51 protein-coding genes (1 of these 51 cut by a window edge) are annotated in these 57,214 nt (G+C 67.6%); 22 read left to right on the top strand and 29 right to left on the bottom strand.

Annotated elements, in window-relative coordinates:
- Together KIK09_RS34515 and KIK09_RS34510 are read left to right on the top strand one after the other, a co-directional pair.
- Positions 1-348: the 3' portion of a low molecular weight protein-tyrosine-phosphatase gene (locus tag KIK09_RS34515; protein ID WP_214323577.1), read on the top strand. Its footprint begins 102 nt before the window's first position; only the last 348 of its 450 coding nucleotides appear in the window; the start codon falls outside the window, past its left edge; it ends in the stop codon at positions 346-348.
- The gene (locus tag KIK09_RS34510; protein ID WP_214323576.1) at positions 335-1,114 is read left to right on the top strand and encodes a fructosamine kinase family protein; all 780 of its coding nucleotides are present in this window, start codon (positions 335-337) and stop codon (positions 1,112-1,114) included. The genes KIK09_RS34515 and KIK09_RS34510 overlap by 14 nt, the downstream gene beginning before the upstream one ends.
- On the opposite strand, the gene hisN is transcribed toward KIK09_RS34510, so the two are convergent.
- The gene (gene hisN / locus KIK09_RS34505; protein WP_250574149.1) at positions 1,109-1,921 is read right to left on the bottom strand and encodes a histidinol-phosphatase; all 813 of its coding nucleotides are present in this window, start codon (positions 1,919-1,921) and stop codon (positions 1,109-1,111) included. The two genes, KIK09_RS34510 and hisN, sit on opposite strands and share 6 nt — an antisense overlap.
- A 57-nt stretch (positions 1,922-1,978) precedes the next feature.
- Here hisN and KIK09_RS34500 point away from each other — a divergent pair, with 57 nt between their 5' ends.
- A complete protein-coding gene (locus KIK09_RS34500) occupies positions 1,979-2,419 on the top strand; it encodes a DUF4442 domain-containing protein (RefSeq protein WP_372455711.1) in 441 nt (146 codons plus the stop codon).
- Positions 2,420-2,461: 42 nt separating this feature from the next.
- Here the strand turns inward: KIK09_RS34500 and rsgA are convergent, their stop codons facing one another.
- Positions 2,462-3,475: a ribosome small subunit-dependent GTPase A gene (rsgA, locus tag KIK09_RS34495; RefSeq protein WP_214323643.1), complete on the bottom strand. Its 1,014-nt coding sequence runs from the start codon at positions 3,473-3,475 to the stop codon at positions 2,462-2,464.
- Complete coding sequence (aroA, locus tag KIK09_RS34490) at positions 3,472-4,731, bottom strand: 3-phosphoshikimate 1-carboxyvinyltransferase (RefSeq protein WP_214323573.1); 1,260 nt, start codon at positions 4,729-4,731, stop codon at positions 3,472-3,474. The genes rsgA and aroA overlap by 4 nt, the downstream gene beginning before the upstream one ends.
- A gap of 63 nt (positions 4,732-4,794) precedes the next feature.
- Between aroA and KIK09_RS34485 the strand changes: the two genes are divergently transcribed.
- Positions 4,795-5,541, top strand: a complete 747-nt coding sequence (locus KIK09_RS34485; RefSeq protein WP_214323572.1) for an SOS response-associated peptidase — start codon at positions 4,795-4,797, stop codon at positions 5,539-5,541.
- Between the two features lie 155 nt (positions 5,542-5,696).
- A complete protein-coding gene (locus KIK09_RS34480) occupies positions 5,697-6,029 on the top strand; it encodes a TraR/DksA family transcriptional regulator (protein ID WP_214323571.1) in 333 nt (110 codons plus the stop codon).
- A gap of 5 nt (positions 6,030-6,034) precedes the next feature.
- Here KIK09_RS34480 and KIK09_RS34475 read toward each other — a convergent pair whose 3' ends face one another.
- Positions 6,035-6,775 (bottom strand): class I SAM-dependent methyltransferase, encoded by a 741-nt coding sequence (locus KIK09_RS34475; RefSeq protein ID WP_214323570.1) that lies wholly within the window; start codon positions 6,773-6,775, stop codon positions 6,035-6,037.
- A 232-nt stretch (positions 6,776-7,007) separates the two neighbouring features.
- Here KIK09_RS34475 and KIK09_RS34470 point away from each other — a divergent pair, with 232 nt between their 5' ends.
- From KIK09_RS34470 to KIK09_RS34445, 6 genes are all read left to right on the top strand, one after another.
- Positions 7,008-7,613, top strand: a complete 606-nt coding sequence (locus KIK09_RS34470; RefSeq protein ID WP_214323569.1) for a sigma-70 family RNA polymerase sigma factor — start codon at positions 7,008-7,010, stop codon at positions 7,611-7,613.
- Positions 7,610-7,876: a mycothiol system anti-sigma-R factor gene (gene rsrA / locus KIK09_RS34465; RefSeq protein WP_214323568.1), complete on the top strand. Its 267-nt coding sequence runs from the start codon at positions 7,610-7,612 to the stop codon at positions 7,874-7,876. The genes KIK09_RS34470 and rsrA overlap by 4 nt, the downstream gene beginning before the upstream one ends.
- Before the next feature lie 9 nt (positions 7,877-7,885).
- The gene (locus KIK09_RS34460) at positions 7,886-8,821 is read left to right on the top strand and encodes an NAD-dependent epimerase/dehydratase family protein (RefSeq protein ID WP_214323567.1); all 936 of its coding nucleotides are present in this window, start codon (positions 7,886-7,888) and stop codon (positions 8,819-8,821) included.
- Positions 8,822-9,071: 250 nt separating this feature from the next.
- The gene (locus KIK09_RS34455; protein WP_214323566.1) at positions 9,072-10,424 is read left to right on the top strand and encodes an HD-GYP domain-containing protein; all 1,353 of its coding nucleotides are present in this window, start codon (positions 9,072-9,074) and stop codon (positions 10,422-10,424) included.
- Positions 10,421-11,680, top strand: coding sequence for an HD-GYP domain-containing protein (locus tag KIK09_RS34450; RefSeq protein ID WP_214323565.1), 1,260 nt, complete (start codon positions 10,421-10,423; stop codon positions 11,678-11,680). Before KIK09_RS34455 ends, KIK09_RS34450 begins: the two co-directional genes overlap by 4 nt.
- A gap of 220 nt (positions 11,681-11,900) precedes the next feature.
- Positions 11,901-12,113, top strand: a complete 213-nt coding sequence (locus KIK09_RS34445; RefSeq protein WP_214323564.1) for a biotin/lipoyl-binding carrier protein — start codon at positions 11,901-11,903, stop codon at positions 12,111-12,113.
- Here the strand turns inward: KIK09_RS34445 and KIK09_RS34440 are convergent.
- Positions 12,103-12,483: a thioesterase family protein gene (locus tag KIK09_RS34440; RefSeq protein ID WP_250574148.1), complete on the bottom strand. Its 381-nt coding sequence runs from the start codon at positions 12,481-12,483 to the stop codon at positions 12,103-12,105. The genes KIK09_RS34445 and KIK09_RS34440 overlap by 11 nt on opposite strands.
- Before the next feature lie 217 nt (positions 12,484-12,700).
- Here KIK09_RS34440 and KIK09_RS34435 point away from each other — a divergent pair, with 217 nt between their 5' ends.
- A complete protein-coding gene (locus KIK09_RS34435) occupies positions 12,701-14,251 on the top strand; it encodes a serine/threonine-protein kinase (RefSeq protein ID WP_214323563.1) in 1,551 nt (516 codons plus the stop codon).
- Here KIK09_RS34435 and KIK09_RS34430 read toward each other — a convergent pair.
- The 6 genes from KIK09_RS34430 to KIK09_RS34405 all read right to left on the bottom strand — a co-directional run bounded on the left by KIK09_RS34430 (position 14,248) and on the right by KIK09_RS34405 (position 20,347).
- Positions 14,248-15,885, bottom strand: a complete 1,638-nt coding sequence (locus KIK09_RS34430) for an acetolactate synthase (protein WP_214323562.1) — start codon at positions 15,883-15,885, stop codon at positions 14,248-14,250. The genes KIK09_RS34435 and KIK09_RS34430 overlap by 4 nt on opposite strands.
- 16 nt (positions 15,886-15,901) lie before the next feature.
- On the bottom strand, positions 15,902-16,687 hold the full coding sequence (locus KIK09_RS34425; RefSeq protein WP_214323561.1) for an SAM-dependent methyltransferase: 786 nt from the start codon (positions 16,685-16,687) through the stop codon (positions 15,902-15,904).
- Between the two features lie 43 nt (positions 16,688-16,730).
- Positions 16,731-17,504, bottom strand: coding sequence for a DUF4097 family beta strand repeat-containing protein (locus KIK09_RS34420; protein WP_214323560.1), 774 nt, complete (start codon positions 17,502-17,504; stop codon positions 16,731-16,733).
- The gene (locus tag KIK09_RS34415; RefSeq protein WP_214323559.1) at positions 17,501-18,154 is read right to left on the bottom strand and encodes a response regulator transcription factor; all 654 of its coding nucleotides are present in this window, start codon (positions 18,152-18,154) and stop codon (positions 17,501-17,503) included. Before KIK09_RS34415 ends, KIK09_RS34420 begins: the two co-directional genes overlap by 4 nt.
- Positions 18,145-19,308 (bottom strand): sensor histidine kinase, encoded by a 1,164-nt coding sequence (locus KIK09_RS34410; RefSeq protein WP_214323558.1) that lies wholly within the window; start codon positions 19,306-19,308, stop codon positions 18,145-18,147. The genes KIK09_RS34415 and KIK09_RS34410 overlap by 10 nt, the downstream gene beginning before the upstream one ends.
- A 79-nt stretch (positions 19,309-19,387) precedes the next feature.
- On the bottom strand, positions 19,388-20,347 hold the full coding sequence (locus KIK09_RS34405; RefSeq protein ID WP_214323557.1) for a thermonuclease family protein: 960 nt from the start codon (positions 20,345-20,347) through the stop codon (positions 19,388-19,390).
- Between the two features lie 84 nt (positions 20,348-20,431).
- Here KIK09_RS34405 and KIK09_RS34400 point away from each other — a divergent pair, with 84 nt between their 5' ends.
- Positions 20,432-21,001 carry a hypothetical protein gene (locus KIK09_RS34400; RefSeq protein WP_214323556.1) on the top strand — a complete coding sequence of 190 codons (570 nt, stop codon included), beginning with the start codon at positions 20,432-20,434 and terminating at the stop codon, positions 20,999-21,001.
- Here the strand turns inward: KIK09_RS34400 and bioD are convergent.
- Positions 20,998-21,699 carry a dethiobiotin synthase gene (gene bioD, locus KIK09_RS34395; RefSeq protein ID WP_214323555.1) on the bottom strand — a complete coding sequence of 234 codons (702 nt, stop codon included), beginning with the start codon at positions 21,697-21,699 and terminating at the stop codon, positions 20,998-21,000. The genes KIK09_RS34400 and bioD overlap by 4 nt on opposite strands.
- Positions 21,696-22,415: a GntR family transcriptional regulator gene (locus KIK09_RS34390; RefSeq protein ID WP_214323554.1), complete on the bottom strand. Its 720-nt coding sequence runs from the start codon at positions 22,413-22,415 to the stop codon at positions 21,696-21,698. The genes bioD and KIK09_RS34390 overlap by 4 nt, the downstream gene beginning before the upstream one ends.
- A gap of 563 nt (positions 22,416-22,978) precedes the next feature.
- Between KIK09_RS34390 and KIK09_RS34385 the strand changes: the two genes are divergently transcribed.
- Positions 22,979-24,505, top strand: a complete 1,527-nt coding sequence (locus tag KIK09_RS34385) for a GAF domain-containing sensor histidine kinase (RefSeq protein ID WP_214323553.1) — start codon at positions 22,979-22,981, stop codon at positions 24,503-24,505.
- Positions 24,506-24,683: 178 nt separating this feature from the next.
- Here KIK09_RS34385 and KIK09_RS34380 read toward each other — a convergent pair whose 3' ends face one another.
- Complete coding sequence (locus KIK09_RS34380) at positions 24,684-24,938, bottom strand: WhiB family transcriptional regulator (RefSeq protein WP_214323552.1); 255 nt, start codon at positions 24,936-24,938, stop codon at positions 24,684-24,686.
- A 275-nt stretch (positions 24,939-25,213) separates the two neighbouring features.
- Positions 25,214-26,149 carry a diacylglycerol/lipid kinase family protein gene (locus tag KIK09_RS34375; protein WP_214323551.1) on the bottom strand — a complete coding sequence of 312 codons (936 nt, stop codon included), beginning with the start codon at positions 26,147-26,149 and terminating at the stop codon, positions 25,214-25,216.
- 354 nt (positions 26,150-26,503) lie between these two features.
- Here KIK09_RS34375 and KIK09_RS34370 point away from each other — a divergent pair, with 354 nt between their 5' ends.
- Positions 26,504-26,896, top strand: coding sequence for a hypothetical protein (locus tag KIK09_RS34370; protein ID WP_214323550.1), 393 nt, complete (start codon positions 26,504-26,506; stop codon positions 26,894-26,896).
- On the opposite strand, the gene KIK09_RS34365 is transcribed toward KIK09_RS34370, so the two are convergent.
- The 3 genes from KIK09_RS34365 to sodN form a co-directional block, all read right to left on the bottom strand.
- Positions 26,880-27,659 (bottom strand): RNA polymerase sigma factor SigF, encoded by a 780-nt coding sequence (locus KIK09_RS34365; protein ID WP_181019767.1) that lies wholly within the window; start codon positions 27,657-27,659, stop codon positions 26,880-26,882. The two genes, KIK09_RS34370 and KIK09_RS34365, sit on opposite strands and share 17 nt — an antisense overlap.
- Positions 27,660-27,676: 17 nt before the next feature.
- On the bottom strand, positions 27,677-28,102 hold the full coding sequence (locus KIK09_RS34360) for an ATP-binding protein (protein WP_214323549.1): 426 nt from the start codon (positions 28,100-28,102) through the stop codon (positions 27,677-27,679).
- Between the two features lie 127 nt (positions 28,103-28,229).
- Positions 28,230-28,631, bottom strand: coding sequence for a superoxide dismutase, Ni (gene sodN / locus KIK09_RS34355; protein WP_214323548.1), 402 nt, complete (start codon positions 28,629-28,631; stop codon positions 28,230-28,232).
- Between the two features lie 90 nt (positions 28,632-28,721).
- On the opposite strand from sodN, the gene KIK09_RS34350 reads away from it, so the two are divergent.
- Entirely contained in the window at positions 28,722-29,018 is a 297-nt protein-coding gene (locus KIK09_RS34350; protein WP_214323547.1) for a S24 family peptidase, read from the top strand.
- Here the strand turns inward: KIK09_RS34350 and KIK09_RS34345 are convergent.
- Genes KIK09_RS34345 through KIK09_RS34330 form a run of 4 tightly spaced genes read right to left on the bottom strand, consistent with a single transcriptional unit; the run spans position 28,988 to position 31,951 of the window.
- Positions 28,988-29,398 (bottom strand): CGNR zinc finger domain-containing protein, encoded by a 411-nt coding sequence (locus tag KIK09_RS34345; protein WP_214323546.1) that lies wholly within the window; start codon positions 29,396-29,398, stop codon positions 28,988-28,990. The two genes, KIK09_RS34350 and KIK09_RS34345, sit on opposite strands and share 31 nt — an antisense overlap.
- Complete coding sequence (locus KIK09_RS34340; RefSeq protein WP_275956350.1) at positions 29,398-30,174, bottom strand: amino acid ABC transporter ATP-binding protein; 777 nt, start codon at positions 30,172-30,174, stop codon at positions 29,398-29,400. Before KIK09_RS34340 ends, KIK09_RS34345 begins: the two co-directional genes overlap by 1 nt.
- The gene (locus KIK09_RS34335) at positions 30,174-31,067 is read right to left on the bottom strand and encodes an amino acid ABC transporter permease (protein WP_214323545.1); all 894 of its coding nucleotides are present in this window, start codon (positions 31,065-31,067) and stop codon (positions 30,174-30,176) included. The genes KIK09_RS34340 and KIK09_RS34335 overlap by 1 nt, the downstream gene beginning before the upstream one ends.
- Positions 31,064-31,951: an ABC transporter substrate-binding protein gene (locus KIK09_RS34330; RefSeq protein ID WP_214323544.1), complete on the bottom strand. Its 888-nt coding sequence runs from the start codon at positions 31,949-31,951 to the stop codon at positions 31,064-31,066. The genes KIK09_RS34335 and KIK09_RS34330 overlap by 4 nt, the downstream gene beginning before the upstream one ends.
- A gap of 260 nt (positions 31,952-32,211) precedes the next feature.
- Between KIK09_RS34330 and KIK09_RS34325 the strand changes: the two genes are divergently transcribed.
- Complete coding sequence (locus KIK09_RS34325) at positions 32,212-33,417, top strand: NAD(P)-dependent malic enzyme (protein WP_214323543.1); 1,206 nt, start codon at positions 32,212-32,214, stop codon at positions 33,415-33,417.
- Positions 33,418-33,947: 530 nt separating this feature from the next.
- Here the strand turns inward: KIK09_RS34325 and KIK09_RS34320 are convergent.
- A complete protein-coding gene (locus tag KIK09_RS34320) occupies positions 33,948-34,223 on the bottom strand; it encodes an RpnC/YadD family protein (RefSeq protein ID WP_214323542.1) in 276 nt (91 codons plus the stop codon).
- A gap of 58 nt (positions 34,224-34,281) precedes the next feature.
- Entirely contained in the window at positions 34,282-35,148 is an 867-nt protein-coding gene (locus tag KIK09_RS34315; protein ID WP_250574147.1) for a hypothetical protein, read from the bottom strand.
- A 437-nt stretch (positions 35,149-35,585) separates the two neighbouring features.
- Between KIK09_RS34315 and KIK09_RS34310 the strand changes: the two genes are divergently transcribed.
- Positions 35,586-36,944, top strand: coding sequence for an NsdA family TPR-like regulatory protein (locus KIK09_RS34310; RefSeq protein WP_214323541.1), 1,359 nt, complete (start codon positions 35,586-35,588; stop codon positions 36,942-36,944).
- 791 nt (positions 36,945-37,735) lie between these two features.
- On the opposite strand, the gene KIK09_RS34305 is transcribed toward KIK09_RS34310, so the two are convergent.
- Both KIK09_RS34305 and KIK09_RS34300 read right to left on the bottom strand, forming a co-directional pair.
- Positions 37,736-38,116, bottom strand: a complete 381-nt coding sequence (locus KIK09_RS34305) for a hypothetical protein (protein WP_214323540.1) — start codon at positions 38,114-38,116, stop codon at positions 37,736-37,738.
- A 57-nt stretch (positions 38,117-38,173) separates the two neighbouring features.
- Positions 38,174-38,512 (bottom strand): hypothetical protein, encoded by a 339-nt coding sequence (locus KIK09_RS34300; RefSeq protein ID WP_214323539.1) that lies wholly within the window; start codon positions 38,510-38,512, stop codon positions 38,174-38,176.
- 173 nt (positions 38,513-38,685) lie between these two features.
- On the opposite strand from KIK09_RS34300, the gene KIK09_RS34295 reads away from it, so the two are divergent.
- The 4 genes from KIK09_RS34295 to KIK09_RS34280 all read left to right on the top strand — a co-directional run bounded on the left by KIK09_RS34295 (position 38,686) and on the right by KIK09_RS34280 (position 51,155).
- Positions 38,686-38,910, top strand: a complete 225-nt coding sequence (locus KIK09_RS34295; RefSeq protein WP_214323538.1) for a transposase — start codon at positions 38,686-38,688, stop codon at positions 38,908-38,910.
- Positions 38,911-39,915: 1,005 nt separating this feature from the next.
- Positions 39,916-49,425: an RHS repeat-associated core domain-containing protein gene (locus KIK09_RS34290; protein ID WP_214323537.1), complete on the top strand. Its 9,510-nt coding sequence runs from the start codon at positions 39,916-39,918 to the stop codon at positions 49,423-49,425.
- 25 nt (positions 49,426-49,450) lie between these two features.
- Positions 49,451-50,782 (top strand): WD40 repeat domain-containing protein, encoded by a 1,332-nt coding sequence (locus tag KIK09_RS34285; RefSeq protein WP_214323536.1) that lies wholly within the window; start codon positions 49,451-49,453, stop codon positions 50,780-50,782.
- 214 nt (positions 50,783-50,996) lie between these two features.
- On the top strand, positions 50,997-51,155 hold the full coding sequence (locus KIK09_RS34280; protein ID WP_214323535.1) for a hypothetical protein: 159 nt from the start codon (positions 50,997-50,999) through the stop codon (positions 51,153-51,155).
- A 5-nt stretch (positions 51,156-51,160) separates the two neighbouring features.
- Here KIK09_RS34280 and KIK09_RS34275 read toward each other — a convergent pair whose 3' ends face one another.
- The 3 genes from KIK09_RS34275 to KIK09_RS34265 all read right to left on the bottom strand — a co-directional run bounded on the left by KIK09_RS34275 (position 51,161) and on the right by KIK09_RS34265 (position 56,343).
- Positions 51,161-52,588 carry a trypsin-like serine peptidase gene (locus KIK09_RS34275; protein WP_214323534.1) on the bottom strand — a complete coding sequence of 476 codons (1,428 nt, stop codon included), beginning with the start codon at positions 52,586-52,588 and terminating at the stop codon, positions 51,161-51,163.
- 271 nt (positions 52,589-52,859) lie between these two features.
- Entirely contained in the window at positions 52,860-54,383 is a 1,524-nt protein-coding gene (locus tag KIK09_RS34270; RefSeq protein WP_214323533.1) for a trypsin-like serine peptidase, read from the bottom strand.
- 430 nt (positions 54,384-54,813) lie between these two features.
- Positions 54,814-56,343 (bottom strand): trypsin-like serine peptidase, encoded by a 1,530-nt coding sequence (locus KIK09_RS34265; protein ID WP_214323532.1) that lies wholly within the window; start codon positions 56,341-56,343, stop codon positions 54,814-54,816.
- Positions 56,344-57,214: the final 871 nt, after the last annotated feature.

The following is a 57,214-nucleotide window of genomic DNA, read 5'->3' as shown; positions in this document are numbered from 1 at the left end:
CGCGTGAGCGTGGAGAGCGCGGGGACCGGCGGGTGGCACGCGGGTGAACCGATGGATCCCCGGGCCCGCCGGACACTGGCCGACCACGGTTACGACGGGAGCGCCCATCGGGCCAAACAGTTCACTTTCGAGGACTATGACCTTGTTCTCGCCATGGACAGGGACAATCTACGCGCGCTTCGCTCGCGTGTGCCCGAGGCGCGGCTCTTCCGGGACTTCGACCCGGCCGCGTCGGCCGGGGCCGAGGTGCCCGATCCCTACTACGACGGTTCCTTCGATCGCGTCCTGACCATGGTCGAGGCCGCCGCCGAGGGCCTGGCCAAGCACCTGGCCGATGAGATCGGTTGAGAACCTGGGCGCGTCGCACGGCTGGCGGCTCTCGCGGGCCGTGCTGGACGACGGGCGCCAGGTCTTCGTCAAGAGCGGCGCCGACTTCACCTCCGAGGCGGCCGGGCTGCGCTGGCTCGGGCAGTCGGGCGTGCCGGTCCCCGAGGTGATCGCGGTCGGCGAGGACCGGCTCGTGCTCGAGTGGGTCGTCGAGGAGCGGCCCACGCCGCAGGCCGCCGAGCGCTTCGGCCGCGACCTGGCCAGGATGCACCGCGCCGGGGCCGAGCGCTTCGGCGCGACCTGGCCGGGGTTCATCGCCGAGCTGCCCATGGACAACTCGCCCGCCGACGACTGGCCCACGTTCTACGCCACCCGCCGCGTGCTTCCCTTCGTACGGCAGGCCGGGCTGCCCTCGCGCGACATGCGGCAGATCGACCGGGCGGTGGACCGCTTCGCGGAGGTGGCGGGGCCTGCCGAGCCGCCCGCGCGCATCCACGGCGACCTGTGGAGCGGCAACGTGCTGTGGTCAGGGGGCGCGGGAGTGCTCGTCGACCCGGCCGCGCACGGCGGTCACAGGGAGACCGACCTGGCCATGCTGGCGCTGTTCGGCGCGCCGCACCTGGACCGGATCCTCGGGGCCTACCGGGAGGAGTTCCCGCCCGCCGACGGGTGGCGCGAGCGCGTACCGCTGCACCAGCTGCATCCGCTGCTGGTGCACGTGGTGCTCTTCGGCAGCTCCTACCGCGACAGCCTGATGGCGGCGGTCGCCAGGGTGCTGGCGCTATGAGTTGTTGAGGCGCTTGAGCACCTCGTCGTGCAGGACGCCGTTGCTGCAGACCAGGCTGCCGCCCTCCAGGCTGGGGACGCTGGCCAGGTCGGTCCAGACGCCGCCCGCCTCCTCGACGATGACCGTCAGCGCGGCCATGTCCCAGGGCGACAGCTCCGGCTCGGCGGACAGGTCGACCGCGCCCTCGGCCACCATCATGTGAGACCAGAAATCGCCATATCCCCGGCTACGCCAGCAATTGCGCGACAAATCCAGGAAATTCGACAGCCGTCCGGCTTTTTCCCATTCCTCGATGTCGGAGAAGGAGAACGACGCGTCGCTGAGCGTCGACACCTGCGACACCTGCATCCGGGTGGCCTTGGTCAGGCTCCTGCCCGTCCACGCGCCGCCCTCGGTCACCGCCCACCAGCGCCGCCCGATCGCCGGGGCCGACACCAGGCCCACGACGACCTTGCCGTACTCCATCAGCGCGATCAGCGTCGCCCACACGGGCACGCCGCGCACGTAGTTCTTCGTGCCGTCGATCGGGTCGATGATCCACGACCTGGCGCCCCACCCGGTCCTGCCGAACTCCTCGCCGACCACGGCGTCGCGCGGCCTGGCCCGCCGCAGCGTGCCGCGGATGGCCTCCTCGACCGCGCGGTCGGCGTCGCTGACAGGAGTCAGGTCGGGCTTGGTCTCGACCTTGAGGTCGACCGCCTTGAACCGCCGCATGGTCAGATCGTCGGCGGCGTCCGCCATGACGTGAGCCAGGCGCAGATCGTCGTTATAACCCGTCACGAGGAGCCACGCTACCGCGTCAGGCATGACTTACATCAGACGCCTTTGTCCACTAGATGGTTACTCGCCAGTAGCATGTGCGCCATGTCATTTGATGTCGGTGCTTTCCTGCTTCAGAGCGTGCCTTTCGCCCGTACGGTCGGCGTCGAGTTCGACAAGGTCGAGGACGGCTACGCCGCCTGCCGCCTGCCCGACCGCTCCGAGCTGCACAACCACGTGGCGGGGCCGCACGCGGGCGCGCTGTTCACGCTGGCGGAGTCGGCCTCGGGGGCGGCCATGCTGTCGGCGCTCGGCGACCAGCTCTCCCGCGCCGTCCCGCTGACGAAGTCGGCCACGGTCACCTATCACAAGTTCGCCCAGGGGGAGATCCGCGCCGAGGCCCGCCTGCAGACCCCGGCCGCCGAGATCATCGCTCAGCTCGACGCCGGCAAGCGCCCCGAGTTCCCCGTCACGGTCACGCTGACCAACGCCGACGGCCTTACAGTCTCCGAGGTCACCGTCGTCTGGACACTCAAGGCATCTTGACCCGTTACGGCGAGGCCACCGCCACCGGCCGCCCGCGGTGCTTCACGAGTCGTCGGGGGCGCCTTCGCGGGAGGCCAGCAGGCGGCGGAGGGAATCGAGGCGGGCCTGTGTGGCGTGGCCCGCGGCGACCCAGGCGTCCAGGGCGCAGCCCTCGGTGAGGTGGGTGCAGCCCTTGGGGCAGTTGACCGCGCCCTCGTTGAGGTCGGGGAAGGCCGCAAGGACCGTCTCCAGATGGATGTGGGCCAGCCCGAAGCTGCGCACCCCTGGCGTGTCGATGATCCACCCGCCGGCCGGCAGTTGCAGCGCGACCGCCGAGGTGGAGGTGTGGCGGCCGCGCCCGGTGACGGCGTTGACCTGGGACACGGCCCGGTTGGCGTCCGGCACGAGCGCGTTGACGAGTGTCGACTTGCCCACCCCCGAGTGGCCGACCAGGACGCTGACCCGCCCGTCGAGGCCCTCGCGCAGCTCCTCGAGAGAGCCGCCCTTGTGCACCACCACGTACGGCACGCCCAGCGGCTCGTACAGCGCCACCAGCTCGTCGGGCGGGGCCAGGTCGGACTTGGTCAGGCAGAGCAGCGGCTCGATCTCGGCGTCGAAGGCCGCCACCAGGATGCGGTCGATCATGCGTGGCCTGGGCGGCGGATCGGCCAGCGCGGTGACGATGACGAGCTGGTCGGCGTTGGCCACGACCGGGCGCTCGATGCCGTCGGTGTCCTCGGTGTCGTCGGCGGAACGGCGCAGCATCGAGGTGCGCGGCTCGACCCGCACCACCCTGGCCAGGGTGTCGGGAGCGCCGGACACGTCGCCCACCAGAGCCACCCTGTCGCCCACCACGATGCCCTTGCGGCCCAGCTCGCGGGCCTTCATCGCGACGACGAGCCGGGGCTTCTCACGCCGGCCCGGCGGGTCGACGACGGAGGTGTAGCGGCCGCGGTCGACGGCGACCACGAATCCCTCCACCGCCTCCTCGTGGGCAGGACGGATCCGGGTCCGCGGCCGGGACCCCTTGCCGGGCCTGACCCGTACGTCGTCCTCGTCGTACTCCCGCTTCCTCAGCGGCCTACTCCCAGCATCTCCGCCCACATCCGGTCGAACTCCGGAAGGGTCTTACCCGTCGTGGCGATGTTCTCCACTTCGACACCCGGCACGGCCAGCCCGATCACCGCGCCCGCCGTGGCCATCCGGTGGTCGTCGTAGCTGTGGAAGACGCCACCGTGCAGCGGCCTGGGCCGGATCACCAGCCCGTCGTCGGTCTCCTCGGCGTCGCCGCCCAGCCGGTTGAGCTCGGTGACCAGGGCGGCCAGGCGGTCGGTCTCGTGGCCCCTGATGTGGGCGACCCCGCGGATCCTGGTCGGTGACGTCGCGAAGGCGGCCAGCGCGGCGATCGTGGGCACCAGCTCCGACTCGTCGCGCAGGTCGACGTCGACGCCCTCGATGGTGCCGGAACCCGTGACGACCAGGGAGTCGTCGTGGACGACGCGCGCGCCCATCCGCGTGAGCAGCCCGCGCAGCGCGTCGCCGCCCTGGGTGGTCTCGCGCGGCCAGCCGGGGATCGTGACGCTGCCCCCGGTGACCAGCGCGGCCGCCAGGAACGGCGCGGCGTTGGACAGGTCGGGCTCGACGACCAGGTCGCGGGCGGCGATCGGCCCCGGCTCCACCCGCCACACGTCGGGCTCGGAGTCGTCCACCCGCACCCCGGCCGAGCGCAGCATGTGCACGGTCATCCGGATGTGCGGCTGCGAGGGCACCGGCGGGCCCACGTGGCGGATCGTCACGCCCTTGTCGAAACGCGCCGCGGTCAGCAGCAGCCCGGAGACGAACTGGGAGGAGCCGGAGGCGTCCAGCGTCACCTCGCCGCCGGTCAGCGGCCCGCGGATGGTGAACGGCAGCGCGTCGCCGTCGATCCTGGCGCCCAGCGCCCGCAGGCCGTCCAGGATCGGGCCCATCGGGCGCTTCCTGGCGTGCGGGTCGCCGTCGAAGAACACCTCGCCGTCGGCCAGCGCGGCCATCGGCGGGACGAACCGCATCACCGTGCCGGCCAGCCCCACGTCGATCCGCCCGCCGCTGACGATCGGCCCCGGCGTGACGTAATAGTCGCCGTCGCGCTCCTCCAGCCCGGCGCCCAGCGTCCGCAGCGCGGCCACCATCAGGTCGGCGTCACGGCTGCGCAACGCCCGCCGTACCACGCCTGGGCCGTCGGCGAGCGCGGCGAGCAGCAGCGCGCGGTTGGTCACCGACTTCGAACCGGGCAGCCGGACGACGGCCTCGACGGGAGCCGTCGCGACCGGGGCGGGCCAGTGCTGAGAGGGCATGGCTCAAAGCCTACCGGCGGGCTCGTACATGCATGCGAAAGCTCCACGTGGCAAAGTGGCGATATGTGCGGCAGATACGCGTCGGCGAGGAAGAAGCACGAGCTGCTCGAGGAGTTCCAGGTCGAGCAGGACGGTGACCCGGACAAGGAGCTGGGCCCCGACTACAACGTGGCGCCGACCAAGAACGTCTACGCGGTGCTGAGCCGCGTCCCCGAGGGCGCCGAGCGGGGCGTGCGGCAGCTCAGGATCCTCAAGTGGGGACTGGTGCCCGCCTGGGCCAAGGATCCGTCGGTGGGCTCACGGATGATCAACGCAAGGGCGGAGACGCTGGCGGAGAAGCCCTCGTTCAGGAGCGCGTTCGCAAAGCGCAGGTGCCTGCTGCCGGCCGACGGATACTTTGAGTGGATGCCGGTCGAGGGCGACAAGAAGAAGAAACAGCCCTACTTCATCCACCCCGAGGACGGCGGCGTGCTGGCGATGGCGGGGCTGTACGAGTTCTGGAAGGACCCCACCCGCGACGACGACGACCCGCTGAAGTGGCTGGTGACCTGCACGGTCATCACCACCGACGCCGAGGACGAGCTGGGGCACATCCACGACAGGATGCCCATGATGATCGAGCGCGAACGCTGGGCGGAGTGGCTCGACCCGCAGCTCACCGACACCAGGACCGCCGCCGGTCTGCTCGTCCCGGCGCAGTCGGGGCGGCTGACCGCCTATCCGGTCTCGACCGACGTCAACAGCGTGCGCAACAACGGGCCCGAGCTGATCGAACCCCTTCCTGACGGAGAGGGAGACGGGCTCTTCTAGACAGGTGTAAGAAGCACGCTAAGTGGGCATCCGGTGAGGAAAGCGATGCATCCGTGTACTCGGAGTCACCGCCACAAATGCCCCCTCATGCGCCGCGCGGGACTACCGGGGAGTTGCCTCGCGGGTTGCCCTTGCTTACCCGGAGGTGCGGATTCGTGGACGACACGACCGCTCGTGAGCGGCTGGAATGCATGCTCGCCGACGTTGAGCGATCCATCGGCGTGCTGAGCGGAGACCCGGTCGCCGTGCGCGACAGGTCGGCCGCCGACGCCGGAGCCGATCTCACCGACGCCGACCGCGTGGAGGCGATGCTGACGGTGGCCAGCGCCCACCGCAGGGCGGTGCTCGACGCCCTCAAACGCCTCGACGAGGGCACCTACGGGCAGTGCGTCGACTGCGGCAAGCCGGTGCCCGAGGGCAGGCTCGAGGCCCGCCCCGAGGCGGCCCGCTGTGTCCAGTGCCAGTCGAAGCTGGAGCGCCGCCGCTGACCAGGTCAGGTCTTGCGCGCGCTGGCCAGTAGGTGGATGCCGACCGTGTCGTTGTCTTCGGGCTGCGCCTCCAGCTCGGTCCGCACCAGGTAGGCCAGCGCCCTGGCGTCGCCGGCCAGGATGTGGTCGACGGTCGAGGGCGACAGCACCGTGCGCGGCCGCATCCACTCCACCTCCAGCCCCGCGCCCATCAGCAGCTCGCGCAGCTGCCCGCTGCTGAAGCAGCGCGTGATGCTGCCGTCGGGCCAGGGCACCAGCATGACCTCGCCCGTCTGCGTCAGGTGCTGCCACTGCCCCTGCTCGGCCAGGATCGCCATGCCGAGCACCAGCGAGTCGACGCACACCAGCGCCCGCCCGCCGGGCCGCAGCACCCGGGCCACGTCGCTCATCGCGGACTCGGCCATCAGCTCGATGGACATCGCCCGTTCCTCGGCGACCACCGCGTCGACGCACTCGTCAGGAAGGAAGGCCAGGTCGTCGGCGCGCACCTGGCGGACGCGGTCGGCGTCGCGCAATCGGGCGTGCACGTCGAGTGTCCGGCGGAAGTCGAGGACCTCCAGCACCTGGTGCCCGGCCCTGGCGGCCTGGCCTGCCCATCGGCCGCGGCCGCCGGAGAGATCGAGGATGACGGAAGGACTGTCGGGGAGCCACTGACTCAACTGCTCGGCGACGACTGCGCGGTAGAAGGTCCAGTACGGCCCGAGAGTCCCCGAACCGTTCAGTTCCTCGGCCGGAATGGGCAGCACACGCGACTCCTGGGTTCCGGGAAATGGCTACCAGCCGGTACGTATGGTCTTCCCCGCACCGGGTCGTTCGTCACCTCTATCTTGCGGGAACAGACGAGAGTGCGGGTGTGTTGCGACGAGCATGCTCACATTGCTGAAGCCCCTCCCCGGTGACCTGCCGGACGCTGACGAGCGGGTATTCTCCCCTGAGTACGGTGTACCGCCACAGCCGGCCACCGGTGATCATAGGGGGGTGGGTCCGGTGCCCGCGACAGGCGCGGAGACTCTGGAGCAGCGCAGTGAGCGGTTCGAGCGTGAAGCGATGCCCTACCTCGAGCAGCTCTACTCGGCCGCGCTCCGGATGACCCGGAACCCCGCGGACGCGGAGGACCTGCTCCAGGAGACCTTCGCCAAGGCGTTCGCGTCGTTCCATCAGTTCCAGGAAGGTACGAACCTCAAGGCTTGGCTCTACCGCATCCTGACGAACACGTTCATCAACAGCTACCGCAAGAAGCAGCGTGAGCCCAAGCAGTCCGGCACCGAGGAGATCGAGGACTGGCAGCTTGCCAGGGCCGAGTCCCACCAGTCGAGCGGGCTGAAGTCCGCCGAGGTCGAGGCGCTCGAGCACCTGCCCGACGGCGACATCAAGGAGGCGCTCGCCGCGCTTCCCGAGGAGTTCAGGATCGCGGTCTACCTGGCCGACGTGGAGGGCTTCCCGTACAAGGAGATCGCCGACATCATGGGCACTCCGATCGGTACCGTGATGTCGAGGCTGCATCGCGGCCGCAGGCAGTTGCGTGCGCACCTTGAGGACTATGCTCGCGAGCGTGGCCTGGTCCCGGCGGAGGGATCGAAATGAGCTGTGGAAACCCGCACGACACCGACTGTCGTGACGTACTCGACAGGGTCTACTCCTATCTCGACGGGGAGCTCGGCGAGGCCGACATCGTGGCCATCCGCGTCCACCTCGACGAGTGCAGCCCGTGCCTGGAGGAGTACGACCTGGACAAGGCGATCAAGCAGCTGGTCGCCAAACACTGCGGCTGCGACCCGGTCCCCGGTGACCTGCGTTCCAAGGTGCTGGCCCGCATCGCTCAAGTGAGGTCGGAGCTCTCGGACTAGGATTCCCCCATGCGCGTGCTCGTCACCGGGGGTGCCGGCTTCATCGGTTCGAACCTCGTCGATCGGTTGCTGCTCGAGGGGCACGAGGTCGTCGCGGTCGACGACCTGTCCACAGGCAGCAGGGACAACCTCATCCAAGCCGCCGAGCACGAGATGTTCCGGCTGCACGAGCTGGACATCCGCGATCCCGCGCTGATCGGGCTCGCCGCCGAGCTGCAGCCCGAGGTGATCGTCCACCTGGCGGCCCAGGTCAGCGTCCGCAAGAGCGTCATGGACCCGGTGCACGACGCCAGGATCAACGTGGAGGGCACCGCCTCGGTGCTGACCGCCGCCCGCGAGGGCAGCACGCGCAAGGTCGTCTTCGCCTCCTCCGTCGCGGTGTACGGCAGGCCCGCCACCATCCCGGTGTCGGGCGACGCCCCCACCGACCCCCGCTCGCCGTACGCGGCCTCCAAGCTCAGCGGCGAGATGTATCTGGCGACCTTCCGGGCGCTGTACGGGCTGGAGTACACCACGCTGGTGCTGTCGAACGTCTACGGCCCGCGCCAGTCGCCCGAGGGCGAGGCGGGGGTGGTGGCCATCTTCACCGACGCGCTGCTTGCCGGCACGCCGACCGTGCTCTACGGCGACGGCACCCAGACCCGCGACTACGTCTACGTCGACGACGTGGTCGACGGCTTCGTCAGGGCCTCGGGCCAGACGGGCAACGGCATGCGCTTCAACCTGGGCACCGGCATCCAGACCGCCGACCGCAGGCTGCACGCGCTGATCGCCGACGCCGCCGAGGCGCCGGACAAGCCGGGCTTCGCGCCGCCCCGCCTCGGCGACCTGCCCGCGATGGCCGTCGACCCGGTGCCCGCCTACGACGGGCTGGGCTGGCAGCCGCGCACCGACCTGTCGACCGGCCTGCGGGCCACGGTCGAGTGGGCGCGGGGCAGGAAATAGAAGGTCGCCGCAGGTAGTGGCTTGATTACGCTTTGCTTGCGATTCCCGAGTCCGCCCTTCTGGACACGTCGACTTCTGTAGCGTGAACCACAGTCGTCAGACGTGGAGGCGAGTGGATGTTGAAAGTGATGGCCGCCAGGCTGATCACGGCGTTCGTGGTCATCGCTCCGGTGGTGCTGCTCGTCGGCGGCGGCACTGCCGCGCTGCCCCCCGGGGTGTCCTGGACCTGACCAACCCGTAGGGGGCCGCAATGCGTGATCTGCCGTGGCCTGCGAAGGTCTACCTGGTCGCCGTCATTGCCGCGGCGGCCGCGTTCATCGGGCACAGCGTGCTCACCGACGGGCTGGTGTCGTCGGAGAACCTGGGCGTGCTGCTGGTGCTCGCGCTGCTGTTCCTGGTGTGCGAGTCGATGCCGACGCTGCTCAACGTGGAGCAGTTCGCCGTGTCGGTGAGCTTCTCGGCCGCGCTCGCGGCCGTCGTGCTCATCGGACCCGAGGGCGCCGCGCTGGTGGGCCTGACGGCGGTGCTCAGCGTGCGCCCCGGGCTGCCGCTCATCAAACGGCTCTTCAACGGGGCCCAGTTCGCCATCTGCGGCTACGCGGCCGGGTGGGTCTACCAGTGGCTCGGCGGGGTCTCCGGCGTCCCCAAGGTCAACGCCTTCGACGACCTCATCGGGCCCTATGCCGTCGCCACGGCGGTGTTCGTCCCGCTGAACATCCTGCTCACGCTCACCATGATCTGGCTGGCCACCCGGGTGCGGGCGATGGAGGTGCCGCTGCGCGGCATGGCCCAGTTCCTGCTGTCCTACCTGGGCTACGGCACGTTCGGGCTGCTGGTGGCCGGGCTCTGGGCGACCGTGCAGTCGATCTCCGCGGTGCTGGTGTTGCTGCCGCTGTTCGTGGCGCGCTGGGCGCTCGGGCAGTACCACGCGCAGCAGAAGTCCTACGACGCCACGATCGCCGCGCTGGCCCAGGCCGTGGAGACCAAGGACTACTACACCCGCGGCCACTGCAGGCGCGTCTCGCTGGCCTCCGGCATGATCGCACAGGAGATCGGCATGGGCCTGGAACGGCTGCGCGCCATCCGCTACGCCGGGATGCTGCACGACGTGGGCAAGCTCGGCGTGCCCACCAAGGTGCTGCAGAAGGAGGGACCGCTGACCGAGGAGGAGTTCGCCGCCATCCAACTGCACCCGATGCGCGGGCTGGAGATCGTGCGCGGCATCGACTTCCTCGACGAGGCCTTCGCCGGGATCATGCACCACCACGAGCGCCACGACGGCAAGGGCTACCCGATGGGGCTGGCGGGCGACGAGATCCCGGAGTTCGCCAGGATCATCGCGGTGGCCGACGCCTTCGACTCGATGACCTCCGACCGCTCCTACCGCGGCGCCCGCCCGGTCGAGGTGGCCGTGGGCGAGCTGCACAAGGGCGCGGGCAGCCAGTTCGACCCCGAGATGGTCAACGCCTTCGTCAGGGCGCTCGAACGCAGCCCGTGGCAGCCGCCCCGCCCGGTCGAACCGCCGCCCGCCGAGGCCACCCAGACCACCACCAAGGACCACGACGACCCCACCATGCCCATCGAAGTGGTGAGCGGTCCGTGAGCTTCCAAGGTCTCGATTCCGGGCAGTTGCTGCTCATCTGCGGCGCCGGGCTGGTCGCCGTGGCCGGTGTCGCGCACACCGCCGCCGTCGGGCTCGACCACCCCGAGATCGCCGTCGGGTTCGGCGCGCTCATCGCGGTGGGCGAGCTGGCCAGGCTCACCATGCCGGGCAACCGCGAGGTCGCGCCCATCGGTGCCGCCGCCGCGCTCGGCTACACGCTGCTGCTCGACCTCAGCCAGAACCAGCTCGACCACTCCGCCCTGCAGGTCGTGGCCGTCATCGCCGTCGGCATGATCGCCGGAGCGCTGCCGCACCTGGCGGTCGGCCGGCCGCCCCGGCTGGACGCCATGGCCCGCCGCCTGCTCACCGGCGCGCTGCTTGCCTTCGCCTTCCGGCCGCTCGCCGGCCCCCTCTACCGCCTCACCCAAGGGCCAGAGCCCACCTGGTGGCCCGCGCTCGGCGTCATGGTGGCGCTCATCACGGTCACGCTGTTCGTCGACGTGTTCATCGCCGCGTTACTGCGGGCGGAACAGGTCCGCACGGCCTTCAGGGTGGCCATCCGCGACGAGCTCAACATGGCCTTCCCGCTGGGCGCCGCGGTGGCGGCCTCGGGCGTGCTGCTCGCGCTCGCCACGCACAGCATGGACCTGGTCGCGCTGCTCGTGTTCGCCGCGCCGCTGCTGGTCACGCAGGTCGCCTTCCGCAAGTACGCCGGGATCCGCGCCACCTACCTGCAGACGGTGCGCGCCCTGTCGCGGGTCACCGAGGTCGGTGGCTACGTCGAGCCTGGCCACTCGCGCCGCGTCAGCCGCCTGGCGGTGGCGGTCGGGCGCGAGCTGGGCATGTCCGAGCCCGAGCTGCTCGAGCTGGAGTACGCGGCGCTCATGCACGACATCGGCCAGCTGTCGCTGCGCGACCCCATCCCGGGCGGCGCCACCGTGCTGACCGACCCCGAGCAGGCCCGCCGCATCGCCGAGCTGGGCGCGGAGGTCATCAAGCAGACCGGCGTCCTCGACAGGGTCGCGGACGTGGTGCGCCGCCAGACCGACTGCATCGCCGAGGACCCGCCGCTGTCCAGCCGCATCATCAAGGCCGCCAACGGCTACGACGACCTGGTCGGCGGCTCCACCGACCGCGACCGCGCCGGCGCGGCCCTGGAGCGCCTGCGCCTGGGCTCCGGCACGGAGTACGACCCCTCCGTCATCAGCTCCATGGCGCGGGTGGTCGACCGCCTGGCTCTCTCCCACAAGCTCTGACCTCCCGTACGGCAGGCCACACCGGGAAACCACCTGCCTGGTCAAGAGCGGAGTCGTGGCGGCGAGCGACGATCACCGACTCGCCGGAAGCGCCGCTCGCGGGCCGCCGGCCGAAGTGCGGCGGGCGGCCGGTGGGGCGGCTGTGCCGTACGACCGGACAGGTGTCATGCGCGCGCGGCGCACGTGACATCGTTAGCTCAATCGCAAGAGGGGAGCCCAGGTGGTCGAGGTGCGCGCGGAGATGGTGGCCAGCGTCTGGAAGGTCGTCGTCAAGGAGGGCGACACCGTGTCCGACGGCGACACGCTGGTCATCCTGGAGTCGATGAAGATGGAGATCCCCGTCCTCACCGAGGACGACGGCGTGGTGGCGCAGCTCAAGGTGGCCGAGGGCGACGTGATCCAGGAAGGCGACCTGATCGCCGTCATCCAGTAGCCCGCTCCAGGAACCGCTCGCGGTCGACCAGCACGCGCTCGATCGTCCCCCGGCCGACGACCTGGTTGCGGTCGCGCGCCTGGAAGGCGAAGACCAGCCGCCGCCCGTCCACCTCGATCAGCTCGGTGGTGATCTCGACGTGCGTGCCGAGCGGGCTGGGCGCCAGGTGCTCGAGCTGCACCCGTGTGCCGACCGAGGTCGTGCCGGGCTCCAGGTGCGGACGCAGCGCCTGGACGGTGGTCATCTCGGCCAGCGCGAGCAGCCGCGGCGTGGCCAGGACGGGGACGTCGCCGCTGCCGATCTTCTGGGCGGTATCCTCACGCTCGACCATGATGAGCAGCTTGGCGTTGAGACCGGGGGCGAGCGTCATACGGCCAGCCTAGTGGCCGGGTGGCCGATCTCCGGGAAACGCGGACAAGGCACGTCAGGAACCCGCAGGATAGGGTTTGTACCGCTTGTGGCGTTTGAGAGGCGTGAGGGGCGCGTGAGTCAGGCTTCCGTGACCCGCGCGTTATCAGACTGCGACACGCGTGCGCTTTGTTGGAGAACCCTGGGGTGGGAGAGGTAAGAGGGGTAGCGGGGGAATCATGACGGCCCAAGGGACGACGCTGGCGGGGCGGTATCGCCTGGACACCCGCATCGGCGCCGGTGGCATGGGCGAGGTGTGGCGCGGCGAGGACATCGTGCTGGCCCGCACCGTCGCCATCAAAGTGCTGCTCCCCGGACGCATGGACGACCCCGGCTTCGTCGCGCGCTTCCAGGCCGAGGCCCGCGCCATGGCCACGATCAACCACGCGGGCGTCGTCGACGTCTACGACTACGGGATCAGCGGCGACACCGTCTACCTGGTGATGAAGTTCGTGGACGGCGAGCCGCTCGACCGGCTGCTCGCGCGCCTGGGCAGGATCGCGCCGCAGCCCGCGATGGAGCTGATCGCGCAGGCGGCCTCCGCCCTGCAGGCCGTCCACGACCAGGGCATCGTGCACCGCGACGTCAAGCCAGGCAACCTGCTGGTCCAGCGCGATGGCACGCTGGTGCTCACCGACTTCGGCATCGCCCGCTCCGACCTGGCCAACCGGCTCACCGACGCCGGCATGGTGCTGGGCACCGCCGCCTACTGCGCGCCCGAGCAGGCCGAGGGCGCGCCCGTCACGCCCGCCGTGGACATCTACGCGCTCGGCGTGGTCGCCTACGAGTGCCTGGTCGGCCAGCGCCCTTTCGACGGCGACAGCGCCGTCACGATCGCGCTGAAGCACATCAGGGAGGCGCCCCCACCGCTGCCCGCCGACATCCCCGCGCCGGTGCGCGCCCTGGTCGAGAAGGCCCTGTCCAAGGACCCCGCCAGGCGCTTCCCGACCGCGCGGGCAATGAGCGAGACCGCCAAGCAGATCGCCGCCGGCGAGATGCCCGCCTTCGAGCCGTTGACCACGGGCGCCACGATGGCGCCCCCGGTCGAGGCCTACCAGACCGGCGCGCACCAGACCGCTCCTGAGGGGCCGCCCACGGAGTCCAGGTCCAGGGTGGGCCGACGGGCCGCCGCCAGGTCCAGCCGCAGGGGCGGCCTGGTGGCGGGCATCGCCGCCGCGGTCGTGCTCGGCGTGGGCGCGGGCGCCGTCGCGCTGACCGGCATGACCAGCAAGGGCACCCCGCAGCCCACGATGTCGACCAGCGACGCGGCCAACTCCGCCACCATCCCCTCGCCGATCGACAGCCCGTCGCGCACCAGGACCAGGACGCGCCCGCCGACCACCAAGCCGCCGCAGCAGCGGATCACCCCCACCGCCAAGCCGACGATCACGAAGAAGACCCCCACCTCCAGCCCGACTCCCACCAAGTCGCCGACGAAGTCGCCGTCGCCCACGCCGTCCAAGACCCTGCAGAAGAAGATGGTCCCGAAGGTGGTCAACCTGCCGTTCCTGGAGGCCAGGCAGGCGATTCTGGACGCGGGCTTCACCCTGCGCGTGGACAACCAGGCGGGTCCGGGCGTGCCCGACCGCTGCAAGATCGTCGGTCAGACGTTCCCCGACGGCGGCTCCATGCTTGAGGAGGGCAAGACGGTCACCGTGGTGGCCATCAGGGCCGACACCTGCCCGACCCCGACGCCCACCAACACCGTCACCAACACGCTGAAGCCCTAGACCCCCGTGGTGTTGCGGGGGTAGGCGACCTGCGGGTCCGTCGCGATGTTCACCATGTACGGCACGCCGCTGTCGAAGGCGCGCCGCAGCGCGGGACCGATCTCCGACGGCTTGGTCACCAGCTCGCCCCCGCCGCCGAGCGCGGTCACGACCTGGTCGTAGCGGCACTGCGGCTGCAGCTCCGCGGCCACGTCGTAGCCGTAGAGCAGCTGCATCGGGTGCTTCTCCAGGCCCCAGATCCCGTTGTTGCCGCAGATCATGACGACCGGGAGGCGGTGCCGTACCAGGGTGTCGACGTCCATCAGCGAGAAGCCGGCGGCGCCGTCGCCCAGCAGGAGCACCACCTGGGAGGAGGGCCTGGCCAGGCGGGCGGCGATGGCGTAGCCGAGGCCGGTGCCCAGGCAGCCGTAGGGGCCGGGGTCGAGCCAGTTGCCCGGCTGCTTCGGCTCGACGTACTTGCCCGCGTAGGAGACGAAGTCGCCGCCGTCGCCGATGACCACGGCGTCCTCGTCGAGGACCCGGCCCAGCTCGCCGTAGATGCGCATGGGGTGGATCGGGTCGGACTCGGCGGCCAGCAGGTCGGCGTCGCCGGCGATGGCGGCCGCGGCGGTGTCGGCGAGTTTGGACACCCACGGGGCGTACCTGTCCGGGTTCACGGATCGCTCGCCGCAGGCCGTACTGAGGCTCCAGAAAACCACCGACAGGTCCCCGGCGGCGGTGGCGGCGGGCTGCATGTGCGTGGCCAGCTGGGAGGGAGCGTCGGCGATGTGCACGACGCGCGCCAGGGGAGCGCCGTCCTTGCCGCCGAACCACCCGTAACCCAGGCGGAAGTCGAGCGGGGTGCCGATCACGACGACCAGGTCGGCCTGGGCGAAGGCCTGGCCGCGGGCGCGGGTGACGAGCAGCTCGTGGCCCGCGGGCAGGATGCCGCGGCCCTGGCCGTTGGGGATGACCGGCAGCCGCCAGGTCTCGGCGAAGTCGCGGGCCGCCTCCTCGGCGCGGTCCATCCACACGTCCGACCCGTACACCAGCACCGGCCGCTCGGCCTCGGCCAGCAGCCGGGCGACGGCCGCGAGGTCGTCGGGGTCGGGCTCCAGCGGTGAGGGCGTCTGGGTGGACACCTGGTGCTCGGCGGCGGGGCCGAACAGGTCGTCCATGTAGAAGTCGACGAACACCGGGCCGCGGTGGGGCGCGATGGCCGTGCGGAAGGCGGACTCGACGTCCTGGCCGATCGAGTCGGCGGTGAACGACAGCTTGGTGATGGGTTCGAGCAGCGGCGGGTGGTCGAGCTCCTGCAGCGCGCCGCTGCCCCAGCGCGACTTGGGCGCGCGGCCGCCCATGACCACCACCGGCGAGCCGTTGAAGTGGGCGGTGGCCACGCCGCTGACCCCGTTGGTGATGCCGGGGCCGGCGGTCAGCACGGCCAGGCCCGGTTTCCTGCCCAGCCTGGCCGTGGCCTCCGCCGCGAAGACGGCGCTCTGCTCGTGGCGCACGTCGAGGATGCGCATCCCCTCGTGCACCGCGCCGTCGTAGAGCGGGAAGACGTGCCCTCCCGACAGAGTGAACATGGTCTCGACGCCGTAGGCCTTGGACACGGCGACCGCCGCGTCTCCTGCGTGCTTCGCGGATTCCATGCCGGGAACCTACAACCTACGGCTTGCGACCGACAGCTCCGAATCCGTCCACCGGGGCCGGCGTACCGACGCCCTCGGGCCGCCACTGCGACACCGAGACCAGTCCTGGCTCCACGAGTTCCAGGCCTTCGAAGAAGCCGCCGATCTGCTCGGGGCTGCGCTGGATGTACGGCAGGGCGCCGCTCTCGTTGTACTGGTCGTGGGCGTCCCTGTTGGCCTGGCTGAGCACGTTGCTGCCGTCGTTGAGCGCCAGGTAGCTCCCGGACGGCAGCGCGTCGAGCAGCCGCCGCACGATCGCCCGGGCCTCGTCGTAGTCGACGACGTGGCCCATGATCCCCGACAGGTTGAGCGCGATCGGCTTGTCGAAGTCCAGCGTCTTGGCCGCGGCCTGGAGGATCGTCTCGGGGTCGTTCACGTCGGCGTCGATGTAGTCGGTGGCGCCCTCGTCGGTGCCGGCCAGCAGGGCGCGGGCGTGCGCGAGCACCAGCGGGTCGTTGTCGACGTAGACCACGCGCGTCTCGGGGGCGATGCGCTGGGCGATCTCGTGGGTGTTGTCGGCCGTGGGCAGGCCGGTGCCGACGTCCAGGAACTGCCTGATGCCGGCCTCGCCGGTCAGCCAGGCGATGGTCCGGGTGAGGAATCCGCGCGACGCGCGGGCGCCCTCGCGCATGCCGGGCGCGATCTTCAGGAACTCCTCACCGGCGATCCTGTCGACCTCGTAGTTGTCCTTGCCGCCCAGCCAGTAGTTCCAGATTCTGGCCGAATGCGGTACGGAGGTGTCGATGGCGCGTTCTTCGGCCATGGGGGCTCCTTTCGCCTCGAATCAGACTAGACGATCTTGTCGTTTATCTGGCGAAGATACGGACCCATCCCTGCGGCGCCGTCGCCGTGAGCTTCCGCTGGGAATCGACGTCGTTCCTGCTCACGTTCACCTCGCTCTGCTTGGCATGGACCGTCACGCTGTAGCGCTGCATGGGCACCTGCACGGTGACATTGCCTGAGACCCTGGCCACCGCCCTGACGAGGCTGGGCGGCTTGTCGAAATCTACGTTCACCTCGCCCGAACCGGTTTCCACGTCCGCGCGGTCGCCGGCCAGCATGCCGGTGTCGATGTCCCCCGATGCGCTCCTGATCCACACGTCGCCCGCGATCCCCGACGCCCTGACGTTGCCGGACACCGACGTCACGCGGACGTCGGCGTGCAGGCCGTCCACGTTGAGCGTCCCGCTGGTGGTCGTCGCCTCGAACTCGGTCTCGTCGGGCACGAAAAGCTGGTACTCCGCCATGCAGGCGGGCCTGTTGGGCCGGTCGTCGCCCGGGCAGGTGACGCTCAGGCGCAGCGAGCGGCCGTCCCAGTCCTCCTTGACGGTGGGCTTGTCCTTCGACCAGCGCAGCGTGCGGAAGAGATCGACCACACCCGCTTCGCCCGTGACGACCTCGACGTCCACGACGCCCTGCGCGACCTCGAGCTTGAGCTGCTTTCCCGAGAACGGGATGGATCTGCTCGCGCGCTCGCTGGGCAGCTCCGCCTTGGCGAAGCCGCGCCAGACCCCGCCGGCCGCAAGGAGCACCGCCACGATCGTGCACACCGTGCCCGCGGCCAGCCAGAGCGGTCTCATGGCAGGCTCCGGATCTTGAGGAACTGCAGCACGGCCAGCACCCTGCGGTGATCGCCCTCGGCCTGGGGCAGGTCCAGCTTGGTGAAGATGTTGCCGATGTGCTTGCCCACGGCTCCCTCGCTGAGCACCAGTTCCTGCCCGATCCCGGCGTTCGAGCGCCCCTCGGCCATCAGCTTGAGCACCTCGCTCTCGCGCGGCGTCAGGCGGTCCAGCGGGCCGCTGTGCCCGCGCAGCAGTAGCTGTGCGACGACCTCCGGGTCCAGCGCGGTGCCGCCGCCCGCCACGCGGCGCAGCGCGTCGATGAACTCGGCCACGTCCGCCACCCGGTCCTTGAGCAGGTAGCCCACCCCGCCGCTGGCCGAGGCGAGCAACTGCGCGGCATAGCGCTCCTCGACGTACTGCGACAGCACCAGGACGGCCAGGCCGGGCTGCTGCCTGCGCAGCACGAGCGCGGCCCGCAGGCCCTCGTCGGTGTGCGATGGCGGCATCCGGACGTCGGTGACGACCAGGTCGGGTAGGTGCTCCGCGGCGGCACGCAGCAGGCCCTCGGCGTCGGCCACGGCCGCGACCATCTCCATGCCGGCAGACTCCAGCAGCCTGATCAGGCCCTCGCGCAGCAGGACCGAATCCTCGGCGAGCACTACTCGCACGGCAGTTCCACCTCGATCGTGGTCGGGCCGCCGAGCGGGCTGGACAGCTGGAGCGTCCCGTCGACGGAGTCGATGCGCTGGGCCAGGCCGCGCAGCCCGGTGCCGCCGTCGAGCCGGGCGCCGCCGCAGCCGTCGTCCCAGACGAGCAGGTGCAGCCGGTTGCCCGCGCGGGTCACGGTCACCTCGGCCCGCTTGGCCGCGGAGTGCTTGGCGATGTTGGTGAGTGCCTCGGACACGATGAAGAATGCCACCGCCTCGATCGTCGGGGAGGTACGCCGCTCGATGCCGACGCGCAGCCGTACCGGGATGGGGGAGCGGGCCGCGACGCCGGACAGGGCCGCGTCCAGGCCCTGGTCGTTGAGCACGGCGGGGTGCAGGCCGCGCACGAAGTCGCGCAGCTCCTTCAGCGCCTGCTTGGCCTCCTCGTGGGCCTGCTCGATCGCCTGACGGGCGGGCTCGGGCAGGTCGGTGAGCGTGGCCCTGGCCAGGCCCAGGTTCATCGCCAGCGACACCAGGCGCTGCTGGGCGCCGTCGTGCAGGTCGCGCTCGATGCGGCGGCGCTCGGCGTCGGCCGCGCTGATCACTCCCTCGCGGCTCTCTGCCAGTTGCTCGATCCTGCGGTCAAGCTCGCGCCTGCTCGGGCCGAGCATCGCGCGGGCCAGCGCCAGGTCGACCATGGCCATGCCGCGCGCCAGGATCGGCGCGAGCAGCAGCAGCCCGACCCCCACCGCGGTGTAGGCCAGCACGACGGGCAGGCTCCTGAGGTCGAACATGAACTGCAGCGGCCACGGCTGCAACCGAGGCTGGACGAACGCCGTGACCCCGATCAGCCCGCCGCCCCAGGCGACGGCGACCACGAACGTGCCCAGCCCGGCGACCAGCGTCGAGAACACCACGTGGTAGGCGACCTGCCGCCACAACGTCGCGCTCCGCCACCTGGTCGCCGCCACGGGCGGCGGGATGTCGGCCTCGAGGAAGGCGGCGAAGCGCGAGCGCTGCACCCTGGTGAAGGCGGGCACGCCGCGGCGCTGCGCGGGAGGCAGCACGGTCAGCACCAGCGTCAGGAAACCGAGCACCGCGGCGACCGGCAGCCCGGTCACCACGTGGGCCGTGTCCAGCCAGGCGCGCGCCGACCACGGCCGAGGGACTGTCATGTCTCAACGGTATTGACCGTGGCCCGCGGCGCGACATGGGTTTGGTGTGCGCGTTGGGGGTGGGGCTAGCCCCACCCCGTCACGTGGGCGGGATCGTCCAGCCCTTGGCGGCGAACAGCGGCGCGTGCTCGGAGTTGATGAACAGGCGGTCCTCCGGGTACGGGATGCGGAAGTAGCTCTGCGGGTGCAGCAGCTCGGTGGAGTCGCTGGACAGGTCGAGCACGAAGCGGTCGGGGGCGCGGCGCCCGGCGAGGTAGCGCAGCTCGAAGGGGTACAGCATGAGCGGGTTGGCGTGGTCCCACAGCCCCTGCCCGGCCTCGCGGGCCGCCTTCACCGCCGCCCTGGCGAACCCGAGCGCGCCGGCGGCGCCGATCTCCTGGCCGCTGCCCGCCACCGGCACCGCGTCGGCGAGCTTGCCCTCGTGCCTGACGAACGGGTCGACGTTGGGCCAGATGAAGTACGGGGTGACGTTGCCGCCGATGAGCAGGCGCTCGTTGTAGGAGCGCGGGCGCGGCTTCTGCTTCTGCTCGCGGTTGACGTAGCACAGCAGCCGGCCGTACCGGTCGAGGATCTCGTACGCGAACGCCAGCCGGATCTTGAAGGTCTCGTCGGTGTGGCCCTGCTCGGTGATGTCGCCCTGGATCATGGTCTTGAGCGCCAGGGTGGCCGGGGCGGCGTGCGTGGCGTGGTTGGTGGCCGTCTGCGGGCCCAGGCGGGGCAGCAGGTTCTCCATGAGCTCCTTGCTGAGCTTCAGCTCCGGGTACTGCGGGGCGAACGGGTCGGTCAGGAACGTGGTCCAGGCCGGGTTGGTGATGTCCACGAACCCTTTCGGGAATCCCACGTCGGGCGGCAGCTCGAAGCTGACCTCTGGGGCGTCGATGCCGAGGAAACGCACGCCGAAGTTGCCGTCGGCCGCGATGTTGATCGTGTCACCGTCGTGCACGACCTTGTCGACCGGCTGGGCCACGCCGTTGGCACGTGCCAGAAGCGCGTGGCCGACCGTGATGCCGGAGACTGGTTGTTCGATCGCCTTTGCCATGGCTGCATCATCGCTCCGTGTCCCCTCGAACGAAACGACATCGACGCACATCTCATAAACGAGTCAGCAAACGGGGAGGATGAGATGTTGCAAGTGGTGTTAGCGGGCGTGCTGGCGTTCGGTGGCGGGGGACTGCCGGACGGGTTCCTGACGATGGAGTCGCACCCGCCCGCGCAGTCGTGGGAGAGCTACAGGGTGACGGACTCCAAGAGCCTGCCGCTGCAGCTCAACCCCTGCTTCAGGAAGCGGAAGGCCGACGCGGGGCGGCTGGAGACGCGGGCGGTGCTCTACTCGGGCGAGTACGAGATGAAGTACGAGCAGCTCGTCGTCTACAAGGACGTCGCGGCGGCGGAGCGCGCGATGAAGGGGCTCAGGGCCGACCTGCGCCGCTGCGCGGACGTCGGCAAGGGACACCAGCGCTACCGGTACTTCACCCGGCCGCTGGAGGTGGGCGACGACGGGCTGCGTGCCGGCGGGCGCTTCTTCGAGAACGGCGAGCGCGCCGTGGCCGTGCGCCGCGGGGCCGCGCTCTACATCGCGGGCGAGTCGGCCTGGCCGAGCAGGAGCCTGCCGCTCAAGCACTTCAGGAAGCTGGTGGCCCAGGCGGAGGTCATGACCGTCAAGGTCTGCGACCTGCCCGAGGCGGCCTGTTAGGCCGATCTGATGCTCGCCGGGTTGAACGCGCCGCCGAGCGTGGCGCCCAGCCCGGCGCGGGCGACCGCGGCGAAGTCGTCCGCGGCGGCGGCCCCGGCGGGCAGGGCGCCCGCCAGCGGCCTGGCGGCCAGCATCTCCAGGTCGGCGACGTTGGAGCGCTCGGCGGGTCCCGGCGAGGCCGGCCAGCTGCCGATGACCAGCCCGGCCAGGTCCAGGCCGCGGTGCGCCAGCGCCTCCAGCGTGAGCGCGGTGTGGTTGAGCGTGCCGCGATCCGCCCTGGTCACCACCAGCACCGGCGCGCCGAGCAGGCGCGCCAGGTCGGCGATCGTGGCGCCCTCCTCGTCGTAGCGGACCAGCAGCCCGCCGGTGCCCTCCACCAGCAGCAGCCGGTGCGACTCGGCCAGTTCCTCGATGCGCTCGGCCGCCCCGGCCATCGACAGCGGCGCCAGCCCCGAGGCCCTGGCCGCCGCGGCGGGGGACAGCGCGTCGGGGAAGCGGGACAGCTCGAACGTGGTCGTCACCCCGCTCAGCCGGATCACCTCGTCCAGGTCGCCCGGCTCGCCGGGCGCCAGGCCGGTCTGGGCGGGCTTGACCACCGCCACGGACGCGCCCCGCCCGACGGCCAGCGCCGCGACCGCCGCGGTGACCACGGTCTTGCCGACGCCCACGTCGGTGCCGGTGACGACCAGGACGCTCATGGCCGTCTCAGCCTCGTGACGAACTTGTAGCGGTCGCCGCGGTACAGCGACTGCGCCCACTCGACCGGGTTGCCGTCGGCGTCGAAGGCATGCCGGGTCAGCAGCAGCATCGGCAGCCCCACGTCCACGCCCAGCGCCTTGGCGTCGTACGGCGTGGCCAGGACGGTCTCGATGATCTCCTCGGCGTCCGTCAGCCGCACGTTGTAGGCGTTGTGCAGCGTCTCGTACAGCGAGGAATGCACCTCCAGCTCGCGCCGCAGCCTGGGGAAACGCCGCGCGGACAGGTGCGTGGTGTCGATCGAGACGGGTTCGCCGTTGGCCAGGCGCAGGCGGTGGATGCGCAGCACGCGCCCGCCCGGGTTGATGGCCAGGCGCCGCGCCAGGGCCTCGTCGGCGGTGATGTAACCGATCTCGAGGATCTTGGTGTCCGGCTCCAGGCCGGCCGTGCGCAGGTCGCCGATGTAGGAGGTCAGCTGCAGCACCTGCGCCACCTTGGGCTGGGCCACGAACGTGCCCTTGCCCTGGATGCGCAGCAGCCGCCCCTCCACCACCAGCTCGGTCAGCGCCTGCCGCACCGTCGTGCGCGAGGTCTCGAACCGTACGGCGAGCGTCCGCTCCGGCGGCAGCGCCGTGCCCGGCGTCAGGCTCTTGGTGAGCTCCAGGAGGCTCCGTTTGACGTCGTAGTACTTGGGAACCCGGGGGGCCTCGTCACTCACGCTCTCACCTTCTCTGCCACGGCGGTGAGGGCGACTTTGATCACCGCGGGATCATCGGAACTCAGATTGGCCCGGTCGGTCAACCGCAGGCAAGAGCGGCCCGCTGGCGCGCACGGCGCCGCGCGATCCGCACAGGTCGCGGCGGCCGAAAGTGCGGCTCCCTGGGGAGCGGACACCACGGGCACCACCGCTCCCGCCGGGCGGCCCGTCTCAGGGACGGGTCCGCGGGCCGTCGCGGCCGACCCGACCGCGCGGACGCGGGCGCGTCCAGGCAGGTCAGGCTGACTGAGAAGGATATCCAGCGCAGGGAGTGCGATGGCCACCGGGCCCGGTGAGAGAGGCGTGTCGGAGCCGGACGCCCTGCCCGTGTCGATCAACGTGGCGATCACCTCCGGTGCGCCGAGCACCGCCCCGGCCTGCGATCCGGGCGTTCGGGACAGTGTGACGGTTCTCACAATGTGAGATTCCCGAAAACGGCCGATTGACTGCACTACAGGCTGTCCGTATTCACCGGCCACTCTTCCGGTTTGGATGTCGGGGCCGAAACCACGCATGATGCACCTGTGCCCACTCTCGCCGACCTCGTCGTCCGCCACACCGCACTCGATGCGGCGGACCTCGACTGGCTGCACTCGCTCGTCTCGGACTGGCAGCTGCTGGCCGACCTGTCCTTCGCCGACCTCATCCTGTGGGCGCCGCTGATCGGTGTCGAGCGAAGGAGCTCGGGGGGAGAGAACGAGCCCCGAAGCGGTCGCGACCATGAACACAGCGGCGGCTGGATCGCGATCGCGCAGATGCGCCCGACCACCGGGCCCACGGTCTACCACGACGACATCGTCGGCACCGTCGCCGCCAAGGGCGAGCGCCACCTGATCGACACCGCCTGGGACGAGCGCCGCATCTGCCGCGAGGGCGACCCCGACTGGTCCACCGGCGTGCCCGTGCGCGAGGAGACGATCCCGGTGCGGCGCAACACGCCCGACGGCGAGAGCCGCTTCCTCGGCGTCATCCAGCGCTCGACGAACCTGTCGTCCGCGCGGACCCCCTCGCGCCTGGAGCTGACCTACCTGCAGAGCGCATCCGACCTGGCCCAGATGGTGGCCGAGGGCCGCTTCCCCTTCTCCGGCGAGGAACCGATCCTGGTCCGCTCGCCGCGCGTGGGCGACGGGCTGCTGCGCCTGGACCGCGCCGGCCGGGTCACCTACGCCTCGCCCAACGCGCTGTCGGCCTACCGGCGCCTGGGCCTGCACGCCGACCTGGTCGGCGCCGAGCTGGGCCGCGTCACCGCGCAGCTGTGCTACTCCGACGAGCCCATCAACGAAGACCTGATGATCGTGGCCAGCGGCCGGGCCGCCAAGGAGACCGAGGTGGAGTCCGGCGGCACGATCGTGCAACTGCGCGCCATCCCGCTCATCGTCGGGGGCGGCCGCATCGGCGCGCTCGTGCTCATCCGCGACGTCACCGAGCTGCGCCGCCGCGAGCGCGAGCTGATGACCAAGGACGCCACGATCCGCGAGATCCACCACCGCGTCAAGAACAACCTGCAGACCGTCGCCGCGCTGCTGCGCCTGCAGGCGCGCCGGCTGCGCGTGCCCGAGGGCAGGGAGGCGCTGGAGGAGGCGGTACGCCGGGTGGGTTCGATCGCGATCGTGCACGAGACGCTCTCTCACGCGCCCGAGGAGTTCGTGGACTTCGACGACATCGCCGACCGGGTCATCGCGATGGCGGGGGAGGTGTCAGCGGCCGAGGTCGCCGTCACGCCGCGCCGCATCGGCGCGTTCGGCATCCTGCCCTCGCTGATCGCCACCCCGCTGGCGATGGCGCTGACCGAGGTGCTGCAGAACGCGCTCCAGCACGGCCATCCCGGCCGCCTGCAGGTGGTCGTCTCGCGCGGGGAACGTCTTGACGTGCTGGTGTGGGACGACGGCAAGGGGTTGCCGGAGGACTTCGATCTGGAAACCTCCACCAGCCTGGGTCTCCAGATCGTGCGTACCCTCGTCGAGGGCGAACTGTCGGGCAAACTCTCCATCGAGCCGCGACTCGGGGGAGGGACCGAGGTCACACTGTCGATCCCACTGCCCAACTCGTGAGATCCGCGGTCGTGCGTGGGTTCCGCCTCGACCAGCCAGGCGCCCACAGGGCATCGTTACGGTGAGCAAGAGTCCCCGACTCGCCGGAAGCGCCGGTGACGGGTCCTTAACCGAAGTACGGCGGGCGGCCGGTGGGGCGGCTTGCCGTACGGCAGAAAGGTCTTGCTCGAGAGGACAACTACGCGGTGGCGCGGGCGCGGAGGCGGGCGTTGCGGCGCTTGAGGGCGCGACGCTCGTCCTCGCTCAGGCCGCCCCAGACGCCGGCGTCCTGGCCGGACTCCAGGGCCCACTTGAGACAGGCGTCGACGGCCGAGCAGGACCGGCAGACTGCCTTGGCCTCCTCGATCTGCATGAGAGCGGGGCCAGTGTTGCCGATCGGGAAGAACAGCTCGGGGTCCACGTCACGGCAGGCAGCTCGGTGGCGCCAGTCCATGCGTCCACTCCTTAGTAGATGGAGCCGTTGGTTGGCTCCGTGCGGCTACTACTTTGTGAAGTCTTTCACTAACTCGCGCGAACGTTTACCCGGATCGAGGTTCGGACCCGGGTACATCCGTGACGCCGATCAGGACCTTAGAGTTCGTCAAAGGTCCTACGTTCCGACGTCAGTGACGAGCCTTTCAGCCACGGAGAGTGCACGCAAGGGGGTTGGCGGGAAGTTTTGGCGGATATGGATGTCGGATGCGTCACACAATGACCGAATGTAACCGGCTAGACCAGAACTTGTAACGCGTTCGGTGTAGACCGGAATGTTACGGATTCCCGTTCTCCGAGGTAGTCACCGTCGAGCTCAAAGGCCATCGGGCGGTCCGCGGTGAGGGTGAACTCGGGCTCGTCGTGCAGCTGGACGAGGTGCCGGCCGGCCGGAAGAGTGTCACGCTCCGTGAGCACCTGCCGGATCAGTGAGGTCATCGATACCAGCCCCATCCGCTTCAGTCCGAGCAGGTCGAGGCCCGTCTCGAAGCTGGCCCAGGGCGTCGGGGCGACCGGACGGGTGCCGACGTAGCTCCAGGGCGAGACGTTGGAGATGATCCCCATGAAGATGCCCTCTTCGGTGGGGATGCCGGGCCCCGTGAGGGTCATGGCGGGATGTCGCTTGTCGGTGGCCATGTAGTGGCGCAGTGCCGTGTTCACATACCGTGCCGGGGTCGCCTTGCGGCCCGCACCCCGCAGGCCCTCCACGGCCCTGATCACCTCGGCGTCGAAGCCCAGGCCCGAGCAGAAGGTGAAGTACCGGCTCTGGTCCTCCCAGATGGCCTGTCCCAAACCCACGCTCCGCCGACGGCCCTCCCGCAGCGCCTCAAGCACCGCGCCGGTCGCCTCCACCGGGTCGTTGGGCAGCCCGAGCGCCCTGGCGAACACGTTGGCACTGCCGCCGGGGATCACGATGAGCGCGGGCCTGGACTCCGGGCCGACGGCGTCGACCAGGCCGTTCACGGCCTCGTTGATCGTGCCGTCGCCACCCAGGATGGCGACCACGTCGTAGCCCTTCTCGCAGGCCGTGCCCGCCAGCGCCGCCGCGTGGCCGCGGTAGGCGGTCTCCTCCACGGTCAGGTCCACGGCCGCGCCCAGCGCCCGGATCAGCACGTCCCGCCGCCGGGAGTTCGTGGTGGTCGCCTTGGGGTTGACCAGCAGCATGGCACGCATATCGCCAGCGTAACCGCTGATCGTTGTCCTGCTTCCCGCCACAACGTCCCTTTTTCCACCCGTACGGCCCAGCCATCCGAACCCGCCGGCGCATTACCGACCCCGGGAACACAACCGGTCGCTGGGAGTCCTACGCACCTGGGTTTCCAGGCGCCGGGTCGGCGGGGTGTGGGACGGCGAAGGTCGGCGCCCTGTACGGCGGGGCCCCGGGAAGCGGGTACCGAGGGTCGTAGCGGCGGGGACCCCGCATCACCGGAGGAGCGTCTCCCCGGACAGGGCCGAGCCGAAGTGCGGCGGGTGGCGGTGGGGCGGCCTTGCCGTACAAGCTCCGATACCGGGCAGTAGGCTGTTCGAGTGCGTCCGGTTACTGTCATCGTCGCTGCTGCTGTCGTGGCCCTGGAGGGGTTCATCGCGCTCGGGCTCGGTGTTTACGTGGCGATCGAGACGCTGATGGGCGCGGCGAAGGACATCACCCCGGCCGCGGCCGAGGCCGGATTCGGGATTCTGCTCGGCGCGGGGTTGCTGTGGGTCGCTTTGGGCGGGCTGCTACGGATGGAGCGGTGGGGGCGGGCGCCGGGCGTGCTTGCGCAGATCATCACGATCCCCGTCGCGATCACCCTGTTCGACTCGGACAAGCCGATGCTGGGGATCCCGCTGGTCGTGGTCGCGTTGATCGGGCTCGGCACACTCCTGGCGCCTCCCACCACGAAGGCGCTCTACGGTGAGGACGCTAGTCCTCAGCGGTGAGACCCTCGCGCAGCTGAGCGAGCGTGCGGGCCAGCAGGCGCGAGACGTGCATCTGCGAGATGCCCAGCTCGGTGGCGATCTGCGACTGGGTCATGTTGCCGAAGAACCGCAGCAGCAGGATGCGCTTCTCGCGCGGTGGGAGCCGCTCCAGCAGCGGCTTGAGTGACTCCCGGTATTCGACGCCCTCGAGGGACTCGTCCACGATGCCGAGCGAGTCGGACACGGCGGGCGCGTCGTCGTCGCCAGAGTCGGGCGCGTCGAGCGACACGGTCGAGTAGGCGTTGGCCGACTCCAGTCCCTCGAGCACCTCCTCCTCGGTCATCTTCAGGTAGGCGGCCAGCTCGGCGACGGTCGGGGCCCTGCCCTCGCGCTGCGACAGCTCGCTGATCGCCTTGGTCAGCGAGAGCTTGAGCTCCTGCAGGCGGCGCGGCACCCGGACCGCCCAGCCCTTGTCGCGGAAATGCCGCTTGATCTCGCCGACGATGGTCGGCGTGGCGTAGGTGGAGAACTCCACCCCGCGGGCGAGGTCGAAGCGGTCGATGGACTTGATCAGTCCGATGGTGGCGACCTGGGTGAGGTCGTCCAGCCACTCGCCGCGGTTACGGAAGCGGCGGGCCAGGTATTCGACCAGGGGAAGGTGAAGCTCGACCAGCTCGTCCCTGATGCGCTGCCTGCGCGGCTCTTCGGGACCCAGCTCGGCCAATTCGGCGAAGAGCATGCGAGCACGCACCCTGTCGGGCACGGCGTGTTCGCTGGTGGCCATGGCTCCAGTCCTTTCCGTCACGCCGGCCTCGCCGCGCCTCGGCGCTTACGCAGGACGATCGCCATGCGATCGGGGGAGTCTGTCACCGCGTCCACATCGTCGGCCAGGGCCGTCAGCACCATCCAGGCGAAGTCATCGCGTTTCGGCGCAGAGCTGCCGACCGTCGCGACCTCCACCCTGACCTGCATCTCCTGTCCGGTGAGCTCGAACTCGGCGGTCAGGTCGGTGCCGGGCACGGCCTCGCTGAGCAGCATGGCGCATGCCTCGTCGACCGCGATCCGCAGATCCTCGATCTCGTCCAGAGTGAAGTCCAGCCTGGCGGCCAGCCCGGCGGTAGCCGTACGCAGCACGGACAGGTAAGCGCTCGCGGCGGGCAGCCTGATGCTGACCACGTCGCGGATGCCGGCCTCGTCCGCCGCACGCGTCTCGGTTTCCTTGGTCACGTTCCTCCTCGCGTATACGACGCTGACTGCAACTTACCGCCCCGGAGGAGTGGTTGGCGGATTCAGACTCGCCATCGACGGAAAAGGCTCTGTGCGGTGTGGACCACACAGAGCCTTATAAGCCGATTTAGGCGGCCTTGGTCTCCCAGAAGATCTTGGAGATCTCGTCGATCTTGCCGAGCAGGTTGTCGGCCTTGTCGACGTCGACCGTACCCTTGGCCCCAGCGGCGCCCGCGAGCTTCGTGGCGTCCCAGAAGAGCTGGTGGAGCTGGGGGTAGGTCTCGAGGTGCGGCGGCTTGAAGTAGTCGGTCCACAGCACCCAGAGGTGGTGCTTGACCAGCTCGGCCCGCTCCTCCTTGATGGTGAGGGCGCGGGCGCGGAAGACCGGGTCCTCGTTGGCTGCGTACTTCTCCATGATCGCCTTGACCGATTCGGCCTCGATCCTGGCCTGCGCCGGGTCGTAGACGCCGCAGGGCAGGTCGCAGTGCGCCGAAGCGACATGCTTGGGTCGTAGCAGTCGTGCGAGCATCAGAAAGTCCTTCCTTGATGCTGAATCAGCTTGGTCCAACTACCGACCTTACTCGGGTCCATACGCCTGCGGCGGAGGGGGTCAGAGCCCATGAGAGTGCGTGTCGAAGGCGACTCGATGCGGCCCGTCCTGCTTCCCGGCGACTGGCTCCTGGTACGGCGTGGCGCCACCGTCCACCCGGGTGACCTGGTGGTCGCCCGGCTGCCCGACGACCCTTCGCGGCTCATCGTCAAGCGGGCGCAGTGGTACGGCGAGGACGGCTGGTGGCTGGAAAGCGACAACCAGCGCGCCCCCGGCCGGCGCGACAGCTGGGACTTCGGCCCGGTACGCGACATCGTCGGACGGGTGGTGCTGCGCTACTGGCCGATCTTGCGGCGCGCCCGGTAGGCGGCCACGTTGGCCCGGCTGGCACAGCGGGCCGAGCAGTAGCGGCGCGAGCGGTTGGACGAGGTGTCCAGGAACGCCCGCGAGCACGAGACGTCGGCGCACCGCCCGAGCCTGCTCACGCCCAGGTCGGCGACGAGCGCGGCCAGCCCCATCACGGCGCACGGCACCGTTTCCTCGGCCAGGTGCAGGTGCCAGCTCTGCCCGTCGTGCCCCGACAGCTGCGGGCGCACCGGATACCGCACGAGCAGCGCGTTGAGCAGGTCGATCGCCTCCTGCTCGCGCCCCTCCCCGGCCAGCGTGAACACCTGACCGAGTTCGGCGGGCGGCTCCCCGTCGTTGACCAGCCGCACCGCCCACTCGGCGTAGGAGGACAGGTCCATTACTCGTCGGCGTGCAGTACTCGCCTGAGGAACGTCCTGGTCCGCTCGTGCTTCGGATTGGCGATGACCTGACTGGGCACGCCATCCTCGACGACCACGCCGCCGTCCATGAACACGACGCGGTCGGCCACCTCGCGGGCGAAGCCCATCTCGTGGGTGACCACGATCATCGTCATGCCCTGCTCGGCCAGCTGCCGCATGACCCCCAGCACCTCGCCGACCAGCTCGGGGTCCAGCGCCGAGGTCGGCTCGTCGAACAGCATCAGCTTGGGCTGCATGGCCAGCGCCCTGGCGATGGCCACGCGCTGCTGCTGGCCGCCCGACAGCTGCGCGGGATAGGAGTCGCACCGCTCACCCAGGCCGACCTGCGTCAGCAGCTCGCGGGCCCGCTGCGTGGCCGTGACCTTGTTCTCGCCCTTGACCCGCATCGGCGCCTCGATGATGTTCTCGAGCGCCGTCATGTGCGGGAAGAGGTTGAAGCGCTGGAACACCATGCCGATGTCCCTGCGCTGGGCGGCCACGTCCTTCTCGCGCATCTCGTGCAGCTTGCCGCCGCGCTCGTGGTAGCCCATCAGCTGGCCGTCCACGTAGAGCCGCCCGGCGTTGATCTTCTCCAGGTGGTTCACGCAGCGCAGGAACGTCGACTTGCCCGACCCCGAAGGGCCGATCACGCAGACGACCTCGCCGTTGCGCACCACCAGGTCGATGCCCTTGAGCACCTCGAGCGATCCGAAATTCTTGCAGACCTGCTCGGCCTTGACCATGACGTCGCCCATCAGGCCGCACCTCCAAGTCGCGCCTTCAACCCCATCCGGGCCGTCGTGGACCCCTTGGCGTAGTAGCGCTCCAGGTAGAACTGCCCGATCATCATCACCGACGACAGGATCAGGTACCAGATGCACACCATGATCAGCATCGGGATGACCTGGTAGGTCGAGGCGTAGATCGTCTGAGCGGTGAAGGTCAGCTCGAGGTACGGCACGGCCGCGACCAGCGAGGTGTTCTTGAGCATCGAGATGGCCTCGTTGCCCGTCGGAGGCACGATGACCCGCATCGCCTGCGGCAGCACGACCCGGCGCATGGTCTGCATCCGGGTCATGCCCAGCGCGTTGGAGGCCTCCTGCTGGCCGGGATCGACCGACAGGATGCCGGCCCTGATGATCTCGGCCATGTAGGCCGCCTCGTTCAGCACCAGGCCCAGGGCGGCGGCCATGGCCGCGCTGTAGAGGGCGTTGGTCTGCAGCGTGACGAACTCGGGGCCGAACGGGATGCCCAGGCTCAGCTGCGGGAACAGCGCGCCGATGTTGCCCCAGATGAGCAGCTGCGTGTAGAGCGGGGTACCGCGGAAGATCCACAGGTAGAGCCACGCCGCGCCGCGCATCAGCGGGTTCGGTGACATGCGCATCAGCGCCAGGACGATACCGAACCCCACACCGCCGACCATCGCCACCAGCGTGAGCCAGATCGTGTTGCGCACGCCGTTGAGCACGGGCGGAGACAGGAAGTACTTCCACTGCTCCGACCAGTTGTAGGCCTGGTTGGTGATCAGATTGTTGATCAGCATCGCGGAGAGCACCACGATGACGGCCGCGGCGACCCAGCGACCCGGGTGTCGGACGGGGACGGCCCGGATGGCCTCGGGTCGCCCGCCGGTTGAAGTCTCGCTCATGACGCGCCGTTGATCACCGGGTTCGTGATGGCGCCATCGCCGACGCCGTACTTGTCCAGGATCTGCTTGTAGGTGCCGTCGGCGATGAGTGCCTTGACAGCGCCGAGGACGGCGTCCTTCATCGTGCCGGAGTTCTTGCCGATGGCGAAGCCGTACGGCGCGGTGTCGTAGGCCTGGCCGATGATCTCCAGCTTGTCACCGGTCTGCTTGACCGCGTAACCGACGATCGGCGAGTCGGCCAGCATGCCGTCGGTCTTGCCGGACACCAGGTCGGCGTTGACCTCGGTCTGCTGCTTGCGCACCACGACGTTGACCTTGGGCTTGCCCGCGGCCTCACACTTCTTGCTGCGCGCGTTGATGTCGTCAACCTGGACGGTGCCCTGCTGGACGCCGATGGTCTTACCGCACGGGTCCTCGGGGTTGACCCCCTTCGGGTTGCCCTTCAGCGCGGCCCACGAGGTGCCGGCGGTGTAGTAGGTGACGAAGTCGACGACCTTCTCCCTCTCCTTGTTGTCGGTGAAGGAGGAGATTCCCATTTCATACTTGCCGGAGCCGATACCCGGGATGATCGTGTCGAACCCGGCGTTCTGGAACTCCGCCGTCAGCCCCAGCTTGCCGGCGATGGCGTTGCCGAGGTCGACCTCCCACCCGACGATCTTCTGGGTCGCGGGATCGACGGACTCGTTAGGCGGGTATGAGGCGTCAGTCCCGATGACCAGCTTGCCGTCGCTCTTGATGGCGTCGGGCACCTGCGCCGCCAGCGTGCTCTCCGGCTTGGCGGCCGGGGCGCTGGGCGACGCAGTGGTAGTCCCGCCGCCGCAGGCGGTCAGCGTACAGGCGGCGATCACTGCGAGTGCACCGGCCCCGATGGAAGTGCTGCGCATCGGCAGACTCCTTGATGTTGCAGGAAGATTTACGGTGTTTGTGCAGATTATGGCGGACGATGTCGCAGGTCCCCTTCGGTAGGTTAACGATCCGCCATCGAAACCCCCATTCGATCAGATCTCCAGCGTCGTCCCCGGTAAACCGCCTGATCACGTTGCGGATTTAACATAGTGTCAACTAGTGGCCGTCTCATCGTGTGGCACAATCAAGCCACGGGAGAACCCCGTCCCCTCGCCAGGCGCCTTATCCCGATCGCCTGATGAAGTTCCCTTCCGTCCGAGAACTATCAGGGGTTAACGTGACTGCCTCCCTCGATCTGGATCCCGCATTCGCCCTGCACCGCGGCGGCAAGCTGGAGGTCCGCTCAACCATCCCGGTCCGCAACGCCGACGACCTGTCCCTGGCCTACACGCCCGGCGTCGCCCGCGTCTGCACGGCGATCGCTGACACTCCGTCACTCGCCCACGACTACACCTGGGTCTCCAACGTCGTCGCCGTCGTCTCCGACGGCACCGCCGTCCTCGGCCTCGGCGACATCGGCCCCGCCGCCGCCATGCCCGTGATGGAGGGCAAGGCGCTGCTGTTCAAGGAGTTCGGCGGCGTCGACTCCGTCCCCATCTGCCTCGACTGCACCGACGTCGACGCTCTCGTCGAGACGGTGGTACGGCTGGCGCCCTCCTTCGGCGGGATCAACCTGGAGGACATCAGCGCCCCGCGCTGCTTCGAGGTCGAAGACCGGCTGCGCGACCTGCTCGACATCCCCGTCTTCCACGACGACCAGCACGGCACCGCCATCGTCGCCCTCGCCGCCCTGTCCAACGCGGCCCGTCTCACCGGCCGCTCCCTGGGCGACCTGCGCGCCGTCGTCGCGGGCGCCGGCGCCTCCGGCGTGGCCGTCACCCGCATCCTGCTGGAGGCGGGCATCGGCGACATCGCCGTCTCCGACTCCAAGGGCATGATCTACGCGGGCCGCTCGGGCCTCAACCCCTACAAGGAAGCCCTCGCCCGCGACACCAACCGCGCCGGCTTCACGGGCTCCACCGAGCAGGCCCTCGCGGGCGCCGATGTCTTCATCGGCCTCTCCGGCTCCACGGTCTCCGAATCGTCGATCGCCTCCATGGCTCCTGGCTCGATCGTCTTCGCCCTGTCGAACCCGACCCCGGAGATCGACCCCGCCGTGGCCCTCCGCCACGCGGCCGTCGTCGCCACGGGCCGATCCGACTACCCGAACCAGATCAACAACGTCCTGGCGTTCCCCGGCGTCTTCCGAGGCGCCCTCGACGTCCGAGCCTCCTCCATCACGGAGAACATGAAGGTAGCCGCAGCCCGAGCCCTCGCCGACGTGGTCGGCGACGCCCTCGCCGCGGACTACATCATCCCCAGCCCCTTCGACCCCCGAGTCGCCCCGGCGGTAACCGCCGCGGTCGCGGCCCAAGCCCGCGAAGACGGCGTGGCCCGCCGCTAAGGCCCTCGCTCGGCTTATGGGGGGCGCAGCGCCCCCCATAAGGGCATGGCCTTCGCGCCTACGGCGCTCAGGCTGTGTCCTTTGTGGGCTCAGCCCCCAAGCCCCGCAAAGGCGTGGCCCTCGCTACGCTCGGGCGCTTGCTCCTGGAGCTTGCGCCCGTCGGGTTCGTGGCTAGAACGCGAGCTCAACCTTGCCGATCTCGATCGGGATCGGACTGTCGAGCACAGGCGTATCGGGCTCGTACTTCATGATCGTGTTGATGTGCATGTAAGCCCTCGCGGGACGGCCAAGCTGGCAGACCTCGATGAGGGAGACACACGTGGTGTCGAGCCGAACGATTCAGCAATGAGGAATGCCAGCCTTGGCATGTCGGTGGCGTCCCGGAGTCTCCGAACCAGGAGACACGATCAGTACTACTAGTGCTATAGGCAGCGCATGCTCTGCCTGAGGCCGCTCATCCTGTCCTGACACTCGTAGACGACAACGTCGGCGGCTAAGCAGGTCCTAAAGGGTTGGATCCTTGCCGCCGGTCAGTCGAACAGTTCCTGGATGGTGGCGGCGTTGGCGGCTTTGCTCGTCCAGGACTCCAGCTGGGCGAGGTCGGTGCAGGAAGTGATCCGCGACCGCAGCTCCTCCGGCACGGTGAGGCCTCGGGCCTCCAGCACCAGCAGAAGCATCCGAGCCGCCTCCTCTGCCCGGCCCTCTGCTCTGCCCTCTGCTTTGCCCTCTGCTCGGCCTTCCGCGAGGCCGCGGCCGAAGTGCTCCTTGGCGAAGGGGCTGTGGACAGGCCAGTCGGTGGTGCTCATATCGTCCTCCAGGAGCAGCCGGATGTCGCCGGGCGATGGCGATATGCAATAGATGTGTTCAGTCGAACAGTTCCTGGATGGTGGCGGCGTTGGCGGCTTTCCTCGTCCAGGACTCCAGCTGCGCGAGGTCGGTGCAGGAAGTGATCCGCGACCGCAACTCCTCCGACACGGGCAGGCCTCGGGCCTCCAGCACCAGCAGGAGCATCCGAGCCGCCTCCTCTGCTTTGCCCTCTGCTCGGCCTTCCGTGAGGCCGCGGCCGAAGTGCTCCTTGGCGAAGGGGCTGTGGACAGGCCAGTCGGTGGTGCTCATGTCGTCCTCCAGGAGGAGCTGGATGTCACGGGGCGCTATGCAGTAGGCGTGTTCAGTGTAGGCCGGAGTGTAATCGGACGGTAGCAGCGCGATACCGTTGGCGAACGCGCTTCTGACCGCCGGATCGCGGCCGTGTATCGCGACCCCGAACGCGGCCAGCACCGGGTGCGCGACGACCTGGCCCGGGGTGGTGATGACCGGCACGTTGTGCGGGCCCAGGACGATGGCCTGGAAGGCGTATCCAGGCAGGCCGGTCATCACCGGCTTGGCGTAGTACTCGGCGACCTTGCGGTCTTGAGTCACCACAAGCACGTGGAACGGGCACTGCGGTTGCAGCCATCCCGCCGCGGCGTACCGAGCCAGCTGGACGGGATCCTTGGACTTGTCTCCCTGCGCCTCCACGGCGATGCCGCGCAGCGGTTGCTGGGGCGGGCCGAGGACCAGCACCAGGTCGGATTCCAGATCGTCGGAGGGCCTGGTGTTGAAGACGGGACTCTCCTCCCGGATCAGCGAGGTAGCCGGCAGATCGACTCCCAAGGATTGGAGGATGTCCACGGCCGCCTGTGGACAGTCGCGGAAGAGGTTCTTCATGGCGTCGTGACGCGGTGAGGGCATGTCACCGGATGCTATTGATCCATTACAGCCCGCAAGTAGGCGTACAGGTGGCTCCGGTGTGCTTGTCTCATCCCCGGTAGCAACAAACCTCACCCACGGTGAATGAGGGCAGCGTTGGCTGAGGTAACCCGCGGAGATAGGTGCGGCTTGAGCCTCACGCCCTATTGTCGCTGAGCGTCGGAGGCGGCTGTCGATCCGCTAGAGCCCGCAGGGCAACGCAGACGTGACGAAGCCGTCGATCCGGCCATAGTCGGGGATGAAACGTGCGGGGATTGAGGGGGCATACAGCTCGCTGTTCGCGGGACTCTGTCGAGCCGCAGCGGAGGTGGATGTTCAGCAAAGAGGTTTGGGAACGTCAAGAGAGGCTTTACTCATCGTGCTATAACAGGTGCTCTCTGTAAGGATGCGGAGCGCCGACTCCTGTGACGAGGAGAGCGATGGAACGCGAGCCCAACCGACTGCTCCAGCGGATCATCACCGAGGCGGGCTTCTCCCACAAGGGGCTGGCCAGGCGCCTCAATGACCTGGGTGCTGCCCGTGGGACTCCTGGCCTGCGCTACGACCATAGTTCCGTGCTGCGCTGGATCGGTGGTCAGCGGCCGCGTGATCCCGTGCCGTGCCTCCTGACAGAGATCTTCGCGCTGCGCCTGGGCAGGCCGGTCACCCCCGAGGACCTCGGCATGCCGACCACTGCTACACCCCTCCATCTCGGGCAGGAGTTCACGCACACCTGGCAGGAGGGGGTCGCGACCGTGACGGCGCTGTGGCGGGCCGATGTGGAGAGACGGAGATTCCTGCTCGACTCGACGTTCGCGATCGGGGCGGGATCCGTGGGGGCGATCCGGTGGATCACCTCTCCCCCCGACGCCCGCCCTCAAGGCACAGGTAGCCGCAGAGTGGGCAAGGCGGACATCGCCTCAATTCACGAGGTCACGCGGTCGTTCGGTGAGCTGGACAATCGCTTCGGCAGCGGGCGCGTCCGCTCTTCTGTCATCAAATATCTGGACTCGGCCGTCTCGCCGCTGCTCAAAGAGGGGTCGTACGGCGAGGCCACAGGAAAGCAGCTGGCGGCAGCCGCGGCCGAGCTGACCCGGCTGGCCGGCTGGATGGCCTACGACCTGGAGCAGCACGGCCTGGCCCAGCGCTATCTCATCCAGGCGCTGCGCCTGGCCCGCGGCGCGGGCGACCACGCGCTGGGCGCCGAGATCCTGGCCGGCATGGCCCACCAGGCGATCTACATGGGCCAGCCCGCGCACGCGCTCGACCTGGCGCGCGCCGCGCAGATGTCGGCCCGCAAGTCGGACATCCCCACCCTGGTGGCCTCGTGCCACGTCCTGGAGGCCCACGCGCACGCGGGCATCGGCGACGCGCGCTCCTGCGCGAGCTCGCTGCACCAGTCGGAGCTGTCCTTCGACCGGCGCGACCGCGCCGACGAGCCGGAGTGGCTGGGCTACTTCGACGAGGCCTACCTGTCGGCCAAGTTCGCCCACTGCTTCCGCGACCTGGGGGAGGGCGACCGTACGGTCCGTCAGGCCCGCCGTTCGCTCGACATGGACGGCCGCTTCGTGCGTGGCAAGATGTTCAACCTGTCGCTGCTGACGGCGGGCCTGCTGCAGTGCGGCGAGCTCGAGGAGGCGTGTACGGCTGCCGCCGAGGCGTTCACGCTGGCGGGCGAGCTCCAGTCGGCCCGATCCCGCTCCTACGCCAACGACCTGCGGCGGCGGCTCGAGCCGTACAAGTCAGAACCGATCGTCGTCGATCTGCATGAGCGGACGAAGGATCTCGTGCATGTCTAGCCGAGGACGGCGGATGCAGTGCGCCAGAGGGGTGGCCTGCGAGATTGCACATTTACAATCTCGAGACTGTAGGCACATTGTAGATTTGCGGTTTTTGTCAGGCTGGAACGGAGAGTTCTGGAGCCGCTGAGGTGGTACCACCTCGGTAGGTCAAGCTTGATGGACCTGTGAGAGGGTGAGCTCCGAACTTCCGAGCCCACGGCACATCCGTCTTACGGCCTTCCCTCACTCCGTGCGGAAATGTAACTAAATGTAACCGGCCCCTGGTTACATTTACGTGGTTACATTTCGCACTCGGCTGCCTTGGAATGGCGAGCAAGGAATAGGATCGATGGCCGATGTCTTGAGTCTGACACTGTAGAGGTTTATGGTGTCAGATCGAGATAGATCAGACCTCTCATGTGGCCTGTCCGCATGCGAGAAGCTCCCAACAGCGTATGGCTTCCGCGTACAGGATCCGATCCGTCTCGTGGATCGTCACGCCCTTCTTGGAGTAGTCAAGCCGTCTGACAAAGGCCAGCCCACCCGCAATGCAAATTCAAACTGGATGGCCTGGCATGAGCAGGTGTGAAGTCGTACGCGAGCCCGGCCGCTCCCAGGAAAAGACAGGGACCAATCGAGCCGTTCCTGAGCGGAACCGGCCGAGGCGAAGTGGACGCCGTGAAACTCCTGGGGAAGGACCATGTGCAGTCTCCTCGCATAGGTGCGGCGGCATGCCAGGGATTCGATGTCGGCCAAGCCGCCGCCTCGTACAACGCCTTCTCCTCCCGAGTGGCGCCAGTACGAGATCTTCATATGGATGACGCGACGGCGTGGTGCCTGCCGATCCCAACCCGGCAATGAGCCGGCCCGACCACGCCGCCGCGTCGCTCAGGGGATCTGCCGCCCGACCTCGGCCAGGACCGTTCGACGCGATCCGCGGCCACGAGAACGTCCTTGACCGGGCTGATCGGCGCACGCCACGGAAACCAGAACCAGAGCGCACCCTCGGCGTCCGGCGCGGTCAAGACGCTTTCGGTGAGGACGGGCGCGGCGATATTGACGATGGTGATGCACAGCGAACGGCCTTCGACTTCGCGCAGCCGTACATGAAAGTGGCGCGTCTCCAACTCCGCGGCCAAGCTCAGGAGCGCTCTACGCGCGGCGTCCTGGTTGCCAAGCTCTCTGGTCATGACGCTGACCGTAAAGGGGGAAGCGAAGCTCGAACCCAACCAGTGGTTGGGGTCGCTCTACGAGATAGCGTGTGCCCTCATCGCCAGATCAAGCAGGGGGGACGGCGGACGGCGCTGCGCCTCGATCATCTCGGCGATGACCTGCTTGGCGACCGGACTGAAGATGATCGTCTCCGTGGAGTGCGTCTCTGACGTGCGTAGGCACACCAGGGCTTCGTCGGGAGACCGGCGGTAAAGCTGGCCGCGGGCCAGGTCGATGAGATGCTGGGCACGGCGATTCGAGGAAGGGATGCTGGAGATCGTGATGGACCTCGCGCGATCAATCGCGGCAGCGGAACGACCTGTTTCGACCTCGATGGCCACGGCGTAGATGCCAACGTTCGCTTCGCCGAACATCGTCAGCGGATTGTGGTGAGTGGGACCGAGGGAGGAGGTAGCCTGGTTCGCCAGGTCCCAGTGTCGCCAAGCGTCACCTGCCCGACGGCTCTTGGCGTACCTGAACCAGTCCGGGTTGGTTGGAGGCCCTGAAGCCAGCATGATCGTGCAGGCGGAAGGGAGATTCACACGCGATGCCAGCCCCCAGGAAGTACCCCGACGAGTTCCGTGAGCGTGCGGTGCGGATGGTCTTTGAAGTTCGCGAGCAGACCGGCCAGTCGCCCGGTACGATCGCGCGGGTGGCTCAGCAGCTCGGCGTGCACCGCGAGGCGTTGCGCAGCTGGGTGCGCCAAGCCGAGATCGATGCCGGGCAGCGGCCGGGCACCTCAACCCAGGACGCGCAGCGGACAAGCTCTTAGGAGCAGCAAACCTCACCCGTGAGGTGCGCTGGGTGTGGCAATCCCCGGCAGATCACGGAGCCTCGGACGCCTGCTCCGCTCAGTTGGCCAGGACTCGAGATGGACGTCATACGACATCCAGCCAACGACTGACGAAGTCGCACCACGACATCGTGGATCTTGGCTCGATCGAGACCCGTACATGTGATCTATATCACTTGCTTGCGCCGCCGAGGCGCCAGTCGCTCTGCTAGCAGGGCAGATGCTGGAGCCCCAAGCTGGTCGAGATCAACGGTTGCGACTGCGTGGCTTGTGCCCCTATCCCATTGGTGGATCTTGGGCTTAAATGTGCAGAGATCAGCTTTATGCGGTCCTTATAGTCGGTGTCGGGGGCAGCTGCCTTATACGTGCGCGCCCTCTGCTCAGCGGGAGTGGTGAGGCGTGGCACTGTGGCGTGCGCAGAATTGGCCTGGCTGTGAAGAACGTCGTGGCGTTGTGGTGAAGGCTCCGCGTGACCGAAGCCTATGGATCATCCGCGCGACGTTTGTTCTTTTATTTGCCGTCCTCCCGGGCTTGCTGGACTTATCGAGCATGCCCGTTCTCGCGGCGGCGGACTTAGCCCATCTCAACATCCCCCTCTCTCCAACTGCAGGCGTGTCAAATAAAACCCCGGTTCAATCCTTCGGATCTGCTAAGGACCTACCCCACCTGGTCGACACAATAACAACACAGCCTCGCGGCGCGGTTGATTGGAAGGGAGGCGCGCGGCCGCCAAAGTCCCTATCCTTGGATACGCGTAACGAGTTAACAGATCAGTCGGCCACCGGTGGTTTGAAATCATCATCTGGATCAGGAGTATTCGCATCCGATGAGCCACAAGCGGGCATCGGCAGGGGGGTATCAGGGGATGGCCTGATGCAAACCTCTCGACCAAGCGCGGCCACACCAATACTTCTGGCCAGAAGCTCCGTCGCAGACCCTTCGATATCGGATCTTTATGCGGGGCCGGGAACCATTGGCGCCGGTATGTGGACCTTCTCCTCTCTCACACCTCTGTTTCAGGCGCGTGTGTCAGATCCGGGTGGCAATACCACCACGATAGGTATCGAGGTGGAACATGACCCGTCGGCTGTGGATCAAGGATCGGGATCGATCTGGTCCGCGACGGGGACGGCTTTCAAGCCATCGGCATACCTCAGCGAACTGACGATGCCTTCGGGGAGACTCCAAGATGGCTGGCTCATCCGCTGGCGCGTGCGCGGCGTGACCTCTACCGGTGTGATCGGTTCATGGTCCGAATGGCAGACCGCCAAGGTGGACGTAAGCAAACCGTCGGTCTCGGATTTGTACGCTCGCCCGGGGACTCGCGGCACGGATCTGTGGACTTTCTCGTCGCTGACGCCGTTGTTTCAGGCGCGGGTGAGCGATCCCGATGGACGATCGGCCACCTTGGGCATTGAGGTGGAGCACGATCCCCAGGCTACGAACCAGGGGTCGGGACTGATCTGGGCAAAAACGGGAACCGCTTTCCAGCCAAACGCCTATCTGAGTGAACTCACGATGCCCGCAGGCCTCCTGCAAGATGGATGGTCGATCCGCTGGCGTGTGCGCGGTGTAACTTCCGACGGGGTCATCGGACCCTGGTCTAGCTGGCAGAACAGCAAGGTCGATGTTAGCAAGCCGGCGGTTTCTGACCTCACTGCGGAGCCGGGCACCTTCGGCTCAGGACTGTGGTCGTTCTCGTCGCTGACGCCGTTGTTTCAGGCGCGGGTGATTGATCCTGACGATCGTTCGGGCACGATCAGCATTGAGGTCGAGCATGATCCATCTGCTGCTGGGCAAGGGGCCGGGCTGATCTGGTCGAAAACTGGTACGGCTTTCCAGCCGAACGCCTATCTCAGCGAGCTCACCATGCCATCCGGCAAACTCCAGGATGGCTGGCTCGTCCGCTGGCGCGTCCGCGGCGTGACCTCTGACGGTGTGAACGGCCCGTGGTCTGAATGGCAGGCAGGCAAGGTCGATGTTAGCAAGCCGGCGGTTTCTGACCTCACTGCGGAGCCGGGCACCTTCGGCTCAGGACTGTGGTCGTTCTCGTCGCTGACGCCGTTGTTTCAGGCGCGGGTGATTGATCCTGACGATCGTTCGGGCACGATCAGCATTGAGGTCGAGCATGATCCATCTGCTGCTGGGCAAGGGGCCGGGCTGATCTGGTCGAAAACTGGTACGGCTTTCCAGCCGAACGCCTATCTCAGCGAGCTCACCATGCCATCCGGCAAACTCCAGGATGGCTGGCTCGTCCGCTGGCGCGTCCGCGGCGTGACCTCTGACGGTGTGAACGGCCCGTGGTCTGAATGGCAGGCAGGCAAGGTGGAGGCCAACAAGCCGGCGGGTACGGCGCCCGGTCTGATGCCGGGTACCAAGGGAGTCAATCTGTGGAGCTCGTCTTCGCTAACGCCGTGGTTGTATGCCAAGGTGACGGATGCGGGTGGCGCCTCGTCATACCTGGGTGTCGAGGTCGAGCACGACCCCACTGCAACTACCCAGGGCACCGGGTTGATCTGGGGTGGAAAGGGGACAACTGCTTACACCTCCGGCTCCAATGCCTGGGCGCAGATCCCGGCAGGAAAATTGTCCGACGGTTGGTTGATTCGCTGGCGGGTTCGTGGAGTCACTACGACTGGTACCGCAGGTCCGTGGTCGGACTGGTTCTCCACGAAGGTCGATATCACGAAGCCTGCCGTGGCGGCGGCTGGTCTTACGCCGGGAACGCAGGGTTCCGGGCTGTGGACGACCAACACCGTCACCCCGTGGGTCTATGGCAAAGTCTCAGATCCGCAGGGACGTGCGTCCTTCCTGAAGGTGGAGGTCGAACACGATCCCGATGCTGCCAATCAGGGGACTGGTCCGATCTGGGCAGGGACGGGCACCACGTCGTATGCCTCGGATACCAACGCGTGGGTCCAGATTCCGACCGCCAAGCTTCAGGACGGCTGGCTTGTCCGCTGGCGCATCCAAGGCGTGACCACCACCGGCGTGGCCGGTCCGTGGTCGGACTGGCAGAAGGCTCAGGTAGACCTGAAAAAGCCGTCTGTCGAGGGGCTGGGAATGGACCCGGCCGTTCGCGGGGCCGCCTCGTGGACCGCCACTTCGCTTACCCCGTGGCTCTACGCGAAGGTGACCGATCCGGATAACCGCGCCTCCTACCTGAGCATCGAGGTCGCGCACGATCCCGCGGACTCCGAACACGGCACCGGCATGATCTACTCCGGCACTGCCACAACGTCTTATCCATCCGGCAGCAATGCGTGGATGGGAGTCCCGGAGAACAAACTGACCGATGGCTGGATGATCCAGTGGCGGGTCCAGGCCGTGACCACTTCGGGTGTCAAGGGGCCTTGGTCCGGCTGGCAGTACGCCGTCGTCAGCGCCCTGCCGTTCAAGACCTTCCACCCAGACAACAACATGCAGGTCGGCACCCTCACACCGACCCTGTCTGCGAATGCCGTGGCGACGAACGGAGCCACGGTCACCTACTGGTTCCAGGTTTGTGCAGGCACGAAGCCCAACTGGACGTGGTGTGAGGACTCCAAGGACTGGACCAAGTCGGGAAGCTGGACAGTCCCCGAAGGCAAGCTGAAGTGGGGCGAGACCTACTCATGGTTCGCCAAGGCCGCGACGTCGACCACCACGGTTACATCGTCGTGGCGGGTCTTCACTCCCTCTCCCGAGCAAGGGACACTCGGATCGTTGCTGGCCACAGGCGTCAACGGGCATGAGTTCGATCCGACTGCGGGCAACTACACCACCTCCGCAACGGACGCGGCTGTTGCGACGGTTGGGCCACCGCTGACCGTGACGCGGACGTATAACAGCCTCGATCCGCGCACCGACGGTGCGTTCGGTGCTGGATGGACAACGCGCTGGGACATGAGGATCACCGAGGAGAAGCAAACCTCGACGCTGCTGGTGACCTACCCCGACGGGCAGCAGTTGCGCTTCGCCTCCAAGGGGGATGGCACGTATGCCTCGCCCGAGGGGACGTACGCGACACTCGCCACAATCTCCGGAGGTGGGTGGCGCCTCATGGACAAGGAAGCCACCTCTTACTGGTTCGACGCCTCGGGACGCCTGACGAAGATCACCGATCAGCGCGGGCGCGGACAGGATCTCACCTACGGGACCGACGGCAAGCTGGCGAAGGTGGTCACCCCAGGCGGCAGGTCGCTGAACTTCGTCTGGACCGGCGCGCACGTGACCAGCGTCTCCACCGACCCCGTGGGTGGCACACCCCAGACGTGGACCTACTCCTACGACGGAGACAAACTCGTCAAGGCATGTCCCCCCGCCACGACCACGGCCTGCACCACATACGCCTACGGCGATGCGTCGCGCTACCGCAGCATCGTGCTCGACTCGGGCCCCAGCAACTACTGGCGCCTCGACGAGACGGCGACCGCCACCGGGACGAAGATCGCCAGCTCCTCAACTCCCACAGCAGAACAGGACGGTGACGCCAAGCTCACGGGTAGTACGGCGGACATTGTTGCCGCGGTTCCCGGCGCACTGACAGGTTCACCCGACACGGCCATGCGTTTCAAAGGCACCGCGACCTCTACCTACGTATCCCTCCCTCGAGCGTCGATCAGCGGCCTGGGCAGCGACCTGGCGGTGGAGGCTTGGTTCAAGACCACAGGCTCGGGCACGATCATCGGCTATCAGAACTCGTCCGACAGCACGCCCTCCGCGTTCACTCCGGTCATCTACGTCGGAACAGACGGCAAGCTGCGCGGCCAGTTCTACACAGGCACTCCCGCGCCGATTACCTCCGCCACGGCAGTGAACAATGGTGCCTGGCATCACGTGGTCCTTTCGGGCGCCGAGGACACGCAGACGCTTTTCCTCGATGGCCAGGTGGTTGGCACGCTGGCCGGGAAGATCCAGCACTTCGACCAGTGGGAGACCCGCATCGGGTCCGGCTTCGGCTCGTCGGCCTGGCCGGCCAGCAAGAGCTCGACCGCTGCCTTCCCCTTCGCGGGCGACATCGACGAAGTTGCCGTGTACGGCAAGCCGCTCGGCTTGGCCCTGGTCAACGCGCACTACGCTGCCCGGCTGCTTCAGCCGCAGCTGACCAAGGTGGTCCAACCATCGGGACGGGTGTGGGCCGAGAACGCCTACGCTCCCGACGGCGGCCGCCTGACGACCAACACTGACGCCAATGGTGGCGTGTGGAAGCTCTCCGCACCTGTCTTCACCAAGGAATCGACCATCTCGACCTCCGCCACGATCACCGTGACAGATCCCAATGGCGGAACCCTCACCTACGTCAGCGACGCGTTACGCGGTTACCGCCCGGTGTCCCAGACCGACCAGCTGGGCAAGAGCGTTAAGTTCGCCTATGACGTTGGCGGCTTCCCCGCCAAGGTGTACGACGCCAACGGCAACGTTGTGGAGGTGGCGTTCGACGCGCGTGGCAACCTGCTCTCCAAGAGGACCTGCAGGTCACCCGGTAGTTGCTCGACCGAGTACTTCGAGTACTACCTCAACGTCGACAACCCCTTCGACCCACGCAACGACCAGAAGACCAAGCACCGCGACGCGAGGTCGGTCTCCCCGGTGGACGACACCTACCTGACGACCTGGAGCTACAACAACTTCGGAGAAGAGGTCGAGCAGAGCATCCCGGCTACTAGTGACTTCCCGACCGGCCGTACGTCCGAGAAGACTTATACCGACGGCACGGAGTTGGCAGTGGGGGGTGGCCTTACTCCTGCCGGGTTGGTGAAGTCCGCGAAGGACGTCAAGGGTAATGAAACCGTCTATGCCTACAACGCCGCGGGCGACCTGGTAGCCGAGACCAGCCCGATGGGACTGGTCAAGAAGTACGGCCACAACGAGATCGGGCGGGTGACTACCCAGACGGAAGTCTCCAAGGCATATCCGGATGGAGTCACGACGACCTTCGCCTACGACGCCGCGGGAAGAGTCGCCGCTAAGACAGGCTTCGCGATCAAGAATGACGTCACTGGGGCGACCCACACCTGGAAATGGACCGCGACCTATGACACGGATGGGAGGACGCTGAGCGAGACCACCGCGGACCTGACCGGTGGGGATGCGACGCGCAGCACCACCTACACCTATGACGCCTTCGGCCGGGTCGAGTCAGTCACTGGACCTGAGGGTGGCGTCCAGCGCTTCGCATACAACACCATGGGACAGAAGGTCGAATTTACCGACGAGCGCGGCGCGGTATTCGCCTACGCCTATACCCCGCGCGAGGAGCTCGCCACCACCACCCTGAAGGGGTGGACTGGCAGCCCGGCCGCGCCACAGGCGGCCACCGACGTTGTCGTCGCCTCCTACGCCTACGACCCGGGCGGCCGGCTGGCCTCGCAGACCGACGCCATGGGCCGTACCACTGCCTACACCTACTACGCTGACAACCTGCTCGCCGACACGATCGCCAGGGGCGCCAAGCTGAATGGCTCGGTCGCGCCCCGCGACGTGTTGCTGGACTCCAAGATCTACGATGCGGCAGGCAACCTCACTCGCCAGACGACCGCCAACGGGACGCTGCGTGTGGATGCCGTCTACGACGCCGCGAACCGCGTGAGGTCCCTGACGGCGGACCCCGCCAAGCTGAACAAGGTAACCACCTATGCCTACGATGCCAACGACAACGTCACCAAGATTTCCCAGACAGGCGCAGGCAGCGACAGGACCGAAGTCGTCGAGTTCGCCTACAACGCAGACGATCGGCCCGTACGGCAGGCCTTGCACAACGATGGTCAGGACCTGATCACCACACTGACTGTGGACGAACGAGGGCTGACTACCGCCGTGACAGATCCGCGCGGCAATGCCCCCGACGCCGACCCGGCTGCCTTCACCACCAACCTCACCTACAACGCTGCGGGGCTGACGACTCAGGTGCAGTTGCCGCCCGTCACCGTCGAGCACGCAGGAGCCCTCCCGAGCACCCAGCGGCCCATAACCACGCTGGGCTACAACACGTTCGGCGAGCAGACCCATCAGGTTGATGCGGAAAGCAGAGTCACCAGCGCCACTCTGGATAGGGCGGGACACGTTACCGAGCAGATCTTCCCGGCCTATACGCCCCCTGGCGGCCAGCCCATCACCCCCAAGGCCACGGCCCGATACAACGCGGCGGGCGATCTGATCAGCGCCACCGACAGGCGCGGCCAGATCACAACCGCTCTCTACGACGGGCTCGGCCGCAAAGTCCAGGTCACCATGCCCAAGGGCGGGGTGTGGACCTACGGCTACGACCTACTGGGTGAGGCGTTGTGGACGACCGACGCCGCAGGCGGCCGGTCCGAATCCACCTACGACGACCTCGGCCGCCAAATCACACTGACCACCGTCGAGCGCAAGCCCACGCAGGCTGCCTACGTCACCAAGCTCGAGTACGACGACGCCGGACGGGTCACCAAAACCACCAGGCCGACCGGTGATGCCTCCACCCGCAGCTACGACGCGACCGGCACGCTGACCGCTCAGACCGATGCTCTCGGCAACACCACAACCTTCGCCTACGACGTGGCCGGCCGTCCCGTCAAGACGACCAACCCGCTGGGCGTGTCCAGCACCGCGAGCTACGACCTGGCTGGACGCAAGATCCGGAGCCAGGACCTCGACACCAGTGGATCGGTGCTGCGCGCCCGCACGTTCGGCTACGACCTGGCTGGCAACCCCATCAGCCTGACCTCCGCGGAAGGGCACACCGTCACCCAGACGTTCGACGCAGCCAACCGGATGATCGAACACCAAGAACCGGTGTCGGCCACCGAGAAGATCACCACATCCTTCGGCTACGACGCCACCGGAGCCCAGACCAGGTCGACCGACGGCCGTGGCAACGCCACCTTCACTACCTACAACAGCCTAGGCATGGCCGAGTCGGTGATCGAGCCGAGCACTGCCGCCCATCCCAACCTGGCAGACCGGACCTGGACTACTAGCTACGACGCAGGCGGAAACCCCGTCAGCCGCCTCGCCCCCGGCGGTGTAAGGGTCGACCGTACCTTCGACGAGCTGAACCGCATGGTCAAGCAGACGGGAACCGGCGCCGAGGTCGCCACCGAGGACAAGACTTTCGGCTACGACCAGGTAGGCAGGCTCACCAACGCCAACGACCTCACCTTCACCCTCAACGACCGCGGCCTGCTCCTGAAGACCAGCGGCCCGGGCGGAGACATCAACGCCTACGCCTACGACGCCAACAAACGCCTCGTCCAGCGCGTCGATGCAACCGGCAACTCCGCCTTCACCTGGGACGACGCCGACCGGCTCACCCAATCCGTGGACCCGGTCAGCGCCACCACGATCGACTACACCTACGACAAGGCCTCACGCCTGACCAACATGGCATACGGCGCCAGCGGCGCCCGCCGCGTATACATCTATGACGCGCTCAACCGCCTCACCAAGGACCAGCTCACCACCTCGTCGGCCAGCCCCATCGCCTCCATCGAGTACGGCTACGACCTCGACGACAACATGACCTCCAAGACCACGGCCGGTACGGCTGGCGCCGGGGCGAACACATACGCCTACGACTGGTCCAACCGCCTAACCTCGTGGACCGCACCAGACGGTAAGAAGACCGCCTACGAATGGGACGCCTCCGGCAACCGGACCAAGGCAGGCGCCAAGACGTACACCTACGACGAACGCAACCGCCTCACCTCAGGTGACGGCCACACCTACACCTACACAGCACGCGGGACCCTCAGCGAGGACTCCAGCGGCATCGTCCATATCTCCAAATTCGACGCTTTCGACCGCCTCATCAACGACGACGCGGTCACCTACGACTACGACGCCCTGGACCGGGTCGAAACCCGCGTGCAAGGCACGCAGACGATGCACCACGCATACGACGGACTCACAAACAACCTCGTGTGCGTAAGTGACGCGAACGGGGTCAAGCGAGGACTCTTCGGCAGGGACGCGTTAGGCCGCACCCTGGGTATCAGTGACGGCGGCGGCGCCCAACTCGCCTATTCCGACCTACATGGCGATCTGGTGGGCACGTTCAAGGCGGATGGCTCCACCCTGTTGGACTCCGCTTCCTACGATCCGTTCGGCGAGGTGACCGCGCGCGCCGGCGACGCTCACTTACTCGGGTACCAAGGGGCCTACACCGACCTCGACACGGGGAAGGTCAACATGGCGGCCAGATGGTATCAGCCCACCACAGGCAGCTTCGTCTCCCGCGATACCCTCACTCAGAGTCCCGATCCCAGCGTTCAGCTCAACCGCTACACCTATGCGAACGACAACCCACTCACCAATATCGATCCCAGCGGCCACGATTCGCTGAGCAAGATCGCCAGCAAACTCGTGAACAAGGTCATCCACTTGGCGATCAGCATCGTCGGGCACGCGCTTGGGGGCGCGTCCATGGGCGCAGCGCTGGCAGGGGCCTCGGCGAAGGGCAAGACCTGCCCCAAAGGGGCCAAGACGAGCAAGGACCCGATCTGCAAGGACGCAGCTGGCGAATACAAGGACTGCGCCAAGGAGAACAAGGGACAGTCCGGCAAGGCCATTTGCCAGGGCATGAAAACCGACTACATAGGCTGCCGCACCGAGAATCGCGGCGGTAACTTCAAGACCAACCACAAGATCTGCGACGCCTTCGCGGATCAATATGTCTGGTGCCGTAAGGGCGGAGAGTATTGGCCCGGGCACAGCCATGACGTCTGCGTCGGCGCGAGCCAGGAGGTCCGCCGCTGCCAATTCGGCGATCTCAACGGCGGCAGGAAGGGGTACGGGCAGGGGGCTGGCGGCGTATGCGACAACGTGCGGTTCGATTACTACTCTTGCCGCTCGGACAAGCGAGGTGACGATCCCGGATGCAGCTCCTTCGCGGAAACGCAGTTCCGCTGCAGACTGCATGAGAACGTCAAGTGCAACGACATGCAGGACAAGTTCCTCTCCTGCTACAGGCGCGGCCGGGGAATGTCAGCCAACGAATGCGCCTTCGGTGTCAACGCGCTTGCCCACTGTCGGGACAGCGCCCAGCGAGGGCTCTTCAGCGACAAGGGCACCTGCGGCGCGACCTGGAACTCCTTCATGAAACGGTGCGACGGGCTGCGCGGCCTCAAGGGCAACAACTGCACACAGGGAGAGAATTGGCAGGACGTGACCTTCTCCATCTGCGAGAAGGAGGGCAAGTGCGTCACCTACGTGAGCGATGAGGACAAGGGAGCGCTCTCGAAAGGCGACGACATGTTCGTCACCGTTTTCGGCTCCGCCCTCGATGTCTGCGCGGCCGTCCTTGGCATCGGCGAGCCACACTTCGCGGCGGGTTGCGGCGTGGCCAAGGCCGCGCTAGATGTCATCACCGCCGCGATCAAGAAGATAGACGACGACACCATGAGCGCCGCAATGGCTCAGAGCAAGTTCCACGGCGAAGGAGCGGGTATCGCGGTCATCACGTGGAAGGAGAGGTGTACGGGCTACAAGGGCTTGCCGTGCTGGCAGAACAAGACGGATTATGGCCCTCTTTAGGAGATCCAGTTCCGGTGGAGACAGGATGACTCGTATCTCCGTGGTTTCGCTCGCCGTTGTGCTGGTTCTGGCGACGATCGCGGGCGGGTTCGCGTTCAAGAGCGAACACGACAGCAGGGTCGCGCGCGAGCGGGCCGACCTGGCGCACCGGCTCGCGCTGCAGGCGGCAGAGCTGCGCGAGGACGACCCCGCGACGGCGCGGGCTCTCGGTGTGGCTGCCCTGGAGATCCACGAGGACGAGCAGACCCGAGCAAGCTTGATCAACACGCTCGTGCTGTCTCATCGCCTGGATCTGGAGCGGGAAGCGCTGTGGGGTGTGGCGGTCAGCGGGGATGGGCGGGTCGCTCTCACTGGCGGCGACGACGGCGTGAGCGTGTGGAATCTCGAGACCTGGCTCAATCCGGCGGTCGCGCCCGCGGACAGATCCGACCGAGTGGCCGTGCTGGGGCCGGGCGAGGGGACCGCGGTGGCGTTGTCTGCCGACGGGCGTACTGCTCTGGTCGGCGGGGACGGCGGCACGTCGGTGTGGGATCTCACCACGCCCGCGCACCCGAAACGCGTCGGCATGCTGCCGGGCCAGGCGCAGACGGTTGCGACGACCCGTGACGGCCGCATCGCCGTCATCGCCGGCAACGACACCATGACGGTGTGGGATCTGGGCGGTTCCCATCCTGCCCGCCGTTCGATGACCGAGGTTTCCCGTCTCCGGGAAGTTGTGATGAGCGGGGATGGCCGGACAGCCGTGACCGGTGGCGACAAGGCGGTCGCCATCTGGGATCTGACCGACTCCGCGCGTCCGGCGAAACTGGCCGACCTGGCGCTTCCCGAGCACTTCGCGGAGACGGCGGCCATGAGTGCGGACGGGCGGACGATCGTCGTCGCCAACTCCGGCCGCGCCGACGTGTGGGCGCTCGACGGTGCGAGGCGTCCCGTCCACAAGTCCACGTTTCCCCTCCCGTCCGTCGACATGAATGCTCTGGGGTTGACGGCGGACGGCAAGGCCGCACTCGTGGGGAGCGGGAGCGGTACCGGCTTCCTGTTGGATACGTCCCGGTCCGTACGGCTGGCCACTCTAAAGGGGAACACGCGGGAGGTGAGCTCGATCGCGTTGAGCACCGACGGACGCGTCGCGTTGTGGGGAAGTGCCGACGGCGGAGCCTTCCTCTGGAACCTCAACGATCTCCCCGCCATCGTCGCCGATCCCGACGACTATGTGTGCGGCCACACACCTAGCCGGGAGACTCTGAGCAAGGCCGACCTGGCCCGATTCGCGAGCGACGTGGACTGGTCGAGCTACGGCGCCTCCGAGGAGGGTGACCTCTCCGTCTGCTTCATCCGAGCCCGGCTGCGCACCTGACGAGTCCAAAGGGATGTTCGGTAGTTCATGACATTCTGCGGCCATGTTCCCGCCCGGGTTCCGATGTTGAGTCGGGGGAACGCCTCTAGGGTGTACTGACCACTTTGGTTGAGTGCGGGACAAGCCCAAATAATCTTGTTCTGGGTGAGAGTCTCCAGCGTCGGCGTGGATTGCGACCCTCATGCCTCATCGCTGGCTTCGGTTGCCCCGCTGCGTGGTGGAGGATGGCTGGCCGTTCACGCTGGCGGGCGAGCTCCAGTCGGCCCGATCCCGCTCCTACGCCAACGACCTGCGGCGACGCCTGGAGCCGTACAAGTCCGAGCCGATCGTCATCGAGCTGAACGAACAGACCAAGGAGCTCGCCCTCGCCTGAGGCGGCTACTGCATCAGCTCGCCCTTGGGGCTGACGACGGGGTTGGTGGCGGCGGAGGTGGCCTTGTTGTAGACGGCGGCGATCTCGCCGTCGAAGTAGGCGGTGCTGATCGTGTCGATGCGGCCGTTGCCGTCGGTGTCCTGGATCAGGCTGGTGACGCCGTTGACGAAGCCGCTGCGCTTGTTGTTGTCGTACTTGGCGATCCAGGGGCCGCCGTCGGCGCCGCCTGTCATCGAGCACTTCAGGATCTGGTGCGTCTCCGCGCGGAACGTGTTGACCTGGTACATCTTGGTGCCAGTCTTGCCGCTGCACCACTTGGGCGTCAGGCCGGTGAACTGCTTGTCGCCGTCGGGCTGCGGGTCGGCGGGGTAGCCGAAGGCCATGACCGGGCTGCCCATGGGCTGGTTCCAGGAGACGCCCTGGCCGCCGACGGCGTCACCGAGGCGGCCGGTGTCCTTGGCCAGGCCGATGATGAACTCGGCCAGGTAGAACTTGCGGCCCAGGCCGGGCTTGACCCACTTCTGCGTGTAGAAGTGGGTGACGAGGTAGTTGCCCGCCGCGTCGACGCTCTTCTTGCCGGGGCCCTTGTAGGCGTCCCACTGGGACTTGGTGACCGGGGTGGGGATGGGCTCGCCGAGCTTGAAGCCGTTGCCACGGCCCGTCTTGGCCGCGCCGTACACCTGCTCTGTCACTTCGTCGCGCTCGAGGGCGGCGTTGGGGAAGCTGGGGCCGACGAGATCCTTGCCGGATCCCTCGGACCAGCACTGGTCCAGCTTGAGCAGGCAGTCCTTGGGGGCGACTTCGCGGGGTTTGATCCACTTGTCGCCCTGCCAGTTCTTGAACTCCTCGAAGGACACCTGCTTCTCACCGTTGAAGGCGAAGCCATTGTGCACGGCTACGAACGCCACATCGGCGTCGCCGGAGAAGGCGTACGCGCCGACGTAGACGCCCCAGTTGGCCTTGCCCTGGTAGTAGCCGGGGATGAAGACCCACTTGGCGTAGGTGCGGTCGGCGCCCTCGTAGACGCAGTGGGCGGCGGTGGCCACCAGGTTGCGGTTGCGGGCCTGGATGGAGGAGGCGGAGCACCAGCGGTAGTTGCCCTGGCGGTCGAGGAAGAAGACCTTGCCCAGGGTGATGGGCAGGTTGATGTTCTGGGCGCGTTTGGGGGCCTGCGGGGTGATGGGGGCGGTCTCGCCCGGCTTGCCGTCCGGCGTGGTCTTGGCCTGGATGAGCTTGGGGACTTGCTTGAGATCCCAGTGGTACTCGGTGGCCTTCTTGAGTGCCGCACCGTTGGCGTCCAGCCAGAAGGAGGCGGTGCGGTAGGCGTCGGCGGCCTTGGTCGTCAGGGGATCGGACGGGTCTGCGTGGGCGGGGAGGGTCAGGGTTACTGCGCACAGGCCGGCGGCGGTCAGGGGGATGAGCAGGCGCTTCACAAGGGACTCCACAGAGTTAACACTTGGGGTGTAAGGACCCTATCGTCACTCTGGTCACAGAGGTAAGGGATCATTCCCGATGTCTTGGAGCTCCTGAAGTGCAGTGATATGCCCACAGCGTGGCTTAAGAGGCCTTCCTTCTGAAAAGCCGAAGGGGCCCGGCGTGCGCCGAGCCCCTTGGTATGAAAAGGCCGAAGGGCCCGGCTTGCGCCGAGCCCTTCGGGTGAAGCTGGTCGGACTGGGTTTGGACCCCAGGCCTAAGGAAGCTGATTTAGTACAGCTTGCCGGACCACTGGTTCGCAGCGGCCTTGTAGACCGTCGCGGTCTCACCGTCGAAGTACGGCGAGGTGATCGTGTCGTAACGGTTGTTGCCGTCGACGTCCAGGATGAGGCTGGTGACGCCGTTGACGTAACCGGTGCGCTTGGCGTTGCTGTACTTGTACAGCCAGGAGGAACCGTCCATGCCGCCGGTGACGGCGCACTTCAGGGCCACCTGCTCCTCGACCTTGTAGGCGGCGATGACAGTCGCCTTGCCCGAGGTCTTGTTGTAGCACCACTTCGGCGTGACGCCCGTGTAGGGGCGGTTGCCGTCGGGGTGCTCGCCACCCGGGTAACCGAAGGTGCGGACGTACTTGCCGGTCGGCTGGTTCCACGCGACACCCGCGCCACCGACGTTGTCGCCGAGGCGACCAGCGTCGAGGGAGTCACTGGTGACGATGTAGAACACCCACTTGAAGTAGCGGGTCTCCTTGCCGGGCTTGTACCACTTCTGCACGTAGTAGTGGGTGATGGTCGCGTTGATCTTGTCGTCAACGTCAACCGTGCCCGGGTACTTGGCAGGGTCCTTCTTCTGGTTGTCCAGGTACGCGAGCGCGTCCTTGTAGGTCACGTTCTCGGTGATCGGCGGACCGAACTTGTAGAGCTGACCCTTACCAACGGGGGCCTTCTCGTAGTAGGCCTGGCTGACCTCCCACTTGTCGACCACGGCGCCGGGGAAGTCCGGGCCGGACAGCTCGGGGTCCGAGCCGGGGTCAACGTCGTAGAAGTCGGTCTTGGCCGGGTCGAGCTTGGCAGCGTCGTACTCAGCCTTGCTGACCGTCTGCTTCTCGTCGGCCTTGATGCCCTTGAACGCCTTGAACTCGTCGTAGGACACGTACTTGCGCTGGTCGGTGCCACCGAACTTGAGGCCGTTGTAGACCTGGACGAACGCGTAGTCGCGGTCGAAGTCCTCGTAGTTGGTGAAGTCGTAGTGGGTGAAGGCAGTCTTACCCACGTAGACGCCCGCCGGAGCCTTGCCCTGGTAGTAGCCCGGGACGAAGACCCAGTTGTCGAGGACATCGTTGTTACCGGCGATGTCGTAGACGCAGTGACCGGCCGTGGCGACCAGGTTGCGGTACTGCGACTGGATCGACGTACCGGTGCACCAGTACAGCTTGTCCCCGATCGCGAAGAAGACGCGACCGATCGTCTTGGGGATGTTGATGTTCTGGTACTTGATGGCCTTCTTCGGCTCGTCACCGATCGCCGGCACGGAGCTGGGCTTCGTGTCGGGCGAATACCCGCCCTTCTGCTGGATCTTCGTAACCTTCTTGTAGTCGAAGGTGTACGCAACAGCCTTCTGCAGGGCAGCGCCGTTGGCCGCCGTCCAGAACTTGACGACCTGGTCCACCTTGGCCGCAGCGGCCATCTGGTCCATGTCGTACGGGTTGTCGGCGTGAGCGGTGCCGGCCAGGCCAGCAGCCAGCAGACCAGTGGCCAGAATGGCGCCACCGGCCGGGAGGAGGATGCGCTTCAAGGTAACTCCTTGCGCTGTCGTGGAACGCTTCTTGCGTCCCATGCGTCAGTAAAGGGATAGCCAGGAACATACAGTGTCGATCTTGGGATCTGGTAGCCGCTTTGGACGGAAAAGCTGGGACAGATCGGTCGTGATCGTTCTGTGATGTTTAGGCGGCGAAAGCGCATCGCTGGGCGGAGAGTCACATGGGTGGCATTTGACCTGATCAGCATAAGTGCGGGGTAAGTGTGGCTTCTGTGACTGGAGTGCCGTCCAGGAGTGCCGGACGGATCCGGTGTGACGCACATCACATCGCCTGGATGGCACCGTCCGGACGTCTCCTGCGTCCAAAGGGCCACACAAAAACGACCGAGGGGCCCGGCGATGCCGGGCCCCTCGGGTGTTACGGGGTCAACGATCGCCTGGAGATGATCGTTGGGGGTCTAGCGAACTAGACGATCTTGCCGGACCACACGTTGGCGGCGGCCTTGTAGACAGCAGCCGTCTCGCCGTCGAAGTAAGGCGAGGAGATGTAGTCGACGCGGCCGTTGCCGTCCTGGTCGTTGAAGGTGCTGGTGACACCGTTCACGTAGCCGAGACGCTTGGTGTTGCTGTACTTGTACAGCCACGGGCCACCGTCGGCGCCCTCGGTCATGGCGCACTTGAGGGCGATGTGCTCCTCGATCTTCTTGGCGGCGGAGCCGACGAGCTTCTTCGAGGTCTTGCCGTAGCACCACTTCGGCGTGACGCCGGTGTAGGGCTTGTTGCCGTCCGGGTGAGGAGCGGCCGGGTAGCCGAACACGCGGACGTACTTGCCGGTGGGCTGGTTCCACGCGATGCCCTGGCCACCGACGGCCTCACCGAGACGACCGGCGTCCAGCGCCGAGCTCTCGATGATGTAGAAGACCGTCTTGTAGAACTTGGTCTCCTCGCCCGGCTTGTACCACTGCTGCGTGTAGAAGTGAGTAATGGTCCAGTTGCCGCGAGCGTCCTGCTTGACCGTGGCCGGGTACTTCTTGGCGTCGGCCTTCTGGTTCTTGAGGTACTCCTGCGCCTGCGGGTCGGTCACGATCTCGGTGACGGGCTCACCGAACTTGAAACCGTTGCCCTTGCCGACCTTGGCGGCCTTGTAGGTGTCCTCGGACACCTCGACCTTGGCGACCTGGGCGCCGGGGTAGTCAGGACCGGTCGGCTGAGCGTCCGAGCCCCTCTTGACCCAGCAGGAGGTGGTGGAGGTCGGGTCGAGCTTGCACTTGCGGAACTCGTCCCGGGTGATCTGGACGTCCTTGGCGTCCTTGATGCCCTGGTACTTGTCGAAGTCGGCCTTCGAGACCTCCTTCGGCGCGACGTTGTTGACCTTGATGCCGTTGTAGACGGTAACGAAGGCGTAGTCGCGGTCGTAGTCCTCGTAGTTGTCGAAGTCGTAGTGGGTGAAGGCCTGCTTACCCACGAAGATGCCCCAGGGCGCCTTGCCCTGGTAGTAGCCGGGCACGAAGACCCACTTCGACATGGTGTCGACGTTGCTCTGGGTGTCGTAGACGCAGTGGCCGGCCGTGGCGACCAGGTTGCGGTACTTCGACTGGACCGAGGTGGCGGAGCACCACTTCTTCTCGCCCTTGCCGTTGACGAAGAAGACCTTGCCGATCGTCTTGGGGATGTTGACGTTCTGGTACTTCGAGGACGTCTTCTTCTCCTGGCCGATCGGGGCCGTGGAGCCGGGCTTGGTGTCCGCGGTGTAGCCGCCCTTGCTCTGCAGCTTGGCGACGTCAGCCTTGTCCCAGACGTTGGACTCGGTGGCCGCCTTCAGGGCGGCGCCGTTGGACTCGGCCCAGAACTGGGCGATGGCCTTCGCATTTGCCGCGCTCGCCGCCATCGGGTCGGTGGCTACGTCGCTGGCGGCCGTGGCAGTGCTGGCAAGGCCAGCGGCCAGAAGGCCGGTAGCCAGAACGGCACCACCGGCGGGGATGAGGATGCGCTTCAAGGGAACTGCTCCTTGCTCTGTCGTGGGTCGCAACACGCGTCCCATGCGTCAGTAAAGGGATAGCCAGGAACATAGCGCGGTGATCTCCGCAGGTAAAAGCCGCTTTGGGGCATCTGGTAGTCACCCTTACCGCCGTGACTGTTCTGTTATCAGTCAGAGATCTTTGCGGCGAGTGATCGTCTCGCCACGTTCTTACTGGGTAGGGCGGGGATGTTCGCGGATGGCTCGAAAGCACCGTAAGTGGCACACCACAGTCCGTGAGCCACATAATGTGACTCAGATCACAGGAACCGGATCGGCTCGATCTCCGTCTAATTCGCTCCACAACTCACAGGAGATCTTCAGGTTCGCGCCCGCACGGCCCCTTCCGCGCCCCGGCGGGCCGTTCTGTGGCCTCATTTCGCGTGCGATATCCCGTTCTGAAGCTTCTCCTCGTACGGCAAGGCCACCCCACCGCCACCCGCCGCACTTCGGCCGGGCCCCGTCCAGGGAGACGCTCCTCCGGCGCGGCACGCTGACCGCCGCTACGACGCCCTGTGCCCCGCGTCCCACGGCCTCGGCGGGTGCGCCGTACAGGGCGCCGGCATCCGCCGACCCGCATCCCGCCGACCCGGCGAACCATGGCCCGGGGCTGGCAGGTTTGGTCGGCACTGCTGCTTGATGTACTGCTTGATGATCGACATAGGCGGTCGCCGCAGGAACCCCCTCTAGGCCATTGACCAGCTTGCTGAGGGCGGCATAGGCGGGTGGGGCGCCAAGTGGACGTCGTCGTCATCGCTGTTGAACTCGCTTAGCTCGGGCTCGAGGCTGCTGCAAGCTTCGATCGCGATCTTTCCTGGCAGCGGTGCAGCATCGCATCGTCGAAGACGTT

Source organism: Nonomuraea sediminis (assembly GCF_018531495.1).
Taxonomy (GTDB): domain Bacteria; phylum Actinomycetota; class Actinomycetes; order Streptosporangiales; family Streptosporangiaceae; genus Nonomuraea; species Nonomuraea sediminis.
The sequence above is the reverse complement of the archived record's forward strand: the minus strand, read 5'-3'. Positions and strand labels throughout refer to the sequence as shown.

Bases quoted from the DNA above. Each gene is read 5' to 3' on its own strand.
- KIK09_RS34510 (WP_214323576.1), top strand. From the start codon at position 335: ATGAGATCGGTTGAGAACCTGGGCGCGTCGCACGGCTGGCGGCTCTCG.
- hisN (WP_250574149.1), bottom strand. From the start codon at position 1,921: ATGCCTGACGCGGTAGCGTGGCTCCTCGTGACGGGTTATAACGACGAT.
- KIK09_RS34500 (WP_372455711.1), top strand. From the start codon at position 1,979: ATGTCATTTGATGTCGGTGCTTTCCTGCTTCAGAGCGTGCCTTTCGCC.
- aroA (WP_214323573.1), bottom strand. From the start codon at position 4,731: ATGCCCTCTCAGCACTGGCCCGCCCCGGTCGCGACGGCTCCCGTCGAG.
- KIK09_RS34485 (WP_214323572.1), top strand. From the start codon at position 4,795: ATGTGCGGCAGATACGCGTCGGCGAGGAAGAAGCACGAGCTGCTCGAG.
- rsrA (WP_214323568.1), top strand. From the start codon at position 7,610: ATGAGCTGTGGAAACCCGCACGACACCGACTGTCGTGACGTACTCGAC.
- KIK09_RS34460 (WP_214323567.1), top strand. From the start codon at position 7,886: ATGCGCGTGCTCGTCACCGGGGGTGCCGGCTTCATCGGTTCGAACCTC.
- KIK09_RS34455 (WP_214323566.1), top strand. From the start codon at position 9,072: ATGCGTGATCTGCCGTGGCCTGCGAAGGTCTACCTGGTCGCCGTCATT.
- KIK09_RS34440 (WP_250574148.1), bottom strand. From the start codon at position 12,483: ATGACGCTCGCCCCCGGTCTCAACGCCAAGCTGCTCATCATGGTCGAG.
- KIK09_RS34435 (WP_214323563.1), top strand. From the start codon at position 12,701: ATGACGGCCCAAGGGACGACGCTGGCGGGGCGGTATCGCCTGGACACC.
- KIK09_RS34430 (WP_214323562.1), bottom strand. From the start codon at position 15,885: ATGGAATCCGCGAAGCACGCAGGAGACGCGGCGGTCGCCGTGTCCAAG.
- KIK09_RS34425 (WP_214323561.1), bottom strand. From the start codon at position 16,687: ATGGCCGAAGAACGCGCCATCGACACCTCCGTACCGCATTCGGCCAGA.
- KIK09_RS34420 (WP_214323560.1), bottom strand. From the start codon at position 17,504: ATGAGACCGCTCTGGCTGGCCGCGGGCACGGTGTGCACGATCGTGGCG.
- KIK09_RS34410 (WP_214323558.1), bottom strand. From the start codon at position 19,308: ATGACAGTCCCTCGGCCGTGGTCGGCGCGCGCCTGGCTGGACACGGCC.
- KIK09_RS34405 (WP_214323557.1), bottom strand. From the start codon at position 20,347: ATGGCAAAGGCGATCGAACAACCAGTCTCCGGCATCACGGTCGGCCAC.
- KIK09_RS34400 (WP_214323556.1), top strand. From the start codon at position 20,432: ATGTTGCAAGTGGTGTTAGCGGGCGTGCTGGCGTTCGGTGGCGGGGGA.
- bioD (WP_214323555.1), bottom strand. From the start codon at position 21,699: ATGAGCGTCCTGGTCGTCACCGGCACCGACGTGGGCGTCGGCAAGACC.
- KIK09_RS34380 (WP_214323552.1), bottom strand. From the start codon at position 24,938: ATGGACTGGCGCCACCGAGCTGCCTGCCGTGACGTGGACCCCGAGCTG.
- KIK09_RS34375 (WP_214323551.1), bottom strand. From the start codon at position 26,149: ATGCGTGCCATGCTGCTGGTCAACCCCAAGGCGACCACCACGAACTCC.
- KIK09_RS34365 (WP_181019767.1), bottom strand. From the start codon at position 27,659: ATGGCCACCAGCGAACACGCCGTGCCCGACAGGGTGCGTGCTCGCATG.
- sodN (WP_214323548.1), bottom strand. From the start codon at position 28,631: ATGCTCGCACGACTGCTACGACCCAAGCATGTCGCTTCGGCGCACTGC.
- KIK09_RS34350 (WP_214323547.1), top strand. From the start codon at position 28,722: ATGAGAGTGCGTGTCGAAGGCGACTCGATGCGGCCCGTCCTGCTTCCC.
- KIK09_RS34345 (WP_214323546.1), bottom strand. From the start codon at position 29,398: ATGGACCTGTCCTCCTACGCCGAGTGGGCGGTGCGGCTGGTCAACGAC.
- KIK09_RS34340 (WP_275956350.1), bottom strand. From the start codon at position 30,174: ATGGGCGACGTCATGGTCAAGGCCGAGCAGGTCTGCAAGAATTTCGGA.
- KIK09_RS34335 (WP_214323545.1), bottom strand. From the start codon at position 31,067: ATGAGCGAGACTTCAACCGGCGGGCGACCCGAGGCCATCCGGGCCGTC.
- KIK09_RS34330 (WP_214323544.1), bottom strand. From the start codon at position 31,951: ATGCGCAGCACTTCCATCGGGGCCGGTGCACTCGCAGTGATCGCCGCC.
- KIK09_RS34325 (WP_214323543.1), top strand. From the start codon at position 32,212: ATGAAGTTCCCTTCCGTCCGAGAACTATCAGGGGTTAACGTGACTGCC.
- KIK09_RS34320 (WP_214323542.1), bottom strand. From the start codon at position 34,223: ATGAGCACCACCGACTGGCCTGTCCACAGCCCCTTCGCCAAGGAGCAC.
- KIK09_RS34315 (WP_250574147.1), bottom strand. From the start codon at position 35,148: ATGCCCTCACCGCGTCACGACGCCATGAAGAACCTCTTCCGCGACTGT.
- KIK09_RS34310 (WP_214323541.1), top strand. From the start codon at position 35,586: ATGGAACGCGAGCCCAACCGACTGCTCCAGCGGATCATCACCGAGGCG.
- KIK09_RS34305 (WP_214323540.1), bottom strand. From the start codon at position 38,116: ATGACCAGAGAGCTTGGCAACCAGGACGCCGCGCGTAGAGCGCTCCTG.
- KIK09_RS34300 (WP_214323539.1), bottom strand. From the start codon at position 38,512: ATGTTCGGCGAAGCGAACGTTGGCATCTACGCCGTGGCCATCGAGGTC.
- KIK09_RS34295 (WP_214323538.1), top strand. From the start codon at position 38,686: ATGCCAGCCCCCAGGAAGTACCCCGACGAGTTCCGTGAGCGTGCGGTG.
- KIK09_RS34290 (WP_214323537.1), top strand. From the start codon at position 39,916: ATGTGGACCTTCTCCTCTCTCACACCTCTGTTTCAGGCGCGTGTGTCA.
- KIK09_RS34285 (WP_214323536.1), top strand. From the start codon at position 49,451: ATGACTCGTATCTCCGTGGTTTCGCTCGCCGTTGTGCTGGTTCTGGCG.